Here is a 56,547-nt window from a genome sequence, read left to right as displayed (position 1 = left end):
GATCGCCACCACGATGGTATTCATCATGAACCTCGGATTCGCTACACTTGAGTCTGGACTTACCCGGTCAAAAAACGCCGTCAACATCTTATTTAAAAACACGATTATTCCCGTCATCGGATTACTGACTTACGCTATGGTCGGGTTCAATCTGATGTACCCAGGAGCTGAATTCGCCGGGGGATTCTTCGGGTTTGCCGGATTTGGATTGAGTGCCCCTGAGGGCTGGGATAGCAGCAATTACAATGCTGGCTATACTTATTTCACCGACTTCCTTTTCCAGGCGATGTTTGCAGCCACAGCTGCAACCATTGTATCCGGAGCTGTCGCTGAGCGGGTAAAACTCGGACCATTTATCACCTTTTCGATTTTGTATGTTGCATTCATTTACCCAATCGTGGGTATGTGGAAATGGGGGGGAGGATTCCTGAATACGCTGGAGACTCCATTCTATGATTTCGCAGGGTCCACAATCGTCCACTCTGTGGGTGGTTGGGCAGCATTGGTAGGAGCTTTCCTTTTGGGCCCAAGGATTGGCAAGTATACCCCTCAGGGGATGAAGGCTATCCCGGGACATAATCTTTCCATGGCCACGATCGGGGTGTTTCTTCTTTGGTTTGGCTGGTTTGGATTCAACGGTGGATCTGTACTGAGTGCTAATCCAGGCATCGTTTCCAAAGTTTTTGTCACTACATCCATCTCTGCCGCCTCAGGAGCAGTTGGTGCACTGTTCATCTCTTATCTGAAATTCAAAACCTATGACATCACCATGGTGCTCAATGGCATCCTTGCAGGATTGGTAGGAATCACAGCCGGAGCAGATCAAATGAGCGTGTTGGATTCGGTATTCATCGGCTTGATCGGCGGAGGGCTAGTTGTATTCGGAGTCGTATTCTTTGACAAAATTAAAATCGACGATCCGGTTGGAGCCATTTCTGTCCATTTGGTGGGAGGAGTTTGGGGAACCTTGGCAGTCGGCCTATTTGGAAACCTAGCTGGGATGAATCAAGTGATTTCTCAGCTGATCGGAATTGGTGCAGTAGGCGCATTCTGCTTTGCCACTGCATTTCTGATCTTCTTTGTCCTTAAGAAAACTGTCGGAATCCGTGTTGATGAAAAAGAAGAAATAGAGGGCTTGGATATCAACGAGCACGCCATGCGTGCCTATCCGGACTTTGCAGCAAAAGATTAACCAATAAAAAACAATCAACCACAACAAAAAGCCCTGGAATTCAAAAAATCAGGGCTTTTTCATTTTCACTCATTAATAGGCAGGTCTAAAATACCGGTTGAGGATTGGCTGATGGCTGGGACCAAATGACTCGTAACACCAATCTCTAAACTCCTCAATTTCAGTAGGCATCAAATACCGAATTCCTTTTTTCAATTCCCTTTCAAACAAATACTTACTAAAACTTACTTTTTGCAAAATGGTCTTCACATATTCTAGCATGGCTGTCATGATTTGGGTTTATTAACTGATTTTAAGGAAGCAAACGAGGGCTTTTCCCAAGATGTTACGTTATTTTTGAACCCCTTAAGATTAGAATTATCCCTACTTTCGCGTCCATGTCCACAACGATGCTCCGTCTTGCTTTCGTATGCCTAGCTTTCTTTCTTGTGAAAATTTCACAAGCCCAGAATGTCCAAATAGAATTGGGTCCAGATGAAATAGGCCTTAATGAGACGTTTACCATCAAAGTCACCCTCTCCAACGACAAAATCAAATCCTACGACCAATTTCCCGAAATCCAGGGATTTCAGAAGCAGGGCATTTCACAGTCATCGTCCATGAATATCATCAATGGACAAATGAGCAGCTCCAACAGTATTATTCAATATTACAAGCCAATCCGAAAAGGCCAGTACAGTCTTGAAAATTTCACCGTTTTGATCAATGGGGAATCTTTTTCCTCCCCAGGAAAAACTATCAGCGTTGGAGATCCTGTCAACAATCAGGGATTTGGGGGAAATGCCGTGGATCCTTTTGCAGATTTCTTTGGCCGACCAGCCGAGGAGCCAGAATTTGTCGAACTGGAAGACGATGCGTTCTTTTCTGTATCGGTGGACAAGAAAGAAATATTTGCCGGTGAGGGCTTCAATCTCAATGTGGCATTTTACATGTCTGAACAAAATCAGGCCCCTTTTCAGTTTTATGAGCCTGGTCGGCAACTGGATGCTATCCTGAAAAACCTCAAACCCAACAATGCCTGGGAGGAAAATTTCAACATCACCAACATCGAACCGGAAGTGGTGGATATCCAGGGAAAAAGATGGATGAGATTTAAGGTTTATGAGGCCTCATTTTTTCCTTTTTCCGAAGGCACAATAGAAATTCCCCGAGTTCCATGGGAAATGATCAAATACAGGATTGCCAAAAATCCGACCTTTTTTGGCGCAAGCCGACAGGAAGATTTTAAGACCTTCTATTCCAGTCCCCAAACAATCACAGTAAAACCACTTCCTCCCCATCCGCTGAAAAACGAAGTAAGTGTGGGTGTGTTCCAATTAAGGGAAAATATAAGCTCCTTGGAAGTGGAAACCGGAAAGGGATTTGAATACAATTTTGGAATCAATGGGGTGGGAAACATCAATGCAGTGTCACCTCCAAAACGGCTGACGGGTGGTACCAACCTGGATACCTTCGACCCGAATGTCCGGCAACAAATTAACCGGGGATACAGTCGGGTTTCCGGAATCAAAGAATTCAACTATTACATCACCATCAACGAAGCAGGGAATTACGAACTGGATGATCATTTCCAATGGATATATTTTGATCCCTTGAGAGCCGTCTATGATACGCTCAAACCTCAGGCAAAAATCATTGTCACTGGAGAAAGCAAGGTAAATCAGGCACTTTCGGGACAGAGACTTGGAGGGATATACGACAAGATCGATTCTGAAAGCAATCAGTTTTCAAACGAGCAATATAAATACTATTTTACGACCGTAATCAACGTGCTCCTTTTGGGAGCTGTCGCCCTGCTGGCGGTCCTGATAATCAAGAAAAAATAATGGGAAATTCATTTGGCAAGCTTTTCAGGATCACCACTTTTGGTGAATCACACGGAAAAGCTTTGGGAGCTATTGTGGAAGGATGTCCGGCAGGTCTGGAATTGGATGAGGAGAAAATCCGCCAGGAAATGCAGCGCAGAAAGCCAGGCCAATCCAAAATCACCACTCAGCGCAAGGAAGAAGACGAAATTGAAATTCTATCCGGGGTTTTTGAGGGAAAAACTACCGGCACTCCCATCGGGATTGTGATCCAGAATTCTGATCAAAAAAGTAAAGACTATTCCCATATCGCAGATAAATTCCGCCCTTCTCACGCCGATTACACCTATTTTGAAAAGTACGGAATCAGGGACTATCGTGGCGGAGGTCGCTCCAGCGCACGTGAAACGGCAGCAAGAGTTGCAGGTGGTGCTATCGCAAAGCAATTTTTAGCCGCAAAAGGAATCAGTGTCCAGGCCTTTGTTTCACAGGTCGGAGATTTGACACTGGAAAAAAATTACTCAGAACTTAATCTCGATCTGGCGGAGGAAAATATCGTCCGATGCCCCGATCCGGAAATGGCCGAAAGGATGATATCACTCATCGACACTGTTCGATTAGAGCGAGACACCATCGGAGGAGTAGTCACCTGTGTAATCAAAAACACCCCTCCTGGCCTTGGGGAGCCTGTTTTCGATCGGCTCCATGCCGAATTGGGCAAGGCTATGCTCAGCATCAATGCCGTGAAAGGATTTGAATACGGAAGTGGATTCGAAGGAGTCAAGATGAGAGGCTCCCAGCACAACGACACCTTTGTCATGGAAGGTGAAAAAATTCATACTATAACCAATCACTCAGGAGGCATCCAAGGCGGAATCAGCAACGGAGAAGACATCTACTTTCGGGTAGCTTTCAAGCCTGTTGCCACCATCATGCAGGATCAGGAATCACTCAACGAAGCTGGAGAAACAGTCATTGTCAGTGGGAAAGGCCGTCATGATCCCTGTGTTGTACCTCGTGCAGTACCAATTGTGGAAGCTATGGCAGCATTGGTCATTGCGGACTATCTTCTTTTATCCAAGACCAATAAATTAGACGAAATATAAACCCCGATATACATTGAAAAAATTACCTCTACATACCCAGATTATCATTGGAATGGTGTTGGGTTTGGTTTATGGCCTGCTTACCCTCAAAACCGGAATCCCAAGCTGGATCACCATAGACTTCATCAAACCTATTGGCACAATTTTCATCAATGGTCTAAAGATGATTGCTATGCCTTTGGTATTGGCTTCATTGATAATCGGTGTGGCAAATTTAGGCGACATCTCCAAACTGAGCCGAATCGGTGGTAAGACTTTAATTTCCTTCCTGCTCACCACAGTCATCGCGATAGTTATTGGATTGGTCCTCGTTAATTTTTTTAAGCCAGGGGAAGCGATTCCAGCCTCCACCAAGGATAATTTGATGAAATCCTATGAAGTCGCTGCAGGGACCAGAGCAGATGCAGCTTCAGAACTAAAGGAGCAAGGTCCGCTTCAGCCAATTGTGGACATGGTTCCAGAAAATCTTTTTCAGGCAATGACTGACAATACTGCTATGCTTCAGGTCGTGCTATTCGCGATTTTAGCAGGCATTGCACTGTTGCAAATTCCAAAGTCCAAGGCTGAACCGGTCATAGCTTTTTTTGACGGGCTCAATGAAATAATAATTCAGATCGTGACTTACATCATGATGATTGCTCCCTATGGAGTGTTCGCTTTGATGGCCTCACTGATCGTGGAAATTGCCGGTGACAATCCGGATTCTGCTGTAGAATTGCTGTTGGCACTTTTAAAATATAGCCTGATTGTACTAAGTGGTCTGTTCTTGATGATGCTGGTGATTTATCCTCTTTTTCTCAAATCATTTACCAAAGTCAAGTATTTAGATTTTTTCAAGGCTATTCGCCCTGCCCAGCTTTTAGCATTCACGACTAGCTCCAGCAATGCCACCCTTCCTGTCACAATGAAGCTCACGGAGGAGGAATTGGGTGTATCTGAAAACGTTTCCAGCTTTGTCCTCCCTCTTGGGGCTACTGTCAATATGAACGGTACCAGTCTATACCAGGCTGTGGCTGCTGTATTTATTGCTCAGGCATTGGGAATGGAACTGACGCTCGGAGATCAAGTAATGATTGTATTGACATCCACCCTAGCAGCAATCGGTTCGGCTGGAGTTCCCGGAGCCGGATTGATTATGCTGATCGTGGTATTGGAATCCATCGGAGTCCCAGCTGCGGGAATTGCCTTGATTATGGCACCAGACCGAATCTTGGACATGTTCCGAACTGTGGTCAACATTACCGGTGATGTAGTGGTCGCCACGGTAGTTGCTAGTACCGAGGGTGAATTGCCGGATGGAATGATCCGAAAGAAAAATCCCTTTACGGCGAATGAAAGTGTCCAAGAATTAAACTAAACAGGAAAGCCCGGAATTGACTCCGGGCTTTTTCATTAAATTCTGATCGGTGGAAATTTTCTAATAGTTTTTCAAAAACTCAATCAAGCGATCAAACTCCGCATCGGTAATCGCTGGAAAGTTGGCAATCCTGAAGCTGGTCGGTTTATGTGGCCCATACCCGCTTCCCAACTGCATTCCTTCCTTTTCAGCGGCTTTTTTCACAGCCGAAATCAAGTCTTCTGATCCTGCCACAGCCATCACGGTAGTACTTCTGGTTTCTGCATTGTCCACCAGCATCCTGAATTTCTCTGATTGTGCAATAGTATTCTCAAGCTTGGTCATGCGTGCTCTCAAGCGTGAATCGACGTGCTGGATCTCCTCCAGATCTTTCAAAACCCTATTGAGAAGGTAGATCCCATACACATTTGGGGTATAGTGAGTTTGGTATCCTGCTGCATTTTCCAGCATAAAACTCAAGCTGTTGTACCTTCCCTTTTCACCTTTCCGCTGGGATTTTTCGATCGCTTTTGGAGAAAGGATCAAAATTCCCAATCCAGCCGGAAGGCCAAAACATTTCTGGACTGAGGCATACCAAATGTCAGCCAGGCTGAAGTCCAGCTCAATCCCGCCCATAGAGGAAGTCGTATCCACAGCAATCATTTTCTCGGGAAACTTTTCCCCGATCGCTTCGATGACCGACATCGGAACCTGCGTGGCATTGGCAGTTTCGTTTTGGGTAATCGCAATCAGATCAAAGTCCTCTCCGATCTCCAATCCGGCCACGTCCACTGCCTGATTGGCTTCAAGTTTCAGCGAGCCTGTCGCCGGAATGATGTATTTGGCATATTCAACCCACTTTTTTCCAAATGATCCGGAGTAGAGGTGAAAGCTCGCTTTCTCGACGATTGACTGAGTAATGATCTCCCAGTTTTCTGTCGCCGACGAAGTGAACAACAACTTGTAATCATCCGGCATGTGGAGTTTTTCCCGCATCAATTGCTCAGTCTCCTGATAAAGATGCATAAAAACGCCGCTGCGGTGATTTGCACTCAGGATTCCCTGAGTATAGGCATCCTGCATGTATTGGGGAAGCGCATCGTAAACTTTAGATGGTCCCGGAGCAAAAGTGATCATAGTTCTGGAGTGTGGAGAAAATAAGTAACACCAAGTTCGTAGCCTTTCAATCCTAAACCTGAAATCATACCTATGCAGGACTTGGAGATAATGCTTTTGTGGCGGAATTCCTCGCGCTTATAAATATTGGAAATGTGAACTTCAAGGGTCGGAGTAGTAACACCCGATATGGCATCCGAAATAGCCACCGAAGTGTGAGTATATCCACCGGCGTTGAGCAAAATGGCATCGAAACTGAATCCCACCTCGTGGATTTTATTGATCAGTTCACCTTCCACATTACTCTGGAAGTAATGGAGGTCCACTTGCGGAAAGCGCTTTTGCAAATGCTCAAAGTAATCTTCGAATGTCTCGCTTCCGTAGATTTCCGGCTCCCTTTTTCCAAGCAGATTGAGGTTGGGACCGTTGATGATTTGGATTTTCAAGATAGGTTAGGTTTAAAGCTTTGGCTCAAAGTTAAGTAGTCCCATTAAGCTTACAAGTCCCAGACCATTCCAGTTTACTCCTTCCTTTCTTTTATTCTGAAAAGGTAAGCCAAGGTAAACTCCAGGTTGGTCGAATTCATGTCGTAAATCCGATCCTGCGACTCGGGATTGGTGAAATCATAGGCAAACCTTACTTCCCCGGAAATGGTACTTTTACCAAAAAGCTTGGATATCCCGGCTCCGGCAGTGATTCCGTACATAAACTTGTTCGTATTATCAGATGCACCTCCGAAAGTTGGCAATTCCGGTGGAGTCGCTCCGGAATAATCGCGGGTGATATCCTCTGCTTTCAGCAGATATCCCAGATGAGGACCAACCTTGATCTGAAACCTGCCTGATTTTCCCGCAAAAAAACTTGCCAGCAAAGGGAATTTGAGATAGGTCAATTCCGTATGATTCAATTCCTCCTCGATGCTAAATTGCCTAAAGCCCAAAGTCAATTGCTGGACGTTGAGCTCGATACCTGCATTTTTTGAGTTAAAATACTCCACCACGAAGGCAAAAGTTGGCGCGCCTATTCCATCCACAGAGGCACTTCTGGTGGATGCAGTAGCTTGATAACTATAGGAGGAGGTGGCATAACCGCCCCTGATTCCCACACTCAACTGAGCAAAAGCCCCAAAGGGGAGAACTAGAAGGATCAGGACGAAAAGGATTCGAAACATTTTCAAAAATAAGTGAATTCGCAGGACTCGCCCTATTTCTTATTCAGGATAAAGGTACCACTGACGATTTCTCCATCAATCCCAAGTCCTCTGACTTCAATCACAACCGGACCCGGCGAATCGTTGGTATAGAAAGAAAAGCTCAATTCTCCCTTTTCATCTGCAATCAAATACGGATTCCAATAGAGCGTCTGTCGGTCGTCTTTTTCTACAGGATCGGTCATTTGCTCATAATCCATCACAAAGAAACTGCCGCTTGGTTGGTATCCTTCGACCACAAATTCCTTTAGTCCAGGCTGTCCCGAAAGATCCTGTACAAGTCGATCCTTGAGGTAAACAGCGATCACGCCGTTTTTCCCCTGATCGCCCAGCATCGGTGCCATACGCGTGACGACTTCCACCCGATCAATGTCATACGGATTGACACTTCTCAGATTGTCTGCCGCAGATGCTGCTCCTGAGCTGCCCACGATATTTCCATTGATCATCACAATCGGCTCCATGCTCCCACCAGCCGAAATGGCCCCACCACGTATCCTAATCTGCTGTTGCCCGGTAGCTCCAACCAAAGAGACCCGCATACTTGGGACATGTCCAGCCAAACTGCTGACTAGGTCCGAATTGTTTCCGGTCTTGGTAAGATCCTCTCCTTTTACTACAAAATTCGGAGTGCCATAAATGGCCGGTTTTTCACCTGGGATTTGCTCATTTGTGCTACTCTCTTCTACCTGGGGCTCCTCCGGATTAGGTGTTTTTACAGGAGTTGCCAGGATAATTACTTTTGGGAAAAAAGCATCCGCAGGCAGTGCCACGGGGGCTTTGAGTGTAGCAGGCAATTCAACATTCAAGGGTTTTCCTTTTTTATCCAAGGCGGAAAAAGCCAGTTTCATCGGCCCATAAAATTCCATATCTGTCAGGGAAAATGTCCCGTCACTTCCGGTTTCGAGGTCGATCATTCCCTGGAAATCATTGACAAAGGCGGTCAGAGAGGTGCCCACACCTTTGCCTTTTTCATCTGTGACTTTTCCGGAAATCGAAAGGCTTTTTTCGATCGGATAAGAAAACCGGTCCAAACCTAGGGATTCTGAAACTCCCTGAAGTCCCAACGCTTTTTCCATATCTGTGACCCGGTTCACCGGAACCATCTGAGTCGCATCCCATGCCCCAGCTGATAGGGTAGCAGGAATGGCGTTTCCTTTCTGATCGGTGATTTTCAGGGAAATTTCCACTTTTTCCCGGGCGCCAAATTGGCTCTTGTCAGCTTTCAACTGCACTCCCTGAACCTCCCAAGTCCCCACAGCCTCATCCGGAGCAATTCTTTTGTAGGGATCCAAAATGCTGATGGGTTGCACAAAATACTGGTTGGGGCCATAGTTTCTCATCCAGTTGGTATAGGATCGCAAAAAGTACTTTTCCCCTGCCATTGAATCCGGTAAATAAAAATCGCCAACCACAATTCCATCACGGATCTGGAATTTCTTTTCTATTAAAATGTCCCGTTCGGTACTGATCAATTCCACATAAAGTACCTTGCTGAGCTCAGCCCTTAGGTAGGGGTTGCCATAGGCCAAATATCCCTTGAAAAAGACCTGGTCACCGGCATAGTAATAGGGCTTGTCGGTGTGGAGGTAAACTTTCTCCTGGTAGTTTTTGGCGGTTTTGGCCAAGTCCTGGAGCATAATTGCCTTTTCGGCATTGTAATCCAAAGGCAATAAATTGGAAATCCGTTTCCTATCCATGTCCCCGGAAAAAACCAAATCCTGAGGATTCATGACCGTGCCGTTTTCCTTTACTTTCACCTTTCCCCCTGCCACTTCCAGCCATGAGACTGGATAGGGTGCATCTTTGTAGGTATTGGCCTGAGCAAAACCTTTCTGGTAATGGATCTCGATCCGGCCTTTGAGGTTGATGAAAAACTGCCCCGGAGGACTGGTGGGGGTGACCAAAGGGTCAGCTTTATACGGAACCACTGACTTGCCTAATTCATTGGCGAATACGTCCGAGCGCATGTTCATACTGGCTGAGCCACCGGCCTTGTCACCATAGAGATAAAAACCCTCCCGCTCCTGACTCCCATTGAGCATCGACCGAAACATATTCATGGGTGATTTGCGGTAAACCTCAGCCCGGTTCTTTTCCCAGGTCGATTTTTGTGTCTCGGAATCGGCGTTCAACTCCTCAAACCTGGCAGCTCCGGAAATCCGGTAATTAGTCGGGGAATCAAAAAACTCCTGGAGGTTGAACGTGATTTTGTAGCCCAAATACCGGTTTTCGATCTCGATCGGCAGGTCAGCTTTGGCAGTAAAAGCCCCTTTGTCAGAGGCAGGAGGAAAATCAATCACCCAAGAGTTCAGAATCTGAGTCTGGGCAGCAGCATCGTCGATCCCGATAAACAGGTTTTGGAATTTACGCAGGTCCCTTTCCCAATTTTTGTCTCTGGAAGCTTTGATCTCCACGTCGCTTAGATCCTGGGCAAAGGGCTTCATATCCAGGTTGAGCGTCAAGGTGCCACCAGGATTCAAGGTTATTTTTCTCGTCTCAGCCACATATCCCATAAAGGAAAACCCAAGCTCCAAGGGACCTGCTTCCAGTCCCGTGAGCGTGAACTTTCCCTCCAGATCCGTAGCAGTGGAGATCGTGGTGTTGTTGACAAAGACATTGCAAAATGGTAGCGTTTCACCAGTTTCGGCGTCTTTGACTACGCCGGTGATTGTGCCTGATTGTGCAAAAAGTTGTGAGGAAAAAACCGAAAAACTAAAAAGCCAAAGCAGAGTCTTTTTCATTGACGTAGTTGAATTGAAAATTGAAACTCAAGTATATAAAAAAAGCTCCAATCAGGAGCTTTTAGTTTTATTTTTTAACATTCGAAGGCATTAATCTTCCTTGCTTTGATCATCCCTATCCTTTAGTTTTTTGTCCTCTACATTTTTGTTGAGAAACTCGTTGATCTTGTCAATGGAAAAACTGGACGAAATTTCACCAAAGGAATTTATTTCCATTTTGAAGCCCTTGAGCTCTTCATGAACCCGGGGCTCTTCTTCTTTTTTCTTCTTCTTGGTCATCTTATGCTACAACGGTCAAAGTGCTTAACGCAAATCGAATTCTTTTGGCCACTTCCATGGTACCCAAGATAGCAAAAACCTCCATCAAGTCTGGACCAGCACCGGAACCAGTGACTGCAAGACGAACTGCTTGCATTACTTTGCCCAGCTTAATTCCTTCGGTTTCGGCTGTGCTTTCGAGCAAAGCCTTGGCAGTCCCCGCATCAAAAGGACCACTAAATCCCTCCAATGTGACAGCATAGGCTCCCAGGACTTTAACTGCATCAGCGTTCCATTTTTTTGAGGCAATTTCCTGATCAAATTCAGTAGGTGCACTTACGATAAATTTACTTTCCTTCCACAAGTCAGCAGGAAATGTGACTCTCCCTTTGACAAGATTCACGATAGCTTCGGTCTTATCGGCGGGCACTTCAAAACCCTCCGCATTTGCATCAGCTATGAAAAAAGCCGCGAGTTCATCAATTGGTTTCACCTTCAGGTATTGCTCGTTGTACCATTTGGCTTTGGCAATGTCAAACTTGGTACCGGACTTACCGATTCTCTCCACAGAGAAGGCTTCCACCAGTTCCTCAATTGTAAAGAGTTCTCGTTCGTCGCCGGGATTCCAACCCAGAAAGGCCAGGAAGTTCAAGAAAGCATCCGGCAAATAGCCTTGCTCACGGAATCCGGAGGACTTTTCTCCAGTGAATGGATCTGTCCAATTCAAAGGGAAAACCGGGAAACCCAACTTGTCACCATCCCGCTTGGAGAGCTTGCCATTTCCGTCTGGCTTGAGCAAAAGCGGAAGGTGCGCAAATTGCGGCATGGAATCCGCCCATCCAAAATAGCGATAAAGCAACACGTGAAGCGGTGCTGAAGGAAGCCATTCTTCTCCCCGAATCACATGGGTAATATTCATCAGATGGTCATCCACAATATTGGCTAGGTGGTAAGTTGGCATCCCGTCAGATTTCATCAACACCTTATCATCCAGCGTACTGGAATTCACCATCACCCATCCCCGGATCATGTCATTCAGGCGGACCTCTTCATTTCTTGGGATTTTGATACGAATCACATAGGGTTCACCGGATGCATGACGCGCTTTTACTTCCTCAGCGGTGAGCGTGAGGGAATTTTTCATCTGAGTCCTTGTGATGCTGTTGTACTGAGGCTGTACGACCCGGGCAGCGGTGAGTCGTTCACGCATCGCCTCGAGTTCTTCAGAAGTATCGAATGCGTAATAGGCATGCCCTTTCTCGACCAAATCAAGCGCATACTGCATGTACATAGGCTTACGCTCTGACTGTCGGTAGGGACCGCAGCCTCCGGGATTCCAAGGGCTTTCGACAGGGGAAATCCCCAGCCATTCCAGCGATTCCTTGATGTAATCCTCTGCTCCGGGTACGAAGCGTGTTTGGTCGGTATCTTCGATCCGGAGGAGAAATTTCCCTCCCATTTTTTTGGCAAAAAGGTAATTGTATAGGGCGGTGCGGACGCCGCCGATATGCAATGCTCCGGTAGGAGACGGGGCAAAACGTACGCGGACTTCTTTGTTCATGGGTGTAGTTTTCTCAGCTTTAAACCCGAAAAACGGGGCGTGGTTTCGTGAAAATCAGGGGGCAAAGATAGAAAAATGTTCCTGAATGGGTGTTGAATAATGGGAAAGTTGGAAGGTTGAAGCCTTCAAAAAAGATAAATCTAGCTTGTCCTAAAAGAGACTATTCAATTTACAGTTTTCAAAAAGGCAACTTCCCCAAATCCACATTTCCTCCAGAAAGAATTATCCCGACTTTTTTGCCTGCAAACCGCTCCTTATTTGCCAACAAGGCTGCCAAAGTAACTGCACCGGAGGGTTCGACTACGATCTTCATCCGCTCATAGAGCAGGCGCATGGCTTCGATCGTCTGAGGGTCAGTAGCCAGAAGGATATCGGTCACATAGGCTTGAATCAGCTGGAAGTTGAGTTTCCCCACCGTGGTGAGCAGCCCGTCGGAGATGGTATTAGTCTTTTCCAGAGAAATAATGTGACCTGCATGAAAAGAGCGATAGGCATCATCCGCACCAGTCGGTTCCCCTGCAATCACTTTCACCTTGGGATTCAGATAGTGAGTTGTCAAAGCGGTGCCTCCCAACAAACCTCCACCTCCAACCGGAGCCATCAGAAAATCCAAATCAGGCTGGTCTTCCAGCATTTCCAGTGCACATGTGGCTTGGCCCTCGATCACATCTAAGTAGTCAAAAGGTGGGATGAAAACAGCACCAGTTCGCTCCACGACCGCTTCCAGGGTAGTTTCCCGGGCTTTGAGAGTAGGTTCGCACTCGATGATTTCTCCGCCGTAACCTTTGACCGCTTTCTTTTTGATCTCAGGAGCGTTGGACGGCATGACGATGTAGGAAGGTATTCCAGCTACACTTGCTGCACGCGCAAGTGCGGCGGCATGATTACCAGAACTATGAGTCGCTACGCCTTTGGCCCGTTGCTCGGGAGTAAGTTTCATGACCGCATTGGCTGCACCTCGTGCTTTGAATGCGCCCACCTTTTGGAAGTTTTCGCATTTGAAAAAAATCTCACAACCTGCGATTTCATTGATCGCAGAGGAAGTCAGGATTGGAGTTCGGTGGATAAAAGGCTGGATGCGGGTGTGAGCAGAGCGGATATCGGAGAGGGTGGGGAAATTCATTTTGTAAAGATATGAGAAGGGAAATACAATGGAAATACCGTTGAAATACACTTTGCTTCGTGAAATAACCAAGCTGAAATACGATGGAAATAAACTCCGGTGCGCTGCGTGAAATAAAACCAAATTGAAGGCTTATAGTCTGATTCGGCTCAAAAACCTCCAAAAACGAGGTAAATACGGCTCAATTTCACCATGATTTGAGCCGTATTTTCTTTTAAAATGAGCCAATTAGGAAACGATCTGAAATTCCCATCCGTCTAGAAAAAAGTATTTCTATCGTATTTCTCCCTTATCTCTATTTTATTTCCAAAGTATTTCAACCTATTCTTTCCACTTAAAACTCTTCTCATCAATAGCTCGCATCGTACACAGAATTCCGTCCAAGTGATCATATTCATGCTGAATCAATTCTGAAATGGCCCCGTCAACGATCCAAGTCTGCTTTTGCCAGTTTTCATCCGTGTATTTCAAAGTCAAAGATTGGTAGCGTTTGACTTTGACCAGAAGATTGGGAAAACTCATGCAGTCGTCCCAAAGTTCGAATTTTTCATCGCTCAAGTTTTTCAATTCGGGATTCAAAATGATGTAAGGTCGATCCAAGTTCAGGTAAAACATCCGCTTCATGATCCCCATCTGCGGCGCAGCAATTCCCCTCCCAAATCCATATACCCGCCTGATATCCTCCATTGCTTCGTGAAGTTGCTTAGTCCATTCGGGAACCAAAGGAAGGTCAGCTCTCGAGACGGGTTCACAGACTTCATACAATCTTGGGTCGCCGAGTTTGAGGATGTCTTGGAGCGTTTTCATTTCGAAAGATAAGTTGTACGGTTGCCTGCAGCAAGCAGGAGAAAAAATGGGAACATGCTGCAGGAAATTGGCCAGTGGCAAAATATTCTTTGCAAATAGAAGCTCCTACATTCCTGCGCAAATTTTCTTAAAATTTTTATTCGGCTCATTAATCCAACAAACTGGAATAAATTCGGCTCAATACCAGGCAAATTTGAGCTGTATTCGATTGGAATTTGAGCTTTAAAAATCATCTGATAGGCACACAACAGCTTAATGTTCAAAGTGAGAAAGGTTCCCAGTCTACTTTTTCATACTTTTGCGGCATGAATTACCTTTCAGTTGAAAATCTCAGTAAGGCTTTCGGAGAACGGAAGCTTTTTTCAAATATATCCTTTGGAATTTCCCAAGGACAAAAAATAGCTCTCGTTGGTATTAACGGCGCTGGAAAGTCCACTTTGATGAAAATCATCATGGGTCAGGAAATCGCTGACACCGGCCAAGTCGGAATCAACCAGTCCGTCAAGATCGCCTATGTCCATCAAAACCCGGTTTTTGAAGGCTCACTGAGCATCTACCAAACCATCTTTGACCAGAGCAACAGTGAAATCCTGAAGGTAATTGAGGATTATCACAAGGCGCTTTTGGACTCGGAGCGTGGGATTGACAACTCGGATAAGATGTCTGATCTTTTTGAGAAAATGGATGCGTTTCAGGCTTGGGATTTTGAATATCAGGTAAAGGAAGTGCTGGGAAAACTCGGGCTTCACGATACCGATTTGCCTGTTGGGACGCTCTCCGGTGGGCAGCGCAAGCGAGTCGCGTTAGCAAAAGCCATCCTTGAGAAACCTGATTTGCTTTTGCTTGACGAACCAACCAACCATTTGGATTTGGAGACGATTGAATGGCTCGAGGACTATTTGGCAAAAGCCAACCTTTCACTTTTCATGGTGACTCACGATCGTTACTTTTTGGAGAAAGTCACCAACGAAATACTTGAATTAGATCAGGGAAAAATTCACCGCTACCAAGGCAACTACGGCTACTTTTTGGACAAGAAAGCCGAGCGAATGCAAAACGAAGACATCGAAATCGAAAAAGCCAAAAGCCTCTACAAAAAGGAATTGGACTGGATTCGACGTCAACCAAAAGCCCGTGGCACCAAGGCCAAATACCGAGTAGATGCTTTTGAGGAAACCAAAGAAAAAGCCTTCACTAAGCGAGAAGAGCGTGATATTGAGCTTACGGTTTCTACTCAGCGACTTGGAAATAAGATTCTGGAAATCGACAAAATCTCGAAAGCTTACGGAGAAAAAACGCTTGTCACGGACTTTTCATACGTCTTCAAAAAGAAAGACCGAGTAGGAATTGTCGGACCAAACGGGGCAGGAAAAACGACTTTCCTCCAAATGATCACCGGATTGAATCAACCTGATTCAGGCAAAATTTCTGTGGGTCAAACGACGGCTTATGGCTATTACCGTCAGGAAGAAGACCGATTTGATGAGGAAAAGAGACTGATCGATGTGGTGAAGGAAGTGGCAGAAATCGTGACTTTGGACAAAGGTCAGACGATCACCGTAAGCCAGTTTTTGACCCAATTCGGTTTTCCACCAAAGCAGCAATTCACTCCTATTGCAAAAATGAGTGGTGGAGAGCGTCGACGTCTTCAACTTTTGATGGTATTAATAAAGAATCCAAACTTCCTGATTCTTGATGAACCGACGAATGATCTGGATTTGATGACTTTGAATATCCTGGAGGAATTTTTGGACACTTTTCCTGGCTGTCTGATCATCGTTTCCCACGACCGATACTTTATGGACCGATTGGTGGAACACTTGTTTGTGTTTGAAGGAGAAGGCCAAATCCGTGATTTCCCGGGGAATTACACGGATTTCAGGGAATGGGAGAAAGAGAATCAGTCGGAGGACCGAAGACCGAAGACGGAAGAGCCTAAGGTCGAGAAGCAAGAGGCAAGAATTGAGAAGCAAGAATCTGCTCCAAAGATCAAGGCCAGCTACAAGCAGAAACAGGAGTTTAAGAAAACCAACGAAACGATTGCCAAACTGGAAGGCGAAAAGCTCCAATTAAACGATCAAATCGCGGCCGGGACTTCCGACATGAACAAGTTGATGACTTGGACTAGTCGACTTCAGGCAATCGACTCTGAATTGGAGGAATTGGAACTGGCTTGGCTGGAATTGAGTGAATTGGAGGGGATAGAATAAAAAGATTAGCCACTAAGACACTAAGGCGCAAATAAATTTTACTTTGTGCCTTCGCGCCTTCGTGGCAAAATTCAAATTTTCCCCTTCAAAAAATCCTGACGTAACTCCTCCGGAAACTTCTCAATCGCATAGCGCAAAGCAGTTCGGGGCATCGTCTGATAGTGGGTTTTTAGGAATTGAAATTCTGTGTCAAAATCCCGATTTCCAATTTCCCGAAGCATCCAACCGACAGCCTTATGCATCAGGTCGTGAGGATGGTTTTTCAGGATTTCCGCCAAAGCAAGGGCATCGGCAAAGTCTCCCTTTTTGATCCAAAAATAGCTGCTGATCATGGCGACCCGCTGCCGCCAGAGATCGTGCGAACCAGCCAGGTGGTAAAACAGACTTTTGTCCTTTTTCCAATAATAATGACCCAAGATCGCATGGCTGGATGTATCCACCAAATCCCAGTTGTTGACCCAGTCCAGATGATGGAGATAGAACTCAACGAGCTCATGGTGATCAGCTTCTGATTTTAGCTGTTTATAGAGATAAACCAGTATCATCAAAGCCGTAAGCCGAACTTCATGAAAGGGATTTTGAAGTAATTCCGAAACTTCGTCCAATGAAATATCCCGGAAGCAGGCCTTGGCAATCTTTCTTTGCTCCGGCACCGTCACACCTAAAAACTGATCTCCTTCTCCATAACCACCGGGGAATGCTTTGAAGAATTTAGGTAAAAAGGCAGCTTTCTCAGGAATAGCTTTATCACGCAGGGATTCGATGATTTGTTCGGTCAACAGGCTCATGCTTAAATGTAAAAAAGGTCAGCCAATTGCCCAGTTTTTCTTCTAAAAATCAACTCCTCCGAAATCGTCTCCGCCTTCCCTTCTGCTATCGCGGTCCTCTCTATTTTCCTTGAAACCACCGAAACGATAAGTGAATGAAAGTGTCCCGATTCTGGTTTCTCTCTGGAATGTACGGGTCTGGGTAAATCTCGGATCCTGAGTTGTGATCCTGAAATTCCTCGTATTGAAAATATCTGTGACATTGAGACTGACTGTCCCTTTGCCGGAAAGCACCTCGCGTTTCGCTCCGAGATTGATGCTCCATTGGGGCTCGATCTGGCCTTGTGGCTGCACAATCGGGCCGCGGTAATTGCCCTGTAACTGCATGCTAAACCATTTTGGGATGATAACATTGCTCAAAAGAGAGATTGTCCAGCTGAAATTTTCATTGCTGAATCCTTCTTCGATGTTTTCCCCGTTGACTTTGGAGTAAAAGAAATTCCCGGTCAGGGTTGCATCCATATTTTTGGAAACCTGAAACTGATTGATCAACTCAAAACCGGAGCTGGACCGAGTGTCCGCATTCTCCCGGGTTTGGACGGCCACGTTGTTTTCGGTCAGATAAGTGATTCGTGTCTCCACATCGGTGGAATACCGATGGTAAACCGTCGCATTGAGTAGGTAACGCTCCCAGCCTTTCATATACCCAAACTCATAGCTGTCGGTGTATTCCGGCTGCAAATACGGATTACCAATGCTCACATTGTATTGGTCATTGACTTGGTATATCGGTGCCAGTCCCCAAATGCCCGGCCTGGAAATTCTTCTCGAATAATTCACACTTAATTCGTTTTCCTCTCCCAGGCTATAGGTCAGATAGGCACTTGGAAAAATATCGAAGTAATTATTGGGAATTTCCTGGTTGCGCTTTTCTGTTACACCCAAGGTTTCGGTGTATTCAGCTCTCAGTCCTAGCTGATAACCAAGTTTATTTTTTTTGTTTTTGAAAATAAGATAAGCCGCATAGACATTCTCTGTGTAGTCATAGCTTTCTGTCAGGCTATCTACCTCCACCGGCTCAAAATCTGTCGAAAGGTCTCCCTGAGCAAAAACCTGCCCCGAATTCCAGTTGCCAAAAGTCCCTTTAAGTCCAGTTTCTATAGTACCGCTTTTTCCAACAGGTTTTTCATAATCCAACTGTGTCACATAAAGTCCGCTGGTTCGAGGGCGATTATTGGTCTGAACTATTCTTTTTGAAGGATCCTCCTCCCCGTCTCCGTAGTAAAACTGCTGCTCATAAAACTCATCCTGACTTCGCTCGTCTTTGGAATAAGTAAAGGAAGTGAAAAGCTTTTGTCCCAGGGAATCAATCTCCCAATTGTATGTCAGTCCACCCTCGTAATTGGATGAAACGCTGTATTCTTCATTCCTTCGGAAAAATGTGGAATCCAGTGTTCCGCTTGAACTGATATTTCGCTGATTGATATCAGCCAACTCACTCTCATCATCAAAATTTCCCTGAAAATAGAAGCCCAGCGTTTTACCCGGATTTAAAGTGAAATCAACACCTCCACGCACCAAGTGGGTTTTTTCAAGTTCCAATCCATCTTGATCCTGGTCCAAAACGGGAGAAAATCCCTCCAGAGAGGTAGTCCGTGTTCCGCTACCGGATTCGATTTCCCGGCGATCCTGCCAGTTGTAGGAGAAAAAGTAATTCGCCTTTTCCCTCCCGTAATTCAGGTTTACTCCTGCCTGATATTTTTCACGGGTTCCGATCGAAGCATTGAGCTGGCCATTGAATCCTGTTGCTGTATTTTTTTTCAAAATGATGTTTATAATCCCTCCAACTCCTGCTGCATCGTATCGAGAGGAGGGATTGGTGATCAGCTCAACTTCTTTGATGCTGCTGGCCGGAAACTGCGAAAGAATGCTTTCCACATCATCTCCTGACAGGTTGGATGGGCGGCCATTAATATAAATCAGGATATTCCCGCTGCCCCGCATGCTGATTCCGCCTTCGTCATCGACCTGAATGGAAGGCAAAGTCGCCAATAATTCAGCTGCGGTGGCACCTTCGGCAACAATGCTGTTTTCTACATTATAGGTTCTTTTATCGATATCAGACTCGAACATAGAAGTCACACCTTCTACAACTATTTCGTCCAGATTTTGGGATTCCGGTTCCAGTTTGATGGTTCCAAAATTCAAAGTTGGACGATCACCCAATCTGATTTTTTCAAAAAAATCCCTATACCCGATGAATCCAACTCTAAACAGATAATCACCTGGTTTCCCAACAAAAGAAAATGTTCCATCCAGGTCACTCATTCCCCCAGTGACAAGGGTGGAGTCCACAGGATTGAGTAAAGCAATATTTGCAAATTCCAAAGGTTGCTCATTGCTTCCATCAGCAATTTTTCCCTTCAAACTGATTCCCTGAGCCTGGGAGAAATGCACAAGGCCTAAAAAAAACAATAGCAATGAAAATTGTCGGCAGTAGTTCATGTTGTAGTTGAAAATCCAATTCCGGGCTCTTTCAAATAAAATGAAAGGCATTAACAATCAATTATTTATCGGAAACTCCTACTTGTTAAACCTGAAAAATGGGTTGAGGTTTAATTTATAAGACACATAAATTTTCAAGGGTAAAAAATCAATTTCTGAAGTATTTTGGCTTGATAAGCGGATCGAAAATAGGTTTCATCGGTCTTGATTGAATCAAAAGCCAATGCCGATAAGGCGAGAAATCAGGAAATATCAGGACAGAATTTTGTGAAAATATCCAAGGCTGAACGAATCATTTTTTTTACAGTCTCTTCCGCGCTGGGATCAAATACTTTCAAAGGTCGGTTGGCAACGATGGCATTGAGACTGAGGGTACGATGACCCTTCAGTTCTGCCAATGCATAATATCCGGCAGTTTCCATTTCAAAATTTGTCAGTCGGACACCGCCAACCGACATCGCCGCAAGTCGCTCGATCATCGAATCAAACCTCGGCTTTAGCCTTACTTCCCTTCCTTGAGGGGCATAAAATCCCGGACAGGTCAATGTGACACCTCTGATATATTGATTGTCAAGGTAGGAAAGAAGCTCAGGATCGGCCATTGCCTGATAGGGGGTAAAGGAAAGCCCCAACTCCTTCTGTATCGCCAAGGCTATGGATTGATCTCCTGTAGGATGAGGATAAAACTGCATCAGGGAATCCAAGCCTATCCCGATCTCCGATGCCAACAAAGTGCCCACAGGAATGTCTTCCTGCATACTGCCGGAAGTGCCAAGCCGGATGATATTTAGGCTGGTTTTTTCCGGTTTGACCGTACGGGTCTTCAAGTCCACATTGACCAAGGCATCCAACTCGGTCAGAAGTATTTCGATATTGCTTGTGCCCATACCGGTACTCATGGCGGTGACTTTTTTGCCATTGAGCCAGCCCGTGTGAGTGACAAACTCCCGCTTTTTGATCTTGAAATCTATCCGGTCAAAATGCTCAGAAACCAGCCCTACCCGATCCGGATCACCGACAGTAAAAATAAGTGAAGCCAGATTTTCTGGCTTCAAATGTAAGTGATAGATACTTCCATCACGGTTGAGAATCAGTTCGGACTCAGGAATTTGCCGGTTCTCCATGGAGCTTTTGGATCAGTTCTTTACTGGGCATTCGGTGAAGACCTTTGTATGGATTGTACCCGTTGGTGTTTTTTTGGTAATAGCCAGTTCCGTCATATTCGCGCCTTTCCGGGTTTTCCTTACACTCAACCGAGCAAGTTCCCTCCAATTCCCAGCCACATTTTTCGCAAATTGGCAGGTGCTCGTTACAAGTAGGATTTGCGCAGTTCACCATACGGTCGGAGTTAGTCCCGCAGACATAACAAGTAGAGATGACGGTGGGGTTGACTTTGTTGACATCAACTGCGATTCGATTGTCAAAGACGTAGCATTTCCCCTCAAAATCTTCCCCTCCGGCTTCCATGCCGTATTTGATGATGCCGCCGTGAAGTTGATACACATCTTCAAAACCTTGCTCCAAGAGGAAAGCAGAAGCTTTTTCGCACTTGATTCCACCGGTGCAATAAGTCAGCACTTTCTTGTTTTTCAGATGCTCCAGCTCCTTTACTTTTTCAGGAAAATCCCGGAAGTTGTCGATATCGAGAGTAATGGCATTTTTGAATCGACCAAGCTCATGTTCGTAATTGGAGCGCACGTCAAGAATCACCACATCTTCTTGATCTTTTAGGGCTTTGAATTCCTCAGGAGCCAGGTGCTTCCCGGTTTTCACATTTGGATCCAGGTGGCGAAGGGCAGAATGCACAATTTCCGGCTTATAACGGACATGGATTTTGGCAAATGCATGCTTGTCGAAGTAATCGATTTTGAATTCTGTTTTGGAAAATCTCGGATCAGCATGGATGTAGGCCATATATTTTTCGCAGTCGTCAATCAATCCGGAAACAGTTCCGTTCAGCCCCTCGTCAGAGATAATGATTCGGCCTCGGATGTTGTTTTCGACGCAGAACAGATGATGTTCTTCCCGATACTCCTCGGGATTTTCGATTTTTGCGTAGCAATAATACAGTAGGATGCTGTAGGGTTTGTTTTGTGTGTTTTCCATAACTGGAGCCCTGTTTCGGCAGGGTGTTTGGGGACATTTTGATTTTCGATTTCGGATTTACGATGCTTTACATCATCATTTGATATTCAGTATTCGGTGTTCGACATTCCTAATTCTATATTCAATATTCAATATTTATTGATTTCAAAATTACCCGAGCAAATGCTTTAAAATTAGGATTACCCTCGTAATTCGTAAATCTAAAATCCTAAATATTTAATAGTACTTACTTTATCTTCGCCGCCGGGTTACCGAAGACCGTTTCATTTTTACCAACGGAAGCAATCACAACAGATCCCGCTCCGACTCTGGCTCCTTTGCCAACGGTAACCCCAGCCACGATCGTAACTCCTGAACCGATAAAGGCTCCCTCCTCGATGGTCACTTCCGCATTAACAATAGATCCGGCACCGATCTGGACGAAGTCACCGATCACAGCTTTGTGATCAATGATCGCACCGGTATGGAAGATGCAGTGGCTTCCCACTTTAGTTCCGGCACCTATAGTGACATTGGCATTGATGAAGTTACCATGACCCAAGCTGGCATCAGTGGAAATATAAGCTCTATCATGAATTGCGTTTACTGGCTGAACCTTGCGGACTTCAATCAACATTTCCACTAAATACTTGCGATGTTTGACGTCATCCACAGCCACAAAAGCTTCGGTTTTCTTTCCGATCAACTTCAGAAATCCTTCGTCTTCAGGATTTCCCAAAACGGGGATATTGTTAATTTCAGTGCCGTAAAGGCTCTGGTCCTCATCCAAAAAGCCATATACGATGACCTGGTTACTGTTGAAAATCTCAAGCGCGGGATGAGCAATACCTTTTGCTCCCAGAATAATCACCGGTTTGTCCATGAATTCGTTGGTTTTGGCCTGCAAAAATACAGGAAATGACTCGCTTGCGCAAAGTTTCATTTGGATTGACCTTTGAGCAGACTTTGGCCGATTTTACAATTCAGGCATTTCTGAGGCTGGCAAAAGCTCCTAAAAAGTCCAATCATTCCCTGTGAATCAAAAGAATTTTCAGCTTTCCAGCCCTTCTCTCCATACTTACGAATGATGAAATTATTCTCTGCTGGAATGGACTGCATCAAGTCAAAACAACGCTCTTGCCAGTCCGACTGCTCAAAATATCGACCATAAGCAAACCACAAAGGGATCACAAAATTGATAATCAAAAGTTCCAAAGTGCTGCCTGAAATACCCTTTGAAGCAACTTTTTCAGTCGGCTTGCCAAAAGAATAATGATACTTCCAATAATCCGAGGGAGGTATTTGAAGCAGTTTTTTGAATGCCGAAAACTCCTTTCTTTCTTCCATCACAGCCTGAAGCAGATTGGGTGCTTTGGAAAGAATTGCAGCCAATTGAGCGATCCGGATCGTTGGAAAATTGGTCGGACGAGCTCCCATAAAAGTCCAGTGTTGTCTCATCAGAGCCGAATTCCAGCCTAACTTTTTCTGATAAAAATCATGCTCAGCAATCAGGTGCTGGACGTAAGGCTCGTCGGATTTTTCAGGCAAAAGCCCTGCCTGACCAAGCAGCATCGCTTCCAAGGCAGAAACCTGAGTCCGGTGTTTTTGGAGGGTTTTGTAAGGAACCAAGGCTGCCAATTCTCCCATTGGCCGACTGTTAATTTTGAATCCAAAACAGGTGAAAAGCCAACGATAGGCTGTCTCTTCCCAGTCTCCTTTGGTTTTGTCCAAAATCTCAAGAATCAGGTCAGATTTCTCTTGGAGTCTCTCCACCAATGATTTTTCCAGGGCAGAAAAGCGGATAATTTCAGGAACGGTCTGTAAGGCGTGGGAACAGGGAAGATCGGATTTGAAGTCGAGCAGCTGCTCGTAGTTTCTCCAGATTTCAAGAAAAATCTTGCCTTTGAGTTCGATGGTAGGAAGCTGGGTTCCGTCATTTCGCAAGACTTCCCGGTCATTTTCCCAAACCACATGAAGAATCACCGAATTATAAGCCGGATCACCTCCGTGTGCATGTTGCTTCCACTCTGAGGCCAAACGGTGGACTTCCACATGCCCGTAGAGTGTCACCCCGTCGAGTACAACTGTAGCATCCCGAAAGTCCGGACCTTCGCTTTGGTTGTGAAAGCCGACATTCAAGATTTGGACGGATTGACCGTCAATGGTCTTTAGATTTTTCCGGTCGAAGTACTGATACTTCCAGACCAGCTGTAAAAAGTCTTCTCTGAAATTCATAAAAAATTGAGGACTAAAAGTTTATGGAATTTAGTGAAACAGAAAATAAAATTCAACCCCAGAAAAGGTTTGATCCCCTTTCGGTGAAAATAAGCTGTTTCCTTTTTTACTTTATATCCAACAAATCGGATGTATGGAATCCGAACTTTTTTTAAGATTTTTATGTACCAAAAAGGTACAAATCATTTGAATTATGCTAGTAATTAGTTCCAAAGAATTCCGAGACAATCAGAAAAAATACTTTGACCTAGTGGATCAAAATCAACAAGTTATTGTCCAAAGAGGAAAAGATAAATCCTACGTTTTAGTGCCTATCAGTGAGGAAGATCGATTCTTCCTGGATCCAAAAGTAATTGAGGAGGTACAGGAGGGAATGGCTGAGTATAAAACTGGGAAAGTAACCAAAGTGAAGAAAACCGACTTGGATCAACTTCTAGGCGTATGAGTTATGAGTTAGCTTTCACTCAAAAGGCCCTAGATGGAATAGAAAGACTTAAAAAATCAGGGAATACGCCTTTGCTAAAGAAATTGAAAGTTCTTCTTTTTGAATTATGTGACCATCCATTTATTGGGACAGGCCAACCTGAACAATTGAAGCATGACCTGACAGGCCTTTGGTCAAGAAGATTGAACAGAGAGCATCGAATTGTATATTCTGTTGATCAAAGAATTGTAACGGTTACAGTAATTTCAGTGATTGGGCATTACAAATGACCTAAATTCATTGTAATCAAAATCAAAGATACATCTCTAGTAATCCCTTCATCTCTGCCTGCAATTTTTCGGCTTCCTTTCTGGCCACCTTCGCAAAGTCTCTTTCCCCGGAAGCATAAATAATCCCCCGGCTGGAATTGACCAAAAGTCCGCAGGTGGAATTCATTCCGAACTTAGCGACATCTGCAAGACTCCCGCCTTGAGCTCCTACTCCTGGAACCAAAAAGAAGTTTTCGGGAACTACCTTTCTTACTTCCCCAATCAATTCGCCTCGGGTAGCGCCGACCACATACATCAGGTTTTCAGGACTGCCCCATTCCTGACTTTTTTCCAGCACGGATTGATAAAGAGGCTTGCCGTCTTCACCTTTAATCAGCTGAAAATCCAAGGAGCCCACATTCGAAGTCAAAGCCAAGAGGATCACCCACTTGTTTTCAAATTCCAAAAACGGCGTCACCGAATCCTTTCCCATGTATGGAGCAACCGTAATCGAGTCGAAATTCATGGACTCAAAAAATGCCTTTGCGTAGAGCTTGGATGTATTTCCGATATCCCCGCGCTTGGCATCAGCGATGGTGAAAATATCTTTTGGAATGAGCTCGGCTACTTTGGCCAGTGTCTCCCAACCTTTTGCTCCCAAGGCCTCGAAAAACGCAATATTGGGTTTGTAGGCTACTGCAAAGTCTGCCGTCTCTTCGATAATGGCCTTGCAAAAGGAGAAAATCGGATCAGGTTCAGAAAGTAAATGAGCAGGAATCTTCTCCAAATCCGGATCAAGGCCAACGCAGAGAAAGGATGATTTTTGTTGGATTTGGGCGAAAAGCTCGGCTCGGTTCATGGATTTTAGGATTTGGACAAAGGTAGAGATTTAAAAAATTTAGACCAGCCTTGATCCTTGCAGAATTAAAATCCGAATTTAAATCTGCAAGGTTGAAAGAATAGTAAAAATCAGAAAATCTTATGTTTATGATTTTCCAGCCAAATCAGCTTTTACAAAGGCTCCGACCAAAGAAACCGCCGCAGAAATCAGGAAAAACAGTAGACTGAAAGCCACCGCAGCAGTCTCCTCGATCCCCGCATAAGCATGGGCGTAGACAAAAACCAATTCCCGCGCTCCGACTCCTCCTATCGTCAGCGGAAGAACTGCCACAATGGAGGAAAGCAGGAAGACCAACTGATAGGCGAGGATATTTTCATCGATTCCCAGAGCCATCAGGATAAACCAGGCACAAATCAGCTGAGCGATCTGTCCGGCAAAAGACCAAACGTTTGCCGGCCAAAAGGAGGGCAGGAAGTCTTTGAAAAACAACTTTTGCGCAAGCCAAAAAGCAGGAATAGTCACCACCAAACCGGCAATCATCAATCCGTTCCACAACTGACTCTCTAGAAAATCTAACTGAATGTCTACGATCAAAAACAAGCCAAAAAGCAGGAAAACGATCGCAACCAAACCTCCCAATCGGTCTAATAAGGCCGATTGGATCAATTTTTTCACTGGAGTTTTAAATTCCTTGTTCAGCAAATAAACTTTGTAGCCATCACCGCCGATCCCTCCGGGAAGGAAAAGATTGTAAAACATACCGATCAGGTAAAGTCTCCAGTTTTGACTTTCTGAAAGGTTAAGCCCAATATTCTTAAAATAAAGATTGAGGCGAAAAGCAGTAAAAACTTTGCTCCCCACAAATAAAAGAATGGCCGGAATCAACCAAAGCCAATGAATAGATTTTGTGAGTTGGAGAAGTTGGGTGGTGTCGATTTTCCGAAAAACCAGATACAAGGCCAAGCCTGTCAGCAAAAGCTTCAGGGCTGTTTTGAGCTGGTTTTTGAATCGGGACAAGAGAGTTGGAAAGAGTTAAGTGTTAATTGTTAAGCGTTAAGGGTTCTTGGCGCTGCTCCTGGAAAAGCAGCACAACCGGGAGTTCTATTTGATTGCTGCTTCTGGAGAAGCAGCATAACAGTAGATTTTCACTTCACTGCTTACTTTTCACTACTTACCTTGATAGGGTCAGATTCTTGAATTAAATCAGGCTTTGTGGCGCTTCCTACAAAAATCGACTTGACCGAATACGTCTTTTTATTCTGGGATTCAAAATAGGTCCGGACAATGATCTCAGCGATGATACCAGTGGTGATCAATTGGATTCCTCCCAAGACCAAAATAAATCCAACAATCATGATAGGTCGGCCCCAGATGTCCTCTCCCATGATTTTGACAATCAAAAGGTAGAAATTGATAATTACACCGAGTACAAAAGCCATCAAGCCCAAGCCTCCAAAGAGGTGAATCGGACGCTGGAAATACTTTTGGAAAAACAGCATTAAGATCAAATCGGCCATCACTTTGAAGGTCCGACTCAACCCGTATTTTGACTCTCCGTGGATTCTGGGATGATGCTTTACATCCACCTCAGTCATTTTTGCACCCTGTTGCTTTGCCAAAACAGGAATGAAGCGGTGCAATTCCCCATACAAACCCATATTCTGGGCTATTTCAGCTTTATAGACCCGAAGTGTACATCCATAATCTTTAAGGTACACTTTAGTCGTATTTCGGATCACCCAATTGGCAATCTTCGAGGGGATTTTACGGAGCACGAAACCATCCTTCCTGTCAGCACGTCGGCCAGCCACCACATCCCATTCCTCATCGATTGCCTTTTGAAGCATGGCAGGAATGTCAGTCGGATCATTTTGCAAGTCACCGTCCATTGTGGCTATGTATTCACCGGAAGCCATATCGATACCTGCTGCCAGTGCGGTAGTCTGCCCGAAATTTCGATTGAAAATTATCAGCTTGGTGCGTTCATTTGCGTACTTTTTGACTTCTGCTACTGTCCTGTCCGTGGAACCATCTTCGATCAGAATCACTTCATAGTCGACCTCAGACAAGGCCGAATAGGTGGCTTCCAAAAGTGGTTTGATGTTGTCTTCCTCGTTGTAAACGGTGATGACAACTGAAATTAGCGGCTTGGTCATTTACTGAAATTTGGTCAAAAATAGCTGATTTTACCTTGGGGGACAAAAAACCATCCTTCAAAGCCCGGCAATCGACATCTATCAATAGGAGTCCGGAACAAAAGGCTGATAGGATTTAAGGTTTTTCCAAATCTGGATTTTCACCTTTCGGATGGGAATCTCTTTATAATTTGGAATAAAAATTTCCTCATAGATCAAAGTCTCAAACCCTGCCCGGTTGTCCATTGTCTGGTGGTTCATACTTACAAAAACTCCTGTTTTAGCCGTATTCAAAAACTGGGACATATCCGGCCAGAGGTCAAATTGGTTCTTCCGGGACCCCATATTCATCACAAAGCTTTGAGGATTATCATCCAGATAAAATGAAAGCTCTGAAGCCATATGATAAGAGTCCGAGAAGTAAAACTCATTGTCCAAAGCCAGACTATCCTTCAAAAAGTCTAGCCTTTGCGCCAGCGCATCATGTCCGCTAAGCCTGCTCAGCGCCTTTTGCTCCCCTTTCACAACTGGTCCAATGGACTTGAGCCCTGTAAAATCGGGAAGGAGGAAAAGTACCGGAATAAGGATACTCAACGCGATCCCTACCATGGTGAATCGCCTCCAAAACTTGGATTGTTGTACGATCCAACTCCCAAGCACGACCGCAAAACCCGTGTAGGCAAATATTGGCCAGTTGACTTCTGTGCGTTTGATAAAACTGAGTGCCGCAAACGCCAAAAATGTCAAAACCCCAGGCAAGAGCAGGAAAACCGAAGCCTTTTCTCTTGATTTCATCACATCCCTAAAACAAAGCCACCATACCGGTAACAAGAATACCGACACGATCGCCAGCTGACCGGAAAAATACTCCAAAAACCATTTCACAGAATTGCCAAAATCCAAGGACTTGGACTCCGCTCCTCCTGCACCTCCCAGTGTAGCCAAATGCTTAAAAGTATCAAAGTTGTTCTCCCAGTTCCAAATCAAAGCCGGCACAAACCCAAGCAAACTTATCAAGACAAAAAGGACAAAATTCTTTCGATGAGGTCTAAAAGCTTTGGTGTAAACCAGAAAAATCAGAACTGTAGGCATGATCAGAAGCATAACTACTTTTGCCATCAAGCCTAAAGCTGTAGCGATCCCGGCCCAAATCCACCAAGTCGTTTTTCCTTCCCGAATTCCCCTATAAGCCAGATAAACACCCAAAGTCCAAAAAAAAGTGAGCGAGGAATCGGTCATGTGAAAAGTCGAGGCAAGCCACCAAACCGGCATGGCCTGAACCACCAATGCGGACCAAAATCCAGCTTTGGGACCGGAGAGGTAGCTGGCGAACAGGTAGGTCACCCAAGAAATCCCAACACCACAGACAATCGCATTAATCCGGACACCGAGTTCCGTATTTCCGAGAATTCCGGTACTGAGGTAATTCAGGACTGCGACCAAGGGCGGCTTGGAGTAATAATGCCAAGCCATATTCTGTGACCAAAGCCAATATTGCGCCTCCTCAGTAAACAGGTCAATCTCCGGACGAAGGGTGAAAATGATCTTGACGGCGGCAAGGGCAATCGTGATTACCCAAAAGCGCAAGTGATAGTTAGGCTCTGTTTCCATTTGACAAAGGGCAAAAATAAAAAACCCCCGGGAAACCGGGGGTTTAAACCTATTTATTTGTCAAGATCACTGTTTGACCAGGACCACTTTCTCCTTGTACTTTTTGATTTGCCTTCTCAAACCTTCTATTGCCTCATCTGCAGCTGCTTCAAAAGAGTCGTCTTGGTGCTTGGCAAAAAACTGCTTTCCGGGCACATTCAGCTTGATTTCGACTATTTTATTTTCATTCTTCTCATTTTTATCCAGTCTCATAAAAACCTCCCCATCAATGATTCGATCAAAGTAGGTGTCCAGTTTGTCCGCCTTTTTCTGAATAAAGTCGATCAATTTGCTATCCGCGTCAAAGTGGATGGAGTGCATCTGCAGTTTCATAACGATTTGCATTTAAGTGGTTGAACAATTGATTTATTTACGCTTTAGGATGTGCCTGTTCGAACACAGCCTTCAGTTTTTCCATTGAATTGTGAGTGTAGACCTGCGTAGCGGCCAGACTTGAATGGCCCAACAGGTCTTTGACAGCATTGAGATCGGCTCCTTTATTGAGCAGGTGAGTGGCAAAAGTATGCCTGAGCAAATGGGGACTGCGGCGCGTATTTTGCGCAAAAAGGTCCAAATAATGTCTGACTATCCGATAAATCATCATAGGGTAGCTTTGTTCGCCCCGATTGCTCACAATAAAGTACTCATTCCCCTCAATTTTTGAAAACCTTTCTTCAAATTCTTTCTTATACAAAATGATATTCTGTTTAAGCATTTTTGTAAAGGGAATTATTCTTTCTTTTTTGCGTTTTCCCAAAACTTTCACCTGGTCTTCAATCAGATTCAAGTCTTTCCATTTGAGTGCAGTCAGTTCCGAAAGCCGGACACCGGTGAGGTACAAAAACTCCATCACCATCCTGTCCCGCTGGCCTTCAAAGCTTGGCTCATAGACGCTTTCTTCTAATACGGACTCAATGGTCGTTTCTTGTAAAAACTCCGGAAGTTTTTTAGGGTTTTTAAGGGATTTTAACTTGTAAGTCGGGTCTTGGGAAATCATTCGGGACCGGAGAAGGAATTTGAAAAACGACCTCAGCGTGGCAATTTTCCGATTGACTGAAGTGGTGCTTAGCCCCTGCTCCACAAGCTCGATCACCCAAGCTCGCAATTCTGAGTGGGTGCATAGACTCAGCTCTTTGAGTTCAAAAGAAAGCTCCACAAACTCCGCCACCTGCTCCAAATCTTTTCGATAAGCCAGCACTGTGTGAGGGCTACTACGCTTTTCGTACTCGAGGTAATTGATGAATGAGTCAATCATTACCCAAAAGTTAACAGAAAATCGGAATGTGCAAGCTGACTATTGTCACCGTATAAAACAAAAACGCACTTGCCTGAGGGGCAAGTGCGTCTGTATTTGGAATCAAATCCGATTACTTCATTTCTTCGTTGCGAAGTTGTTGCTTGTAAGCAGCTTTGATGACCTGTGCTCTTCTTACGATAGAAGGCTTCGTGAAAGCCTGACGGGCTCTGAGTTCACGAACCGCACCGGTTTTGTCAAACTTCTTTTTGAAGCGCTTCAGCGCTTTTTCGATGGATTCGTTCTCTTTTACGTTTACAATGATCATAGTATACACCCCCTTTCGTGGCTGCAAAAGTAAGAAATTATTCTTTTATTCCACCCACCCCTCCATTATTTGTTTAACAGGTTGATGGGATAGTTGGGCGGACAAACCGGTTTTAGCTCCTTTTTTCAGTTTTATCCGCTAAACAGGCAAATTGATCAGCAATTCAGATCAAAACCGATCGCTTATTTTTTTAAACATCTGAGGCTGCCTTATCCTTTATTTGAACATGCAACAATTTATTTATTCCTTTAACCATGAAATATTTTATGTGTATCCGCAATCTCGCACGTGTCCTAAAAAATAGGGGTATGTTGATGGTTTGAGGCAAATTCCCTGAAGCGATTCTGGGAGAACTATAATTTGACCCGGAAACAAAAAAGTCCAACCCTTGCGAGTTGGACTTTTATTTTATTATTCTGTAGTAGGTTAGCCGATGACTTTTTCGGCCAAAACCACAATCACATTGTCTTTGACCTCCACTACTCCGCCATCTACGATCAAGGATTGCTTACCGCCTTCCTTTGTTGTAAAGGACACTGTTCCTTTTGCCAAGGCCGACACGATCGGAGCGTGGTTATTCAATACCTGAAAAGATCCGGATGCTCCCGGAAAGCTCGCTTCGGTAACTTCCCCTTGGAACACTTTCTTTTCTGGTGTGACGATTTCTAATTGCATGCTATTTTCGTTATTAGATGTTGGTTATTGAGTTATTAGCATCTCCGTTATGCCGAGACCAGTAACTAATAATCATTAACTTTTCCTCTTATTTTACTTCAGCAAGCATTTTCTCACCTTTGGCGATCGCATCTTCGATGCTTCCCACCAAGTTGAATGCTCCTTCAGGAAGGTGATCCAACTCACCGTCCATGATCATGGTAAAGCCTTTGATTGTGTCTTTGATATCTACCAACACTCCTTTCAAGCCTGTAAACTGCTCAGCTACGTGGAAAGGCTGAGAAAGGAAACGCTGCACACGTCTTGCTCTGTGTACGACCTGCTTATCCTCTTCGGAAAGTTCTTCCATACCAAGGATGGCAATGATATCCTGAAGTTCTTTGTATCGCTGAAGAATCTCTTTCACTCTTTGAGCGCAACCGTAGTGCTCTTCTCCAAGAATATCCGGAGAAAGGATCCGGGATGTAGAATCCAATGGATCCACCGCTGGGTAGATACCCAATTCGGCAATCTTTCTTGACAATACCGTAGTGGCATCCAAGTGCGCGAAAGTCGTCGCAGGAGCCGGGTCAGTCAAGTCATCTGCAGGTACGTAAACCGCCTGAACCGAAGTGATTGAACCGTTTTTGGTAGAGGTAATTCTTTCTTGCATGGTACCCATTTCGGTAGCCAATGTAGGCTGGTAACCTACCGCAGACGGCATACGTCCCAAAAGTGCAGACACTTCAGATCCCGCCTGAGTAAATCGGAAGATGTTGTCGATAAAGAACAGGATGTCTTTTCCCTGTCCGCTTCCGTCACCATCTCTATAGTATTCTGCCAAAGTCAAACCAGTCAAGGCTACACGCGCACGTGCTCCAGGAGGCTCGTTCATTTGTCCAAACACGAAGGTTGCTTTGGAATCTTCCAGTTTCTTAAGATCCACTTTAGACAGATCCCATCCGCCTTCAGTTTCCAAGCTATGTAAAAAGTCCTCACCGTAAGTCACGATACCAGACTCGATCATTTCTCTCAAAAGGTCATTTCCTTCACGGGTTCTCTCACCCACACCTGCAAATACTGACAAACCGGAATAAGCCTTGGCGATGTTGTTGATCAATTCCTGAATCAATACAGTCTTACCAACACCAGCACCACCAAAAAGACCAATCTTACCGCCTTTTGCATAAGGCTCGATCAAGTCGATAACTTTAATACCTGTATAAAGAACCTCTGTAGAGGTGGAAAGATCTTCAAACTTAGGAGCAGATCTGTGGATCGGAAGTCTCTTGCCTGCAGGAACCTGAGGAAGACCGTCGATCGCTTGACCCACTACATTGAAAAGACGGCCTTTGATCGCCTCACCGGTAGGTACTGAGATAGGCTCACCCAAGTCTCTTACTTCCATACCGCGGACCATCCCTTCGGAAGCGTCCATCGCAATCGTACGTACTCTGTCTTCGCCTAAGTGCTGCTGAACTTCCATAACGACCACTTGGCCGTCTTCTTTGGTTACTTCCACCGCGTCAAGGATGTTCGGCAGTTTACCGCCTTCAAAGGAAACGTCCACAACCGGGCCGATTACCTGTGTTATCTTTCCAATATTTGCCATTTGTAGAATGAAATGTAAAAAGGATACGCTTTTTTAATTCGAGCGAAAAATTAAGCAGAAAAGCCTAATCCCAAAGGATATTTGGAAAATTAATCCAAGCAGAATTCCCTAATGCCCAGCAAGATTAATTCTGGGCCATTTCTCCGATATTTTATTACTCAAGAATCCGCTTCGCAAAGAGAAAAGTCCCAGACCAATACTTGTTGCTCAGGTAATCTTCTGTCACACCCAGCGAGGTGGAGGCATGGATAAAACGGATATCAACTTTTGTCGCTTCGGTGACAATGCCCGAATGGGTCACCTGGTTTTTCTTTTTTCCTGTGGCAAAAAACAACAAGTCTCCTGGCTGCACCTGTGACAGATTGACCTTTTGGCCAAGTTTGCTTTGATCCTCGGACCTGCGTGGCAAATTGACCCCAATGGCATAATAGGAATGAAATACCAAAGCCGAACAGTCCATGCCGGCTCGCGTGGTTCCGCCGTATTTGTAAGGTGTACCGCGATAGGTTTTGGCAGTTTCTATGACCGTGAATGCCGGAGATTCTTTGGAAACCTTTTTTGATTTACAGCCCGAAGCCAAAAAAAGACCTACTAATAACAAGAGGGAAAGAACAGGCAAAAATCGGGAATTGGGGTTCAAAGCGACTTGAAGTTGGTTTGCCAATTTTACATTCGACTGTGCAGGAAACCAACTTTTTTGGAAAACCATTTTTGAGTTTCTCGGAAAATATCATCTCGCCCTGACACCTTTCTCTTTGTTCATCCCGGTTTGCAGACCATTTTCCTTAAATTGGGATATCCGAAACACAGCGACACCAGATGAGCCGGGAAGATTTCCATAGTTTGCCTTTGCATCAAAAGATAAAGACCCTCTACATCGAGGGTACTTTTGTGGTGGGCATTCGGTACTACCGGCATAAGATCAACCTCTACTTGTTGGAAGATGAATACGTGGAGGTTTTTTACAATCACAAGCTGGACAAAATCGACAAAATTGACTTTTTACAAAGAGACCACAGCCGGATGAAATTTTACCTGGACCAGATTAAGATTGCCTGAGATCTACTGTTCAAATTCTCCTTGATAAAAGTCCTCCCGATAACGGAATTGCCCTGTTCCTTTTAGTTTTCCTTCTTGGGCAGCTATGGTTGGATCAGAGGCTTTCATTGGAAGATCAAATTCTACCACTACCTCAATTTTGCGTACATCTTCGCCCGAAAGGCTTTTTACAATTCCCTCTTGTATAGCCAAAACACGGATTACCCCTCCACGTGAAGGAGAAAAGTTTTCGGGTAAATAGGAAAAGTATTTTTCCTGATTTGCCAATTGAATCCGAAACTTGCTGAAGCTGGTGTAATTCGGATCCGAATCGGCCTTGGACTTTTCAGTCAAAAAAACTTCCAATAACTCCTCATATGGGTAATAGGTGTTAAACAAGTCATTGAAGACCTGAGCAGGTACATTTTCGCCCGTTGGGGTATCATCCGGCAAAGGTCTTGAGGGAGATTCCAGGTTTAGGGACCATTTATGATCGAATGTTCTGATTCCCAAAAAATGACTGCCTTGGTATTTTCCATTTACTCCGATGGTTCCAATTCCATTTCCGGACCGAATACCCGTTGTTCCAAAAGTGCTGCCATCCGGCAAAGTTCCTTCAAATCCCACTCCTCCTGCAAGTTCCAGAGGATCTAATACATCTTCCTCTCCGCATGAAAAAATGGAAATTATTAAAAGCAATGCTGGCAAAATCTTCAAAGCGTTTTTCATTTTTGGGTCAGTTTTGTTTCAAAAAAGATTACGGATTGGAAACGATTTGAGAATGGAAAACGCTACAACAAAAAACCGCAGAATTTTCATCCTGCGGTTTTTTATTCGGCGATTATTGGGAATTACAATTTTCTCTTCAAGAAATCGGTCATCTGAGTGTAAAGATGCCAGGTGGTATTGCCTCCGTAGATCCCGTGATTTTTGTTGGGATAATAGAAAGTTTCAAATTGCTTGTCAGCCGAGATCAGGGCATTGACCAGGTCCACGGAATTTTGGAAGTGGACGTTGTCATCGCCCGTGCCGTGAATCAGAAGAAAGTTGCCTTTCAGCTTGTTCACATGTGTAATCGGGCTGTTGTCGTCATAACCGGCGGCGTTGAGTTGTGGTGTTTGCAGGTAGCGCTCTGTATAGATCGTGTCGTAATATCTCCAGGTGGTCACCGGCGCCACAGCGATTGCGGTTTTGAAGACGTCATTTCCAATCATCAGGGCAAGGGATGACATGTAACCGCCGTAAGACCAGCCCCAGATGCCGATTCGGGCAGGATCTACGAAGGGCATTTTTGCAAAGTATTTTGCCCCTTCGATCTGATCAATTGTTTCGAGCTTGCCGAGATTAGCATAAGTCGAATGCTTGAAATCACGTCCTTTGGCACCGGTACCGCGGTTGTCCACACAGGCAACGATAATCCCTTCGGCTGCCAGCTGCTGATGCCAAAAGTCACGGGTTCCACCCCATGAGTTCAGGACATTTTGAGAGCCCGGGCCACCATAGACATACATCAACACCGGATATTTTTTGGTCGGGTCAAAGTCCGACGGCTTGATAATGTAGCCGTTCAGCTCGGTGCCATCCACCGTTGGGAAGGTGAAAAACTCCTTTTTCCCCATGGCAAAACCCGCCAGACGATCCTTCAGAACCTGATTGTCTTCCAGGACTTTGATTTCTTTTCCGGAGGCATCATTCAGCGTAACTTTGACGGGAGTATCGGCAGTGGAATAGTAATCGATGTAGAATTTCCGGTCTGGACTCATGTTAATTGTATGTGTCCCCTTAGCCGGAGAAAGAACTTTTTTGCCCTTTCCGTCCAGATTAATCACATAGAAATTTCGCTCCAGTGGCGAAGCTTCTGTGGAGATGTAGTAGAGCTTCTTGGCTTTTTCGTCCACTCCGACCATAGCGCTCACTTCCCAAGATCCAGAAGTGATCTGTCGAATCAGACTTCCGTCCATGTTGTGATGGTAGATGTGCTTGAATCCATCTTGCTCCGAAGTGCGGATAAATGTTTTGCCGTCACTGAGGTATTGCAGATCATCGTTGTAGTCCAGATCCACGTAAGTCTTGGAAGTCTCGGAAATGATGAGTTTGCTGGCTCCGGTGCTGGCATCCGCGTGAAAAAGATCAAGCTGGTTTTGCAGGCGGTTTAGGCGAATGAAGGCTAACTGATTGGCGTCTTGGGTCCAGTAGATTCTTGGAAGGTAGATGTCAGTTTCGTTTCCTGAATCCACTTTTTGAGTTTTGCCCGAGGCCAGATCAAAGACATAAATGCTGACAGTTGAGTTTTTCTCACCTGCTTTTGGATATTTGAATTTGTAGTCTTTGGGATAAAGTGGTCCCCAAAGCTGCATGTTGAACTCGGGAACCTGGCTTTCGTCAAATCGGATGAAGGCGATTTTCTTGCCGTCTGGCGACCATTTGAACGCCTGTGCCATGGAAAATTCCTCTTCATACACCCAATCAGCAGAGCCGTTGATGATCTTGTTCCATTCTCCGTCCCAAGTGATTTGAGTTGTTTTGTTTGTTACCAGATCGACCAGGTAAAGATTGTTTTCTTTGACAAAAGCTACTTTGTCATTGCCTGGGGAGAGCGTGGCATAGGAGATTTTCTCCCCGTTCATGAGTTGTTGCTTTTGGCCGGAGGCCATATCGACAACATAAAAAATGCCTTTTGAAGAGCGTCTGTAGATGGATTCCACATCAGTAGCGATCAGGGCCTTGGATTCATCGGCATTGAATGAGTAGGAGGAAAAACTCACTCCCAAAGCACTTCCATCCAGCAAAACCCCTGCTTCTTCGCCTGTAGACACATTCCTTTTGACTACCGCAGGAGCTCCGTTCTTTTCTACCAAAGCACTGTAAAACTGTCCATCATTCATCCAGTTGATTCCGGAAACTGACTTTTGGGTGAATGTGCCTTTTTTGAAAACATCCTCCAGAGTTACTTTTTTCAGGTTCTGGGCCTGAGTGTTAAGTGCCAAGCCAACTGAGAAAATCAGGGCAAGGGTCCACACGTTCCACTTTTTAATCATACTAATTGTATTTGGGTAAAAACACTTGAATTTCAGCTGGCGAATATAGGAAACCTCCGGAAATGCCACCAAGGGTTTTAAACAAGCGGAGGGTTTTGGTGAAAACCTTGGTGGGTAAAGAGAAATTGCCCTATTTCGCAATAGAAATTTTTCGAGCCATGAAGAAAACAATTGCCCTAGTCACCGGTGGTTTTACCGGAGAATCTGTCATCTCACTGAAAAGTGCTGCCGTGGTCGAAAAGACCATCGACCGGGAAAAATATGAGGTGTATAAAATCTTCATTTATCCGGGAGACTGGCATTATCTCAATTCTGGCGGGGAAAAAATCCCGGTGAATCTGAATGATTTCAGCATCAGTCTGGGTGATGAGAAAATCACTTTTGACGGCGTATTCAACATCCTCCACGGCTCTCCGGGAGAAGACGGCAAACTGGCCGGATACTTTGATATGCTTGGCATCCCCTATACCACCTGCGACCAATTGACCTCGGCAATCACCATGAACAAGGGCTACACTAAGGCAATTGCGCAGGATATTCCGGAACTAAACGTGGCGAGATCGATACAGCTTTTCGAAAATGTGGCCGAAAATGTCTCAAAAATCCAGGCAGACTTGACATTGCCGCTTTTTATCAAACCCAATAACGGCGGTAGCTCTATTGGCATGAGTAAGGTGAAAACTTGGGAAGAATTGCCTGAGGCTTTGGAAAAAGCATTTGCCGAGGACACCCAAGTCCTCGTGGAGGAGTTTGTGTCTGGCCGGGAATTTTCTGTTGGAATTTTCAAGGGTAAAGGTAAAATCACGGTTTTACCCGCTACGGAAATCGTGAGCAGCAAGGAATTTTTTGACTATGAAGCCAAATATGTCCCCGGAGTCTGTGAGGAAATTACTCCAGGAAGGATGATCGAAGAGGAAGTGGAGCGAGTAGGTCGGATCGTGACCAAAGTCTATGAAAAACTAAACTGCAAAGGTGCCGTGCGGATCGATTACTTCCTTCAACATGAGACTGGCAAATTCTTTTTTATCGAGATCAACACTGTGCCGGGACAGACTGAAACCAGTCTGATTTCCCAACAAGTACGGGCCACAGGAATGGAAGTACGGGAGTTCTATACTCAGTTGATTGAGGAGATGTTTTCCTAAGAGGCAAGAGCCAAGAAGTAAGAAAGCCCGGATTAGAAGTCCGGGCTTTCTTCTGATTTGTATATTTGGTGATTATAATTCCCAAAAACACGTATTCCTGGGAATTAAGATCGCTAAAAATACATTATTCCTGATTTTTCAGCTTTTCGTTTAAATCTTTAGGGTCTTGACGATTGTCCCAAATCAGCAATATTTTTATTTGAGTTGATTTGGAAACATAAAACAGAGAAATATTCGGGTGAACCAAAATCCTTCTGATTTGGGAATTCTTTACTTTAAAGCCAATGTTTGGATTATCTTGGACTCTATCGATCTTCTGATCAACCAAATCATAGAATTTGTCGACAATCCCATCGTTCCAACTGTTTCTCAAAAAATTGACCGTTTCCTGTAAAGTCTGTATCGCAATCGGAGTCCAAAAATTTCAATATGACTCATTTTTTACCAAAAATGTCTCTTGTTTTGGTATGCCGAATTAGATGATCATCTGCTGTTTGATTGGAAATTTCCAATAATTCAGATATTTCAAGAGGAAGCACCTCACCGTCCAATTGCTTTTTCAACTCTTCCAAACTCCCGAGCAATTGCTCGTTTTCAATTTGAACGATCCATTTGATAAGATTCACTTTTCTTTTCTCCAATTCCATACCCCTAATTTAAAGATATTTAGACACTAACTCCCCACCACCAGATACAAACCTGCTGCTAATGCACACCCGATGATCGGGCCTACGATCGGTACCCAGGCATATCCCCAATCCGAACTTCCTTTTCCTTTGATCGGTAGAATCTGATGCATAATTCTTGGTCCCAGATCACGGGCAGGATTGATCGCATAGCCAGACGTGCCTCCCAAAGCTAAGCCAATCACCCAAACCAAAAAGGCTACGGGTATCCCGCCCACAGACCCCAAACCGATCGGTGTTGCTTCAGTACTTTCCAATTTTGCTCCTGAGATATACAGGATTACAAAAATCAAAACAAATGTCCCAAGGATTTCTGAAGTCAAACTGGTGTTGAAATTTCGAATTGCGGGATCTGTGCAAAATGGAGCCCGCTTCAATCCAGGATCATCCGCGAGGTCAAAATGATCACGATACATCAGCCAAGCCAAAAATGAACCCAACATCGCTCCACCAATCTGAGCCAAAATATATCCCGGGGCCAAAGCCCAGTCAAATTTTCCGGCAATTCCCAATCCGACCGTCACCGCGGGATTGAGGTGGGCGCCGCTGTAAGGACCAGCGACCACAACGCCGCAAAATACCGCCAAAGCCCAAGCGGTGGTGATGGCGATCAGCCCACCTCCATTTCCTTTTGTTTGCGGCAAAACGACATTAGCCACTACGCCGGATCCCAATAAAAGTAGGACCCCGGTCCCGATAAATTCTGCGATATACGGATTCATATTATTCTACCCAGTGTTTGGAGCGTTCTACTGCTTTGTGCCAAAAATGTATCAATTTTTCCTGCTTTTCTGCAGGCATTTCCGGTTTGAAACTTTTGTCGGCTTGCCAAAGCGACTGAAGTTCTTCCTGATTTTTCCAAAAACCAACAGCCAGCCCAGCCAGAAAAGCAGCTCCAATAGCAGTGGTTTCAATGATTTTTGGCCGTTTGATTTCGCAACCTAACAAGTCTGCCTGGAATTGCATCAGAAAATTGTTTGCCGTGGCGCCTCCGTCCACCCGGAGTTCCTGAGTCGGCTTTCCACTGTCCTTCTCCATCGCTTTGAGTACATCATACACTTGGTAAGCAATGGCTTCAAGCGCCGCCCTTGTCATGTGAGCGATGGTTGTCCCTCGTGTGATTCCAAAAAATGCACCTCTTGCCTCCTGATCCCAATGCGGCGCTCCCAATCCGGAAAGGGCCGGAACAAAGTAAACTCCGTCGTTGTCCTCCAAGCTCATTGCTAGCTTTTCGGTTTCTGATGCTTTTTTGAAAAGCTCAAGTCCGTCACGAAGCCACTGCACTGCCGCCCCGCCAATGAAAACAGAGCCTTCCAAGGCATAATTTATTTCATCTCCGATCTTCCAGGCGACGGTGGTCAAAAGTTGATTTTGGGAGCGTACGGCTTCTTTTCCGGTATTCATAACCAGAAAACAGCCCGTGCCATAGGTCGTCTTTGCCATGCCCGGTTCGGTACAAAGCTGGCCGAAAAGTGCCGCCTGCTGATCTCCTGCTACCCCTGCTATGGGGATTTTGGCGCTCAAAACATCACCAATCGTTTCACAAAAAACTTCACTGCAAGACTTTACTTCGGGAAGCATGGCCTTGGGAATTTCAAAAAGATCCAGCAGTTCTTTATCCCATTCCTGAGTATGAATATTGAAAAGCATGGTTCGACTGGCATTGGTGATGTCGGTCAAGTGGGCTTTTCCGGAGCTCAACTTCCAGATCAGCCACGAGTCCACGGTGCCAAAAGCAAGCTCTCCGGCTTCCGCCCTTTCTCTGGCTCCTTTCACGTTTTCTAGAATCCACCTTACTTTGGTTGCTGAAAAATAGGCATCGATGATCAGGCCCGTTTTGGCTGCAATTTTTTCAGCGAGTCCTTTTTCTTTCAGTTCATTGCAAAAAGCCGCCGTCCGTCTGTCCTGCCACACAATGGCTTTATGGATGGGCTTTCCCGTTTTCTTTTCCCAAACTATGGTAGTTTCGCGCTGATTGGTGATGCCGATCGCTGCGATCTCATCTGCTCGGATATCCTTGTTGACCAAGGCCTCGATCATCACCGAAGACTGGCTGGTCCAGATTTCGTTGGCATCGTGCTCGACCCAACCTTGTTTGGGAAAAAATTGCTTGAATTCCTTTTGGGCGACAGAAACTATCTGGCCTTGTTTATCAAAAATGATGGCTCTCGAACTGGTTGTCCCTTGGTCCAAGGCCATGAGGTAGGGTTTGTTTTGGGTCATTGTTTTGGGTTGAATCTTTAATTGTTAATCTTTTGACCAGGATGGGTCACAAAATGTATTTCCAATTTCAATTACTTAATCAAATACTTTTCTCCGGTGATTTTAAAATCAGCCAGCTCCATTTCGATCCAAGCGGAGTCTTTTCCAAGTTCCGAAGCCATGATTTTTGCTACTTTTTCCGCTGAATCCAATGCTGCCTGTGCATCCAGGATCAACATCCGGATTCTTCGGGAAAGGACATCTTCAATTTTGAGGGCCATTTCATGTCTGACTGCCCAAACAACTTCGGCCAGAATATTCGGAAAGTCAGGATGGATTTTTTCGGAAAGTTTTGGGTCCGCTTTTACCAAATCCTGAATCAAGGCTGCGTCCGAACCGTACACTCCCCAATGTCCATCTGGTATCGCTTTGGTAAATCCATGCAACAAAACATCCTTTGATCTGGATGGGGCCAGTGAAATCCCTGTGATTTTTGGAAAATAATCTACGGTATCCTCCCCCATCTTTCGGAAAGTTGTCCACTTACCTCCGGTGAGCGAAACCAGGCCGCTTTCCGAGACAATCACTTTGTGCGAACGGGAAATTTCTTTGGTTTTTGTGCTGCCTTCCTTGGGTCTGGCCAATGGTCTAAGTCCTGCAAATACTGCCTTAACATCCGCTCGGGTTGGCTTTCGGGTTAGGTATCCGGCTGCTGTTTCCAAGACAAAATCAATTTCCTTTTGTAGGGCTTCTGGCTCGAGTTTGGCTTTTTCGCGAAGGGTATCGGTGGTTCCGACCACGAGTTTGCCATGCCAAGGGACTGCGAAAAGCACCCGGCCATCCCGTGTCTTTGGGATCATGAGTGCATCATCTCCACCCAAAAATTCACGATCCAAAACCAGATGAATCCCCTGGCTGGGTTGAATGGTCTTTGGAGCTTCCGGATTGTCCATCTGGAGGATTTTGTCGGCGAAAACCCCTGTAGCATTCACCACCATCCTTGCATTTATCTCGTACTTTTTTTTAGATAAAAGATCCTGTACGACAAGCCCGTCAATTTTCCCAGAGGGACCTTTCGAAAGTGCGGTTACCTTGGTGTAGTTGAGAATGCAGGCTCCTGCGTGGTCAGCAGTCTGGGCAATAGACAGCGCCAGTCTGGCATCGTCAAACTGCCCGTCATGATAAACAATACCTCCGAAAAGCCCATTGGAATTGATGCCGGGCATCCGGCGGAGGGTTTCTTCCCTGGAAATGTATCGAGAAGAACCAAGACTCAAATTGGCAGCCATATAGTCATACATCTTGAGGCCGGCGCTGAATTGAATCCGATCCCAAAGCGTGTACACCGGGATGATAAAAGCCTGGTTTCTGGTAAGATGAGGCGCATTTTTGAGCAATCGACCACGCTCTCTGAGAGCCTCAAGCACCAAAAGAACGTCGCCTTGGGCTAGGTAGCGTACTCCTCCATGGAGCAACTTGGTGCTGCGGCTGGAGGTGCCTTTGGCAAAATCCGCCTTTTCGAAAAGTGCTACAGAAAGTCCTCTGGAAACAGCATCGAGTGCAACCCCAAGCCCTGAGGAACCTCCCCCGATCACGGCGATGTCCCAGATTTTATCCGAATTTTGGAGTTGCTTTAAATTTTCGTTTCGGTCCATTTTTCCCCCTGCTTGATTTTTCAAGATAGAGGAATTGGACCATCAAAAGAATATCCGTCCTAAAAATCCTTATAAACTTTTCGGCTGACCGAGGATGAATTGGGCTCGAGTGTGACGATATAGATATAGTCGTATTCCAAATCGGTCAAATCATCGAATTTTGGACTTTCTCCGACGAAATAATTTGCCAATTGACTGACCGTATTGCTGTGTCCCACAACCAACACATTCCCCTCCAACTTTCTGAGTTGCTCTACCAAAGCATCGTTATTTTTGGGATCGTAGGTTTGGATTTCAAGGCCAGCACCAGATGCGGTGGGCTCTGCGGTAAGTTTGGTTCGCTTGTAATCTGTCGAAAAAACATGCTTGATCTCCTGATCCTGCAGGATCTGAGCAAGCTTTTGAGCTCTGACTCCTCCTACATAGGCCAATTCAGGATCATTACCTTCCAATTGCTTTTCGGCATGGCGAACGATGTAGATGGTTTTGGGTTGGTTTTGGGAGGTGCAAGAGAAAAATAGGGCTGCAATGGCAACCAACAAAGTCAATTTTTTCATGAGTTAATATTTTGACTTGAGAATTAATTCCACAAATTCTTTTGGGGGAAGAATTTTGGTGTTTCGGAATGAAGGGAATTTAAAATCTTGGGAGTTTCCAGTAATCAAGTAATCGGCTTTGGATTCTAAACAAAGTTCAAGGAATTTATTGTCGCTTTTGTCCTGAAGCAGTTCTACCTTTTCTATTGGTTCGAAATTAAGGGCATGATTTTTCAAAAAATGTAAAACCATTGTCACATTTTCGGAAAATGCTGGAAACCTTGAGAATTTAGGCCTTGCCAAAACTGCCTTATATTCCTCAAATACCAGATTTGACAGGCAAATTTCCATGTTCTCACTCTCAATTACTCTTTCTAAAATGATTGAAGGGTAGCCTTTGGAAATTAGCGCAGAAACCAAAATATTAGTATCAAGAATGACTTTCATCCCTAATAGCTTTGATTTCCAAATCAATCTCCTCGGGAGAAAGATTTGATAAACCAGTCTTCTTTGCGATAGTTTGAGCGTTTTTAAGAGCCTGTTTGGCAAAGTCCTGGGTGATTTTATCCACCAAATCACCAAAATCCATACTGGATGTTTTCTCTAGATTGTACCTGGAAACATCCTTTGAATCCACTTTTATAGTTATCGTCTTCATTACTCCAATATTTAACCTCAAATTAATCAATCAGGTTTATAAATTGGTTATGCACCGATATTTTGTCCCAATCATGAGAAGAAGAGAAGGAACAATCAACCTGAATAGGTATTGTCCAAATGCTGGTCTTTCGCTCTGATTTCTTCAAATTCCAGGAATTGCTCCCAAAATTCAGACTCTGGCAAAGCCGCTCTCATGTAGAGCTTTTCCTTGCGGATCGGATGGACAAAAATCAGGTGAAAGGCATGCAAGTTGATGCTTGCGTCCGGGTTTGGTTTGGCAAAACCATACTTCACATCTCCCCGGATCGGGCAACCCATTGATGCAAGCTGCACCCGAATCTGGTGCGGACGCCCCGAAATAGGACGGACTTCCAGCAACCAGTGGTCATTCATATAGCCAAGGGTTTTATAATTCAGCTCAGCCTTTTGAGATCCCGGGACTTCCTGATCATGAGCCGTGACGACATTTTTAAATTCGTCCTTGGTCAACCAATGTGTCAATTTTCCCTGCTCTTCTTTTGGCCGTCTTTTGACAATTGCCCAATAAACTTTATGAATGTCCCGCTTGCGGAAAAGCTCCATCATGCGCTCCAGGCCTTTGGAAGTGCGGGCAAAAGCCACCAATCCGCTTACCGGACGGTCTAGTCGATGCACAGGATGAAGAAACACATCCCCGGGCTTGTTATATTTTGACGCGATATAATCTTTGCAATAATCTGTCAGGGTTTTGTCGCCAGTTTTGTCACCCTGTACCAGGATGCCCGCGGCCTTATTGACGATCAGGAGGTGGTTGTCCTCATAGACAACGGTAAATGGCTTCTTTCTCATAATGAATCACAAAGGTAGGCTTTATTTTGGGACCGAAGACCGAAGACGGGAGACCGAAAATTTCTTCCGTCTCCCGTCTTCGGACCTCCAGCCCATTTGGGGCTATTTTTTCAAAAGCTCCTTAATCTCGTAATCCTGCAGATGCGCATTGAGCCAGCCTGCTTCGAGTACTGCACCGTATTTTTTGTAAAAATTGATTGCAGGCTCATTCCAATCTAGCACTTGCCACATCATCCCCGTGCAGTTGGCTTGCAGGGATTTGGCCATCACTCGGTCAAAAAGCAGTTTTCCGGCCCCATTGCCTCTCTCGGACTCCGTCACCACGATGTCTTCCAGATAAAGTCTTTTGCCCTTCCAGGTGCTATAGCGGTAGTAGTAGATGGCGATTCCGATGATTTCTCCAGTGCTGTTTTTTTCGCAGACAAAAATCCCATAGACTGGGTTTGGCCCAAAACCATCTTCCTTCATCAATTCCAGGGTATTGGTGACCTGCTCGGGGGCTTTTTCATACAATGCCAGTTCTTTAATTAGTTCGAGGACTCTGGGTAGGTCTTCAATCTTGCCTTCGCGGAGGGAATACATAAGCGGAAAGTGAATAGAGATTTGGTAATTACTTTTGTGAAGGCCTAAATTAGTCAAAACCTGAGAAAGAATGTTTTTAGCCATCGATGCCGGCAATTCCAATGTTGTATTTGCACTTTTTGATCAAAAGAGCGGAAAATGGACCAATCAATTCCGGCTGGAAACCCAAACTCCAAAGTTGATTTCTCAATTGGGAAAGAAAGTACCGGTCTATTTTTTAGAGCATGGAATTCTGCCGCAACAGATCGAGAAAATCGGATTCAGCTCCGTAGTTCCAGAGATCAATTCGATCATTGACCAATTCTGCCAAAGCTATTTCGGCCTTTCACCCTATCAGATTTCTCCGAAAAGCTACGGCAAACTTCCTATCAAATCCCTTCGACCAAATGAAATCGGAACTGATCTGATGTGCAATGTGATGGCTGCTTTTTCAAAACACTTCAAACCAGTGATCGTGGTGGATTTTGGGACTGCGCTGACCTTCACGGCAGTGAATTCTACTGGAGAAATTCTTGGGGTAAACATTGTCCCCGGCCTAAAAACCGCTATCAAGGCGCTTTTCATGAACACCTCAAAATTGCCGGAGGTAGATCTAAAACTTCCGGAATCAGTTCTGGGCAAAAACACCATCCATGCCATTCAGGCTGGCATTCTCTACGGATACACCGGTTTGGTCAAAGGAATGATTGAGGCAATTGAATCTGAAACCAAGCTGAAATTCACAATAATCGCAACCGGTGGCCTTGCAGCCATCCTTACGACTTTGGAAAAAACCTTTGACGAGATTGATCGCAACTTGACTTTGGAAGGTCTCAGGATGATAACAGAAGCGAACTCAGACTGAGGGGAAAACCTTGGCATTCGATCGGCATTTTCTGGGATCAATTCCTAACTTTGGCAATCAAACCCCAGCCTAAACCTGTGTACAAATCCCTGCTTAAGCCGCTCTTTTTTCTCAAAAAACCCGAAGACGCGCATCATTTCACCTTTGACCTGACCAAGCTGACTTTCAATCTACCGATTGTAAATTCGATCGTAAAGTCAACTTTTGAACTAGAAGATCCGAGGCTGGAGAGGGAAGTTTTTGGGCTGAAATTCAAAAATCCGGTGGGATTGGCGGCAGGTTTCGACAAAGACGCCAAACTCATCGACGAAATGGCGATGCTCGGTTTTGGGTTTATCGAAATCGGCACCCTAACCCCAAAGCCGCAGGAAGGAAATCCCCTTCCGCGATTGTTCAGACTTCCTCAGGACGAAGCACTGATCAACCGAATGGGCTTCAACAACGGTGGGGTTTTGAATGCTGTGGAGCGTTTGAAAAACCGCAAATCCAACGTGATTGTCGGTGGAAACATCGGCAAAAACAAGGTCACTCCAAATGAAAATGCCGTAGAAGACTACTTGTTTTGCCTGGAAGCCCTGCATCCTTATGTCGACTATTTTGTAGTAAATGTCAGTTCGCCAAACACCCCAAATCTTAGGGATCTGCAGGAAAAAGAACCCCTAAAGCAATTGTTGCAGGCTGTAAAATCTGCAAACGACAAGAAACCGAACCCCAAGCCAATCCTATTGAAAATAGCTCCTGATCTCACGGATGGACAGTTGGACGACATCGTGGATATCGTAAGGGAAACCGGAATCGCTGGTGTGATCGCGACCAATACTACCATCGACCGTTCGGAATTGAGCACTCCTAAAAGTGAGGTGGAAGCCATCGGTGCCGGCGGGGTAAGTGGCAGGATTTTGGCAAAAAGAAGTACAGAAGTCATCCGATATCTGCATCAGAAATCCCAAGGAGCATTTCCTATTGTTGGTGTTGGGGGGATTTTCTCAGCAGAAGATGCTATCGAAAAGCTGGAAGCGGGAGCTAGCCTTATTCAGGTCTACTCGGGCATGATTTATGAGGGACCAGGTTTGATTAAAAAGATCAAAAAAGGACTTCTGGCATATTTTTCCCGGTAAGTTGTCTTTGATTGGCCTTTTGGCTAAAATTAAAATTGTACTTTCAAGCTTAGATGGCATCAGAATCTCCCGGCAAAAATACCTTTCGAAAGAAATCCGAAAATACCAAAAAGGCGCCTCCGCAACCCAAAGGGCCTGGTTTTTCTTTTGGTAAAGTCCAATTCAAGCAACTTCCGCTGACCTTGGGAATCATTCTGATTTCTGCCTCCATCTTTTTGTTCATTGCCTTTATCAGCTATCTAATCAACGGTCCGGCTGACCAAAGTCTGGTCATGAACAATCCGGATCAGGCCATCCGAGATTCTGCCCGTGAATCCCAAAACTGGGTAGGCTACCTTGGTGCGCAGGCTTCCCATTGGCTGATTTACCGCTGGTTTGGGATCGCAGCATTTCTGATTCCGCCATTTCTTTTTCTGGTTGGCTTTCGCTGGACTTTTAAGTTTTCTCTGATTCCACTGACCCGCTATTCCATTTTCGCGCTGTTTTTTACAGCCTGGTTGGGGCTTATGCTGGGCTACATCGTGATTTTGGTGGAGGGATATTCGTATTGGAGTTTCCTTTCTGGAGGCTTTGGATACGAATTGGCCAAGCTTTCCAGTGATTTTCTGGGCATGGGAACTTTCATCCTGATTTTCGGAGCCTTTCTGATTTTCGTTGTCCTTTTCTTTGGCTTGGAGCAATTGAATTGGTTTTCCCCAAAAACATCCTCCGAGGAGGAAATTGAGCTCTCTTCCGCTATAAATGGGCGAAGCAAAAAGGCTAATCCTTTCCTGAATGAGGAAGAGGAAGAGGAAGATTTCCCAGAGCCAGAGGAGGAAATAGATGACGATGGAAGTGCTTGGGAAGTGAAAAGCGCCTTGCCCGAAGAACCGGAATTACCATTTGACCTGCCTGATCTCGATGAGGAAGAGGAGGATATTTTCGATGTTCCCCAAGTAAATTTATTGGAAGAACCAATTGGGAAAAGTAGTACCATCAAGGATGGGAATTTCTCCATCAAAAAAGCCCCCGAAGAGGAAAAAACCGCTCAGGAAGTCGAAAATCTCGACCCCTACGACCCGACCCTTGACCTGCCTAGATACAAATATCCTACCCTCGATTTGCTGAATGAGTACGACATCAAAAAGGTGACCGTAACCATGCAGGAACTACAGGAAAACAAGGACAAAATCGTCACCACACTGAAAAACTTCCAGATTGGAATCCAGGGAATTCAGGCGACGATCGGGCCTACTGTGACCCTCTATGAAATAGTGCCTGATCCGGGAGTAAAGATCTCCAAAATCAAAAATCTCGAAGACGACATCGCTTTGAGTTTGGCGGCATTGGGGATACGGATCATCGCTCCAATTCCCGGAAAAGGCACCATCGGTATCGAAGTACCCAACAAAAACCGTGAACTGGTTCCTGCAAGGGCTGTTTTGGGAACTGAAAAATTCCTGAAATCCGACAAGGATCTACCGATTGCTTTAGGAAAAACAATCTCCAATGAGGTCTTTGTAGCGGATCTTGCCAAAATGCCTCACCTTCTGATGGCCGGGGCAACTGGTCAGGGGAAATCCGTTGGATTGAATATGATCCTTGCTTCCCTGATTTACAAAAAACATCCATCACAGTTGAAGTTTGTCCTTGTCGATCCTAAAAAAGTGGAATTGACGCTGTTCAACAAGATTGAACGCCATTTCCTGGCCAAGCTGCCGGGATCGGAAGAAGCGATCATCACCGATACCAAAAAGGTCATTTATACGCTCAATTCCCTTTGTATCGAAATGGATAATCGGTACAACCTGCTGAAAGATGCTGGCTGCCGAAATCTGAAAGAATACAATGCGAAATTCATTGCCCGCAAACTCAATCCGGAAAAGGGCCACTATTTCATGCCCTACATTGTCCTTGTAATAGATGAATTGGCGGATTTGATGATGACTGCCGGAAAAGAAATCGAGGCACCAATTGCCCGCTTGGCCCAGCTTGCACGTGCTATCGGGATTCACCTGGTCGTAGCCACCCAAAGACCTTCTGTAAACGTGATCACCGGTATTATTAAAGCCAATTTCCCTGCCCGGCTTTCCTTCCGTGTGACATCCAAGATTGATTCCCGAACGATCCTCGATGCCGGAGGCGCTGACCAATTGATCGGTCAGGGAGATATGTTGCTTTCCTTAGGTTCTGAGATGACCCGAATCCAGTGTGCATTCTTGGATACACCAGAAGTCGATGCGATCTGCGATTGGATCGGTGAACAGAAGGGTTATTCAGACGCTTACCTTTTGCCTGAATTTGTCGGGGAAGACGGCGAGGGCTCACTTTCCAGTGTCGACCTTTCCGACCGAGATCCCCTTTTCGATGAAGCAGCACGATTGATTGTTTTGCATCAGCAAGGCAGTACTTCCCTGATTCAGCGCAAGCTAAAGCTCGGTTACAATCGCGCAGGAAGAATTGTCGATCAACTGGAGGCTGCAGGGATTGTGGGTTCGTTTGAAGGATCAAAAGCCCGTGAGGTGTTGATTCAGGATGAAGCTAGTTTGGAACGGTTATTGAATAGCTTGTAAACGCTGTTTTATCAGTTCCATCAGCCCTTATTCATGAAGTTCCATTCCCAAATTCTTCTTCTTTTTTTACTCGTTTTAACGGGTTTTGAGTCTTTTGCCCAAAAAGATCCAAAAGCCAAAGCAGTACTCGATGGCATGAGCCAAAAGTACCAAAGCATGAAAGGCTTCACTGCAGGCTTTGATTACACTTATCAGGATGAGGCAGGCACCGGAGATCGCCAATCCGGGGAAATCGCTGTTAACGGAGATAAATACCGGCTTAAACTTCCCGACCAGGAAATTTACAACGATGGCAAAACCGTCTGGACTTTTATCCAAACTTCCACCTACAAGGAAGTCACCATCAACGATGCCTCTCAAATGGAAGGCGAGCTCACACCCTCAAACGTTTACAAAATGTACCAGTCCGGCTTTAACTACAAGCTATTAGCCGACAAGACCTATCAGGGAAAAACAGCGAATGTGGTCGAACTGACGGCACAGAAATCCAATGCTCCTTTCAAACAGGTGAAGTTAATGGTAGACAAAACGACCAAGGATTTGCTGGGTTGGGAAATGTTTGACGGGCAGGGCGGCATGTTTTCCTATTCTTTCAAAAACCTAAAAGCTGCGCCTAGCCTGCCGGCTGATTATTTCACTTTCGATCCCAAAAAATATCCGGGGATAGAGGTGATTGACCTGAGATAATTGCGTCCAGTGTGGAAAATCGAAGATTTGGATCACCTTCCAAGTCTTTAACCCGAAGTCTTCCAGCTCCTCAGCCAATCCAAAATCAATTCCAAGCCGTGCTCCGTTAGGTAAGCCTCAGGATGATATTGAATTCCCAAAATCGGCAGGGAACGATGGGCAATTCCCATGATTTCTCCCGAGTCTGTTTCCAAAATTGGCTCCAGGCAATCAGGTAAATTCTTTAACTGAAGGGAATGATACCGGGTCACCTGAAATTTTTCAGGAAGATTTTGGGTGAAAAAATGCGATTGGGTCTTATGGATTTCATGAACTTTACCATGAGTTGGAACTGCATTTTTGACCAGCTCAGCTCCGAAAAACTCCCCGATTGCCTGATGGCCCAGGCAGACTCCAAGTACTGGAACCTTATCATAGTATTTTTCCAAAATCGACATCAGGTGACCGGAATTGGAAGGAATTCCCGGCCCTGGAGAAAGAATAAGTCCCTGGAATTCGATCCTTTCGATTTCCTCAGGACTCACATCATTTCTTAAAATGGTCAACTCCGCTCCGGTTTGCCTGATCAGATCGGCGAGGATATGACTGAAGGAATCAAAGTTGTCAATCAGCAGCAGCATCCTTGAATCCGTCCACAATCTCTGCGACTGTCTTTTCCATCTCCTTGATTTTTGGAACCAGGGGTTCGAGAACCCAAATCACCCCCGGAGCTAAGGGTTCAATGTATTGGAGGGATTCGCTTTTTGCACTCCATTCCTTGGGCATTTTTAGGTCAAAGAGATTGGCCAGCCAGAGAAACAGACTGATGAAAAATGCAGCTTTGACAATCCCCAAAATCGCTCCGCCGATGCTGTCCAGTCCACCCAGCAGGATTAGGTTCATCATTTTTTTCAAAATCCAGCCGGCAATACCAACGATTGCCAGGGTGATACAGAACACAATCAAAAAAGCAATGATCGGAAAAGCAAAGGTCAAACTGTCTGAATGCTCTGCCAGATATTTACTCACAGGCTCCATGAAATAAACCCCAAGAATAATTGCCAAAACAAATCCTATGAGGCCTACAATACTCATCAATAGACCTTTCTTGTAACCTTCGTAGGCTCCAAGGAAAATTAAAAAAAGAATGACAATATCTATCGTCTCCAACTCAGCTGTTCAAAAGGGCTTTTACTTTATCAGCAATCGCTTTGCCATCAGCTTTCCCAGCCAGGGCTTTGGTAGCACCCATTACCTTACCCATATCTTTCGGCCCGGATGCACCAACCTCAGCGATGATATTTTGAATGGCAGCGGTCAATTCTTCATCAGTCAGTGCTTTTGGCAAAAACTCCTGGATCACGGCCAATTCCGCCAGCTCTACCTCAAGCAAATCGGCGCGATTTTGTTGCTGATAGATGTCTGCTGAGTCCTTGCGCTGTTTGGCGGCTTTGGTCAAAAGTTTCATTTCTTCGTCTTCTGTGATTTCCCCTTTGAAGCCTTCTTTGGTTTCTTCCAAAAGGATCATGGATTTGATCGCACGCAGGGCAATCAGTCGCACCTTATCTTTAGCAATCATTGCCGATTTAATTTCTCCTTCTATTTTCTGCTTTAAAGCCATTAGTCCTAAGTTTGTGTTTCCTCGAAAATTTCGGGTAAAAATACCCTTTTTTCCCAGCTGAAATGACGAAACTGAGTGTAAATATCAACAAGATCGCCACCCTGCGGAATGCCCGGGGAGCAAATAATCCTGATGTAGTCAAAGTAGCTCTGGACTGTGAGCGTTTTGGATCCCAGGGGATTACCGTACATCCCCGACCCGATGAGCGCCATATCCGTTATCAGGATGTGCTGAATTTGGCAAAAGTCGTGACCACTGAATTCAACATCGAAGGCTATCCGGATCAGCGATTTATGCAATTGATCCGAGCGGTCAAACCTGCCCAAGCCACACTCGTACCCGATCCGCCGGATGCAATTACTTCCAATTCGGGTTGGGATACGATTACCCATCAAAGCATGCTTCGGGATATCGTGGCAGAATTGCATGAGATCGGTACCCGGGTATCCATTTTCATCGATCCCGTGGCGAAATTCTTTGAACCCGCCAAACTCACCGGCACGGATCGGGTAGAATTGTACACCGAACCTTATGCCGCCCACTATCACCAAAATCGCAAAAAGGCCGTTGCTCCCTATGTAGAAGTTGCAAAAATCGCCAAGGAATTGGGCCTCGGTTTGAATGCTGGGCATGATTTGGATCTGCACAACTTGGCATTTTTGGCACAAAGTATTCCTCATTTGGAAGAAGTCTCCATTGGCCATGCCTTGGTTTGTGATGCGCTTTACTTTGGCTTGGAAAACACGATTCAGATGTATCGGAGGCAGTTGGAGGTTTAGTTTTTGGTCAACAGTCCACTGACGACGGTCAACGGCCCGTGTTAGTGAACTGCAATCCCTAAAGCAACTTTTAAACATTCACTTATGGCTTTCAAATTTGAAGAATTGAGGGTTTGGGAATTGGCGATTAATCTGTCTGCAGAAGTCAGCAAATTGGTTAAATCATTTCCCGGGGAAGAAAAGTTTGTACTCGCTTCCCAGATTCAGCGAGCAGCCGATTCGGTGGCATTAAATATTGCAGAAGGTTCTACTGGTCAGTCCAACGCTGAATTCAAAAAGTTTCTCGGATATGCGATTCGATCTGCGATAGAGGTGGTAAGCTGTTTATATCTGGGAAAGAAAAGAAGCCTTATAAATGAGGAAGATTTCTCCCGATTATATTCCAACTATGAAACCTTGATCATTAAAATTCAAGCATTACGAAATTCTTTCTAGAGTTGGAAATTCGATTTTAATACTACTCGGCTGTCGTCTGTGGACTATGGACCGTTGACAAAATAAACTATGAAGCTTAACTATAAAAAATCCGGCACCGGCCCCCCACTCGTCATCCTACACGGCCTATTCGGTTCGCTGGACAATTGGTTTTCGATCGCCAAGGAACTGGTGGAGCATTACACGCTTTACCTCGTCGATCAGCGAAACCACGGTGATTCTCCACACGCTAAAGAGTGGAATTACGCCGTGATGGTGGAGGATTTGAAAGAGCTCTTTGATGCCGAGGGATTGGAAAAAGTCTATCTCATGGGTCACTCGATGGGTGGAAAAACGGTGATGAATTTTGCAGTGAAATATCCTGATCGAGTCGAGAAACTCATCGTAGCCGACATTGCCCCGCGCTATTATCCGATCCATCATCAGACGATCTTGGAAGGACTGAATTCTTTGGATCTAAAGAAAATTCAATCCCGGAAAGATGCCGATGAGCAGTTGGCAGAGCATATTCCCGAACTCGGAGTCCGTCAGTTTTTGTTGAAAAGTTTAACCAGAGACAGTGATGGTTTTGGTTGGAAAATCAACCTTCCGGTGATCACCAAAAACATCGAAAATGTCGGGGAAGCTTTGGCCAAAGGAACTGTTTTTGAAGGACCAACCCTATTCCTCGCCGGAGCAAATTCCAACTACATCCAGCAAAAAGACCTGCCTGACTTGGAGGCTCATTTTCCGAATTATCAACTTGAATTTGTCGCCAACGCAGGCCATTGGCTTCACGCCGAACAGCCGCATGCGGTAGTACTGGAGATTCGGAGGTTTTTAAAATAAAAATGGGGACTTTTACATCCCCTTTTTAGGTAAAAACTAATTTTTCAATCTGAAGGAATAACCCAGGTCCAAGGCCCAGTAACTCAGGCTCGTCGAATGGGTGACTTGATATTCCTCAGACTCGAGGATAACTTCAGGAAAATCCCTGACGATCACGTCTTCTATCAAAGAAATCCCAAGAGTCCCCTTCACGAACAAAGTCGATCTTTCACCGACCGCGTAGTGAAGCTCAACATTCGGCTTTAGCAAGGGAAAAATACGACTTTTGACTTCTTGGGAACCAGAAAAGGTGAGGTCATGGAGTGGTATGCCATAACTCGTGTACCTAGTTTGAAATGATTTATCATTTTCGTAGTAACGATTGTCGCTCGGTACTATTCCAATCCCAAAAGCCAAATTCAATCGGACAGAGAATTTAGAATCGCGCGGACGATGGTCATAGCCGATGAGAAGCATAATCGAAAAATGATGGATCTCGCCAATTCCGGGGCGGCTATTTTCAAACTGGAAGCCGTTTCCATATCGGTTCACCCCGAGATCGATTCCATAAATCAATCCATTTTCTTTGATTTTCAGTCCAGAAGCGGTAATGGACCAGCCCCCAGTATTTACAGTTCTCAATCCATCAAAGTTGCCACTGTAGTCCCAATTGATACTCGGGAAACCAAAGGAAAGATTGAGAGTCTTTTGGGCTAAAACTTCGGATTGAGCGGCGATAAGTAATAAAAGAGCCGTTATGATTGTTTTGAACATGGTCTAAAACCCTTTGTCAATTGTGTATAGATCATAGATCCAGCAGGAAAGCCTTTCGGTTTTCTGAAGTCCTAATCAAATGAAAAAAATGAACTATACAATGGGTGTAATTAAAAATTGAAACAATAAAACCCTAGATAGTTGATTTTCCAATATGTTATATCTGAGAGTAAAAGGAAGCTTTTGCGATAAAAGTTAAAAGGAGTGAATCTAAATCGGACTTCACCCCTTCTCTGTTTTGTCTGCCAACTGCGACTGATCACTGTAAACGGAGACCTATTTCACCCTTTTCCCGTGCTTCACCACCAGATCCACATCCTGAAGTAGGTTGATATACCGTAGGACGTCTCCGCGCACGGCGATGATATCTGCGTACTTCCCTTCGGAAATCGTACCATAGTCTTTGTCCACCTTCATGGCTACTGCGGGCCAATAAGTCGCGGCTTTGATGGTCAGGAGAGGATCCATTCCGAAGTGATTCACCCAGACATCGAGTTCGTTCCATGTACTTTGGCTGTGAAATTTCATTGGAATCCCGCTGTCCGTCCCCACCAGCATCACCACGCCGCTTTCTTTGAGTTGGGCAAATTTGCGGTCCAAAGTTGGCTTTCTCACCGGAGTCAATTGGAAATAAGACATCCTGCCCGGAAAGCGTAACGAAGCCCGGATATCCCGAACTATCGAATCCGGCAAACCCAGATGCCAGGAGGTGTCGTCCAGTTTCTCGGGATTGTCCCGCACGGATTCATAATTGTAAAGACCTTCTACGGTTGGAGTCCAGAAAAGCGGCCCTACATTCATCTTGGCTGCCCTTTCTTTCAACAGAAGAATGATGTCCTCGGGATATTCCGGAGCTGAACTCAATCCGGTATGTTCAAAATTGTCCACGCCGATCTTTATCCCAACCCGGATTTCGTCGGGGCGGTGGGAATGGCCAACAACCATTTTCCCATACTTGTGCGCTTCATCCACCACAGCTTGGGCTTCTTCCAAAGTCATTTGATCCTGATCGATCAGTTTAATCACATCGACTCCGGCATCAATCAATTTTTTGACTTTAGCCCGTGCATCGGCTGCCCCATTTACTCCCCAACGGAATGCTTCGGTATTTGGATAAGGAGCTTTTTGGATAAAAGGACCTGACACATAAATCGTCGGACCGGGGATTTCACCTTTGTTGATTCGGTCACGAACTTTGATACTTGCTTCCAAAGGAGCGCCCAAATCCCTGGCACTGGTCACTCCTGCCATCAGCAATTGATGTGCGGAAGATGGCATGATCACGGATTCAAACACATCGATGTAGGTGCTGTCCCAATGGGTGTAGTCACTGTGTCCATTGAGCATCAGGTGCACATGCATATCCCAAAGTCC

Annotated in this window: 58 protein-coding genes (2 of these 58 only partly in view); 16 read left to right on the top strand and 42 right to left on the bottom strand. The window is 45.1% G+C overall.

Going from position 1 to position 56,547, the window contains the following annotated elements; translation table 11 throughout:
• Positions 1 to 1,192, top strand: the 3' portion of a protein-coding gene (locus B0E43_RS20650; RefSeq protein WP_077353278.1) for an ammonium transporter. Its footprint begins 53 nt before the window's first position; only the last 1,192 of its 1,245 coding nucleotides appear in the window; its start codon lies off the left edge, out of view; it ends in the stop codon at positions 1,190 to 1,192.
• Between the two features lie 72 nt (positions 1,193 to 1,264).
• Here B0E43_RS20650 and B0E43_RS20645 read toward each other — a convergent pair whose 3' ends face one another.
• Complete coding sequence (locus B0E43_RS20645; protein ID WP_077353514.1) at positions 1,265 to 1,453, bottom strand: hypothetical protein; 189 nt, start codon at positions 1,451 to 1,453, stop codon at positions 1,265 to 1,267.
• Positions 1,454 to 1,581: 128 nt separating this feature from the next.
• Here B0E43_RS20645 and B0E43_RS20640 point away from each other — a divergent pair, with 128 nt between their 5' ends.
• From B0E43_RS20640 to B0E43_RS20630, 3 genes are read left to right on the top strand one after another with little or no spacing between them, the layout of a single operon-like run.
• On the top strand, positions 1,582 to 3,018 hold the full coding sequence (locus tag B0E43_RS20640; protein ID WP_254423481.1) for a BatD family protein: 1,437 nt from the start codon (positions 1,582 to 1,584) through the stop codon (positions 3,016 to 3,018).
• Positions 3,018 to 4,103, top strand: a complete 1,086-nt coding sequence (gene aroC / locus B0E43_RS20635) for a chorismate synthase (protein WP_077353276.1) — start codon at positions 3,018 to 3,020, stop codon at positions 4,101 to 4,103. The genes B0E43_RS20640 and aroC overlap by 1 nt, the downstream gene beginning before the upstream one ends.
• A 52-nt stretch (positions 4,104 to 4,155) precedes the next feature.
• Positions 4,156 to 5,460: a dicarboxylate/amino acid:cation symporter gene (locus B0E43_RS20630; RefSeq protein WP_077353275.1), complete on the top strand. Its 1,305-nt coding sequence runs from the start codon at positions 4,156 to 4,158 to the stop codon at positions 5,458 to 5,460.
• A gap of 60 nt (positions 5,461 to 5,520) precedes the next feature.
• Here B0E43_RS20630 and B0E43_RS20625 read toward each other — a convergent pair whose 3' ends face one another.
• The 8 genes from B0E43_RS20625 to B0E43_RS20590 all read right to left on the bottom strand — a co-directional run bounded on the left by B0E43_RS20625 (position 5,521) and on the right by B0E43_RS20590 (position 14,258).
• Positions 5,521 to 6,576 carry an aminotransferase class V-fold PLP-dependent enzyme gene (locus B0E43_RS20625; protein ID WP_077353274.1) on the bottom strand — a complete coding sequence of 352 codons (1,056 nt, stop codon included), beginning with the start codon at positions 6,574 to 6,576 and terminating at the stop codon, positions 5,521 to 5,523.
• Positions 6,573 to 7,001 carry a type II 3-dehydroquinate dehydratase gene (aroQ, locus tag B0E43_RS20620; protein WP_077353273.1) on the bottom strand — a complete coding sequence of 143 codons (429 nt, stop codon included), beginning with the start codon at positions 6,999 to 7,001 and terminating at the stop codon, positions 6,573 to 6,575. The genes B0E43_RS20625 and aroQ overlap by 4 nt, the downstream gene beginning before the upstream one ends.
• 74 nt (positions 7,002 to 7,075) lie before the next feature.
• Positions 7,076 to 7,726, bottom strand: a complete 651-nt coding sequence (locus tag B0E43_RS20615) for an outer membrane beta-barrel protein (protein ID WP_077353272.1) — start codon at positions 7,724 to 7,726, stop codon at positions 7,076 to 7,078.
• A gap of 32 nt (positions 7,727 to 7,758) precedes the next feature.
• Positions 7,759 to 10,509 carry a carboxypeptidase-like regulatory domain-containing protein gene (locus B0E43_RS20610; RefSeq protein WP_077353271.1) on the bottom strand — a complete coding sequence of 917 codons (2,751 nt, stop codon included), beginning with the start codon at positions 10,507 to 10,509 and terminating at the stop codon, positions 7,759 to 7,761.
• Positions 10,510 to 10,599: 90 nt separating this feature from the next.
• Positions 10,600 to 10,788 (bottom strand): hypothetical protein, encoded by a 189-nt coding sequence (locus B0E43_RS20605; RefSeq protein ID WP_077353270.1) that lies wholly within the window; start codon positions 10,786 to 10,788, stop codon positions 10,600 to 10,602.
• A gap of 1 nt (position 10,789) precedes the next feature.
• Positions 10,790 to 12,328, bottom strand: coding sequence for a glutamate--tRNA ligase (gene gltX / locus B0E43_RS20600; protein ID WP_077353269.1), 1,539 nt, complete (start codon positions 12,326 to 12,328; stop codon positions 10,790 to 10,792).
• Positions 12,329 to 12,506: 178 nt separating this feature from the next.
• Positions 12,507 to 13,451: a pyridoxal-phosphate dependent enzyme gene (locus tag B0E43_RS20595; RefSeq protein ID WP_077353513.1), complete on the bottom strand. Its 945-nt coding sequence runs from the start codon at positions 13,449 to 13,451 to the stop codon at positions 12,507 to 12,509.
• A gap of 321 nt (positions 13,452 to 13,772) precedes the next feature.
• Positions 13,773 to 14,258 (bottom strand): peptide deformylase, encoded by a 486-nt coding sequence (locus B0E43_RS20590; RefSeq protein WP_077353268.1) that lies wholly within the window; start codon positions 14,256 to 14,258, stop codon positions 13,773 to 13,775.
• Between the two features lie 305 nt (positions 14,259 to 14,563).
• Between B0E43_RS20590 and B0E43_RS20580 the strand changes: the two genes are divergently transcribed.
• Entirely contained in the window at positions 14,564 to 16,468 is a 1,905-nt protein-coding gene (locus B0E43_RS20580; RefSeq protein ID WP_077353266.1) for an ABC-F family ATP-binding cassette domain-containing protein, read from the top strand.
• Between the two features lie 71 nt (positions 16,469 to 16,539).
• On the opposite strand, the gene B0E43_RS20575 is transcribed toward B0E43_RS20580, so the two are convergent.
• The 6 genes from B0E43_RS20575 to B0E43_RS20550 all read right to left on the bottom strand — a co-directional run bounded on the left by B0E43_RS20575 (position 16,540) and on the right by B0E43_RS20550 (position 24,060).
• Positions 16,540 to 17,256: a DNA alkylation repair protein gene (locus tag B0E43_RS20575; protein ID WP_174567134.1), complete on the bottom strand. Its 717-nt coding sequence runs from the start codon at positions 17,254 to 17,256 to the stop codon at positions 16,540 to 16,542.
• A 42-nt stretch (positions 17,257 to 17,298) separates the two neighbouring features.
• The gene (locus tag B0E43_RS20570) at positions 17,299 to 19,791 is read right to left on the bottom strand and encodes a TonB-dependent receptor domain-containing protein (RefSeq protein ID WP_254423470.1); all 2,493 of its coding nucleotides are present in this window, start codon (positions 19,789 to 19,791) and stop codon (positions 17,299 to 17,301) included.
• A gap of 191 nt (positions 19,792 to 19,982) precedes the next feature.
• Positions 19,983 to 20,864 (bottom strand): nucleoside phosphorylase, encoded by an 882-nt coding sequence (locus B0E43_RS20565; protein WP_077353265.1) that lies wholly within the window; start codon positions 20,862 to 20,864, stop codon positions 19,983 to 19,985.
• Entirely contained in the window at positions 20,842 to 21,846 is a 1,005-nt protein-coding gene (locus B0E43_RS20560; RefSeq protein WP_077353264.1) for a rhodanese-related sulfurtransferase, read from the bottom strand. The genes B0E43_RS20565 and B0E43_RS20560 overlap by 23 nt, the downstream gene beginning before the upstream one ends.
• A 226-nt stretch (positions 21,847 to 22,072) precedes the next feature.
• Positions 22,073 to 22,708, bottom strand: a complete 636-nt coding sequence (locus B0E43_RS20555; RefSeq protein WP_077353509.1) for an acetyltransferase — start codon at positions 22,706 to 22,708, stop codon at positions 22,073 to 22,075.
• Between the two features lie 56 nt (positions 22,709 to 22,764).
• Positions 22,765 to 24,060: a DUF2851 family protein gene (locus B0E43_RS20550; protein WP_077353263.1), complete on the bottom strand. Its 1,296-nt coding sequence runs from the start codon at positions 24,058 to 24,060 to the stop codon at positions 22,765 to 22,767.
• A gap of 193 nt (positions 24,061 to 24,253) precedes the next feature.
• On the opposite strand from B0E43_RS20550, the gene B0E43_RS20545 reads away from it, so the two are divergent.
• Entirely contained in the window at positions 24,254 to 24,505 is a 252-nt protein-coding gene (locus tag B0E43_RS20545) for a type II toxin-antitoxin system Phd/YefM family antitoxin (RefSeq protein WP_077353262.1), read from the top strand.
• Positions 24,502 to 24,774: a Txe/YoeB family addiction module toxin gene (locus B0E43_RS20540; RefSeq protein ID WP_077353261.1), complete on the top strand. Its 273-nt coding sequence runs from the start codon at positions 24,502 to 24,504 to the stop codon at positions 24,772 to 24,774. Before B0E43_RS20545 ends, B0E43_RS20540 begins: the two co-directional genes overlap by 4 nt.
• A gap of 22 nt (positions 24,775 to 24,796) precedes the next feature.
• Here B0E43_RS20540 and pyrF read toward each other — a convergent pair whose 3' ends face one another.
• The 10 genes from pyrF to B0E43_RS20490 form a co-directional block, all read right to left on the bottom strand.
• The gene (pyrF, locus tag B0E43_RS20535; protein WP_077353260.1) at positions 24,797 to 25,612 is read right to left on the bottom strand and encodes an orotidine-5'-phosphate decarboxylase; all 816 of its coding nucleotides are present in this window, start codon (positions 25,610 to 25,612) and stop codon (positions 24,797 to 24,799) included.
• A gap of 126 nt (positions 25,613 to 25,738) precedes the next feature.
• Positions 25,739 to 26,611, bottom strand: coding sequence for a lysylphosphatidylglycerol synthase transmembrane domain-containing protein (locus B0E43_RS20530; protein ID WP_139352840.1), 873 nt, complete (start codon positions 26,609 to 26,611; stop codon positions 25,739 to 25,741).
• A gap of 140 nt (positions 26,612 to 26,751) precedes the next feature.
• Entirely contained in the window at positions 26,752 to 27,750 is a 999-nt protein-coding gene (locus B0E43_RS20525) for a glycosyltransferase family 2 protein (protein ID WP_077353259.1), read from the bottom strand.
• Positions 27,751 to 27,831: 81 nt separating this feature from the next.
• Positions 27,832 to 29,340 carry a glycosyltransferase family 39 protein gene (locus tag B0E43_RS20520; RefSeq protein WP_077353258.1) on the bottom strand — a complete coding sequence of 503 codons (1,509 nt, stop codon included), beginning with the start codon at positions 29,338 to 29,340 and terminating at the stop codon, positions 27,832 to 27,834.
• 66 nt (positions 29,341 to 29,406) lie between these two features.
• Positions 29,407 to 29,712: a ribosome hibernation-promoting factor, HPF/YfiA family gene (gene hpf, locus B0E43_RS20515; protein WP_077353257.1), complete on the bottom strand. Its 306-nt coding sequence runs from the start codon at positions 29,710 to 29,712 to the stop codon at positions 29,407 to 29,409.
• Between the two features lie 37 nt (positions 29,713 to 29,749).
• Positions 29,750 to 30,634 (bottom strand): tyrosine-type recombinase/integrase, encoded by an 885-nt coding sequence (locus tag B0E43_RS20510; protein ID WP_077353256.1) that lies wholly within the window; start codon positions 30,632 to 30,634, stop codon positions 29,750 to 29,752.
• Between the two features lie 112 nt (positions 30,635 to 30,746).
• Positions 30,747 to 30,941, bottom strand: a complete 195-nt coding sequence (rpsU, locus tag B0E43_RS20505) for a 30S ribosomal protein S21 (RefSeq protein WP_077353255.1) — start codon at positions 30,939 to 30,941, stop codon at positions 30,747 to 30,749.
• 426 nt (positions 30,942 to 31,367) lie between these two features.
• Positions 31,368 to 31,616, bottom strand: a complete 249-nt coding sequence (gene atpC / locus B0E43_RS20500) for an ATP synthase F1 subunit epsilon (RefSeq protein WP_077353254.1) — start codon at positions 31,614 to 31,616, stop codon at positions 31,368 to 31,370.
• 88 nt (positions 31,617 to 31,704) lie between these two features.
• A complete protein-coding gene (gene atpD / locus B0E43_RS20495) occupies positions 31,705 to 33,207 on the bottom strand; it encodes a F0F1 ATP synthase subunit beta (protein ID WP_077353253.1) in 1,503 nt (500 codons plus the stop codon).
• A 154-nt stretch (positions 33,208 to 33,361) separates the two neighbouring features.
• Positions 33,362 to 33,916: a C40 family peptidase gene (locus B0E43_RS20490; RefSeq protein ID WP_077353252.1), complete on the bottom strand. Its 555-nt coding sequence runs from the start codon at positions 33,914 to 33,916 to the stop codon at positions 33,362 to 33,364.
• A 110-nt stretch (positions 33,917 to 34,026) separates the two neighbouring features.
• On the opposite strand from B0E43_RS20490, the gene B0E43_RS20485 reads away from it, so the two are divergent.
• On the top strand, positions 34,027 to 34,266 hold the full coding sequence (locus B0E43_RS20485) for a hypothetical protein (protein ID WP_077353251.1): 240 nt from the start codon (positions 34,027 to 34,029) through the stop codon (positions 34,264 to 34,266).
• Between the two features lie 3 nt (positions 34,267 to 34,269).
• Here the strand turns inward: B0E43_RS20485 and B0E43_RS20480 are convergent, their stop codons facing one another.
• Both B0E43_RS20480 and B0E43_RS20475 read right to left on the bottom strand, forming a co-directional pair.
• Positions 34,270 to 34,974 (bottom strand): hypothetical protein, encoded by a 705-nt coding sequence (locus tag B0E43_RS20480; protein ID WP_077353250.1) that lies wholly within the window; start codon positions 34,972 to 34,974, stop codon positions 34,270 to 34,272.
• 122 nt (positions 34,975 to 35,096) lie between these two features.
• On the bottom strand, positions 35,097 to 37,283 hold the full coding sequence (locus tag B0E43_RS20475) for a S9 family peptidase (RefSeq protein ID WP_077353249.1): 2,187 nt from the start codon (positions 37,281 to 37,283) through the stop codon (positions 35,097 to 35,099).
• A gap of 158 nt (positions 37,284 to 37,441) precedes the next feature.
• Here B0E43_RS20475 and B0E43_RS20470 point away from each other — a divergent pair, with 158 nt between their 5' ends.
• A complete protein-coding gene (locus tag B0E43_RS20470) occupies positions 37,442 to 38,428 on the top strand; it encodes a D-alanine--D-alanine ligase (RefSeq protein WP_077353506.1) in 987 nt (328 codons plus the stop codon).
• A gap of 124 nt (positions 38,429 to 38,552) precedes the next feature.
• Here B0E43_RS20470 and B0E43_RS31430 read toward each other — a convergent pair whose 3' ends face one another.
• From B0E43_RS31430 to B0E43_RS20420, 10 genes are all read right to left on the bottom strand, one after another.
• On the bottom strand, positions 38,553 to 38,837 hold the full coding sequence (locus B0E43_RS31430) for a type II toxin-antitoxin system RelE/ParE family toxin (protein ID WP_077353248.1): 285 nt from the start codon (positions 38,835 to 38,837) through the stop codon (positions 38,553 to 38,555).
• Between the two features lie 25 nt (positions 38,838 to 38,862).
• Positions 38,863 to 39,075: a hypothetical protein gene (locus B0E43_RS20460; protein WP_077353247.1), complete on the bottom strand. Its 213-nt coding sequence runs from the start codon at positions 39,073 to 39,075 to the stop codon at positions 38,863 to 38,865.
• A gap of 26 nt (positions 39,076 to 39,101) precedes the next feature.
• Entirely contained in the window at positions 39,102 to 39,836 is a 735-nt protein-coding gene (locus B0E43_RS20455; RefSeq protein ID WP_077353246.1) for an MIP/aquaporin family protein, read from the bottom strand.
• A 1-nt stretch (position 39,837) separates the two neighbouring features.
• The gene (gene glpK / locus B0E43_RS20450; RefSeq protein ID WP_077353245.1) at positions 39,838 to 41,337 is read right to left on the bottom strand and encodes a glycerol kinase GlpK; all 1,500 of its coding nucleotides are present in this window, start codon (positions 41,335 to 41,337) and stop codon (positions 39,838 to 39,840) included.
• 71 nt (positions 41,338 to 41,408) lie between these two features.
• Positions 41,409 to 42,971 (bottom strand): glycerol-3-phosphate dehydrogenase/oxidase, encoded by a 1,563-nt coding sequence (locus B0E43_RS20445; protein WP_077353505.1) that lies wholly within the window; start codon positions 42,969 to 42,971, stop codon positions 41,409 to 41,411.
• A gap of 59 nt (positions 42,972 to 43,030) precedes the next feature.
• Positions 43,031 to 43,528, bottom strand: a complete 498-nt coding sequence (locus B0E43_RS20440) for a histidine phosphatase family protein (RefSeq protein WP_077353244.1) — start codon at positions 43,526 to 43,528, stop codon at positions 43,031 to 43,033.
• Positions 43,529 to 43,531: 3 nt separating this feature from the next.
• Positions 43,532 to 43,954, bottom strand: a complete 423-nt coding sequence (locus tag B0E43_RS31425; RefSeq protein WP_077353243.1) for a putative toxin-antitoxin system toxin component, PIN family — start codon at positions 43,952 to 43,954, stop codon at positions 43,532 to 43,534.
• Positions 43,938 to 44,165 (bottom strand): hypothetical protein, encoded by a 228-nt coding sequence (locus tag B0E43_RS20430; RefSeq protein WP_077353242.1) that lies wholly within the window; start codon positions 44,163 to 44,165, stop codon positions 43,938 to 43,940. The genes B0E43_RS31425 and B0E43_RS20430 overlap by 17 nt, the downstream gene beginning before the upstream one ends.
• A gap of 95 nt (positions 44,166 to 44,260) precedes the next feature.
• On the bottom strand, positions 44,261 to 44,995 hold the full coding sequence (locus B0E43_RS20425; protein WP_077353241.1) for an RluA family pseudouridine synthase: 735 nt from the start codon (positions 44,993 to 44,995) through the stop codon (positions 44,261 to 44,263).
• Positions 44,996 to 45,097: 102 nt separating this feature from the next.
• On the bottom strand, positions 45,098 to 45,577 hold the full coding sequence (locus B0E43_RS20420) for a GNAT family N-acetyltransferase (RefSeq protein WP_077353240.1): 480 nt from the start codon (positions 45,575 to 45,577) through the stop codon (positions 45,098 to 45,100).
• 70 nt (positions 45,578 to 45,647) lie between these two features.
• Here B0E43_RS20420 and B0E43_RS20415 point away from each other — a divergent pair, with 70 nt between their 5' ends.
• The 4 genes from B0E43_RS20415 (at position 45,648) to B0E43_RS20400 (ending at position 50,778) form a co-directional block, all read left to right on the top strand.
• Complete coding sequence (locus B0E43_RS20415; protein ID WP_077353239.1) at positions 45,648 to 46,421, top strand: type III pantothenate kinase; 774 nt, start codon at positions 45,648 to 45,650, stop codon at positions 46,419 to 46,421.
• Positions 46,422 to 46,498: 77 nt separating this feature from the next.
• Complete coding sequence (locus B0E43_RS20410) at positions 46,499 to 47,539, top strand: quinone-dependent dihydroorotate dehydrogenase (protein WP_077353504.1); 1,041 nt, start codon at positions 46,499 to 46,501, stop codon at positions 47,537 to 47,539.
• A gap of 53 nt (positions 47,540 to 47,592) precedes the next feature.
• Entirely contained in the window at positions 47,593 to 50,091 is a 2,499-nt protein-coding gene (locus B0E43_RS20405) for a DNA translocase FtsK (protein WP_077353238.1), read from the top strand.
• A gap of 33 nt (positions 50,092 to 50,124) precedes the next feature.
• Positions 50,125 to 50,778, top strand: coding sequence for an outer membrane lipoprotein carrier protein LolA (locus B0E43_RS20400; RefSeq protein WP_077353237.1), 654 nt, complete (start codon positions 50,125 to 50,127; stop codon positions 50,776 to 50,778).
• A 47-nt stretch (positions 50,779 to 50,825) separates the two neighbouring features.
• On the opposite strand, the gene B0E43_RS20395 is transcribed toward B0E43_RS20400, so the two are convergent.
• The 3 genes from B0E43_RS20395 to B0E43_RS20385 are packed head-to-tail and all read right to left on the bottom strand — an operon-like array spanning position 50,826 to position 52,378.
• On the bottom strand, positions 50,826 to 51,398 hold the full coding sequence (locus B0E43_RS20395; protein ID WP_077353236.1) for an aminodeoxychorismate/anthranilate synthase component II: 573 nt from the start codon (positions 51,396 to 51,398) through the stop codon (positions 50,826 to 50,828).
• Positions 51,382 to 51,927, bottom strand: a complete 546-nt coding sequence (locus tag B0E43_RS20390) for a CvpA family protein (protein WP_077353503.1) — start codon at positions 51,925 to 51,927, stop codon at positions 51,382 to 51,384. Before B0E43_RS20390 ends, B0E43_RS20395 begins: the two co-directional genes overlap by 17 nt.
• 1 nt (position 51,928) lies before the next feature.
• Complete coding sequence (locus B0E43_RS20385) at positions 51,929 to 52,378, bottom strand: GatB/YqeY domain-containing protein (RefSeq protein ID WP_077353235.1); 450 nt, start codon at positions 52,376 to 52,378, stop codon at positions 51,929 to 51,931.
• Between the two features lie 62 nt (positions 52,379 to 52,440).
• Between B0E43_RS20385 and B0E43_RS20380 the strand changes: the two genes are divergently transcribed.
• The 3 genes from B0E43_RS20380 to B0E43_RS20370 all read left to right on the top strand — a co-directional run bounded on the left by B0E43_RS20380 (position 52,441) and on the right by B0E43_RS20370 (position 54,420).
• Complete coding sequence (locus tag B0E43_RS20380; RefSeq protein WP_077353234.1) at positions 52,441 to 53,157, top strand: pyridoxine 5'-phosphate synthase; 717 nt, start codon at positions 52,441 to 52,443, stop codon at positions 53,155 to 53,157.
• 84 nt (positions 53,158 to 53,241) lie between these two features.
• A complete protein-coding gene (locus tag B0E43_RS20375; protein WP_077353233.1) occupies positions 53,242 to 53,592 on the top strand; it encodes a four helix bundle protein in 351 nt (116 codons plus the stop codon).
• 69 nt (positions 53,593 to 53,661) lie between these two features.
• Positions 53,662 to 54,420, top strand: coding sequence for an alpha/beta fold hydrolase (locus B0E43_RS20370; protein WP_077353232.1), 759 nt, complete (start codon positions 53,662 to 53,664; stop codon positions 54,418 to 54,420).
• 36 nt (positions 54,421 to 54,456) lie between these two features.
• Here the strand turns inward: B0E43_RS20370 and B0E43_RS20365 are convergent, their stop codons facing one another.
• A complete protein-coding gene (locus B0E43_RS20365; RefSeq protein ID WP_077353231.1) occupies positions 54,457 to 55,173 on the bottom strand; it encodes a hypothetical protein in 717 nt (238 codons plus the stop codon).
• A gap of 276 nt (positions 55,174 to 55,449) precedes the next feature.
• Positions 55,450 to 56,547 carry the 3' portion of an amidohydrolase family protein gene (locus B0E43_RS20360; protein ID WP_077353230.1) on the bottom strand. The gene runs 243 nt beyond the window's last position, so the window shows 1,098 of its 1,341 coding nt (coding positions 244-1,341); its start codon lies off the right edge, out of view; it ends in the stop codon at positions 55,450 to 55,452.

Origin of the sequence: Algoriphagus sp. A40 (assembly GCF_002002735.1) — a bacterium.
Lineage (GTDB): Bacteria > Bacteroidota > Bacteroidia > Cytophagales > Cyclobacteriaceae > Algoriphagus.
The sequence above is the reverse complement of the archived record's forward strand: the minus strand, read 5'-3'. Positions and strand labels throughout refer to the sequence as shown.

Excerpts from the sequence above, each read along its gene's own strand:
- B0E43_RS20645 (WP_077353514.1), bottom strand. The coding sequence starts at position 1,453 with ATGCTAGAATATGTGAAGACCATTTTGCAAAAAGTAAGTTTTAGTAAG.
- B0E43_RS20640 (WP_254423481.1), top strand. The coding sequence starts at position 1,582 with ATGCTCCGTCTTGCTTTCGTATGCCTAGCTTTCTTTCTTGTGAAAATT.
- aroC (WP_077353276.1), top strand. The coding sequence starts at position 3,018 with ATGGGAAATTCATTTGGCAAGCTTTTCAGGATCACCACTTTTGGTGAA.
- B0E43_RS20630 (WP_077353275.1), top strand. The coding sequence starts at position 4,156 with ATGGTGTTGGGTTTGGTTTATGGCCTGCTTACCCTCAAAACCGGAATC.
- B0E43_RS20625 (WP_077353274.1), bottom strand. The coding sequence starts at position 6,576 with ATGATCACTTTTGCTCCGGGACCATCTAAAGTTTACGATGCGCTTCCC.
- B0E43_RS20615 (WP_077353272.1), bottom strand. The coding sequence starts at position 7,726 with ATGTTTCGAATCCTTTTCGTCCTGATCCTTCTAGTTCTCCCCTTTGGG.
- B0E43_RS20610 (WP_077353271.1), bottom strand. The coding sequence starts at position 10,509 with ATGAAAAAGACTCTGCTTTGGCTTTTTAGTTTTTCGGTTTTTTCCTCA.
- B0E43_RS20605 (WP_077353270.1), bottom strand. The coding sequence starts at position 10,788 with ATGACCAAGAAGAAGAAAAAAGAAGAAGAGCCCCGGGTTCATGAAGAG.
- gltX (WP_077353269.1), bottom strand. The coding sequence starts at position 12,328 with ATGAACAAAGAAGTCCGCGTACGTTTTGCCCCGTCTCCTACCGGAGCA.
- B0E43_RS20595 (WP_077353513.1), bottom strand. The coding sequence starts at position 13,451 with ATGAATTTCCCCACCCTCTCCGATATCCGCTCTGCTCACACCCGCATC.
- B0E43_RS20590 (WP_077353268.1), bottom strand. The coding sequence starts at position 14,258 with ATGAAAACGCTCCAAGACATCCTCAAACTCGGCGACCCAAGATTGTAT.
- B0E43_RS20580 (WP_077353266.1), top strand. The coding sequence starts at position 14,564 with ATGAATTACCTTTCAGTTGAAAATCTCAGTAAGGCTTTCGGAGAACGG.
- B0E43_RS20575 (WP_174567134.1), bottom strand. The coding sequence starts at position 17,256 with ATGAGCCTGTTGACCGAACAAATCATCGAATCCCTGCGTGATAAAGCT.
- B0E43_RS20570 (WP_254423470.1), bottom strand. The coding sequence starts at position 19,791 with ATGCCTTTCATTTTATTTGAAAGAGCCCGGAATTGGATTTTCAACTAC.
- B0E43_RS20565 (WP_077353265.1), bottom strand. The coding sequence starts at position 20,864 with ATGGAGAACCGGCAAATTCCTGAGTCCGAACTGATTCTCAACCGTGAT.
- B0E43_RS20560 (WP_077353264.1), bottom strand. The coding sequence starts at position 21,846 with ATGGAAAACACACAAAACAAACCCTACAGCATCCTACTGTATTATTGC.
- B0E43_RS20555 (WP_077353509.1), bottom strand. The coding sequence starts at position 22,708 with ATGGACAAACCGGTGATTATTCTGGGAGCAAAAGGTATTGCTCATCCC.
- B0E43_RS20550 (WP_077353263.1), bottom strand. The coding sequence starts at position 24,060 with ATGAATTTCAGAGAAGACTTTTTACAGCTGGTCTGGAAGTATCAGTAC.
- B0E43_RS20545 (WP_077353262.1), top strand. The coding sequence starts at position 24,254 with ATGCTAGTAATTAGTTCCAAAGAATTCCGAGACAATCAGAAAAAATAC.
- B0E43_RS20540 (WP_077353261.1), top strand. The coding sequence starts at position 24,502 with ATGAGTTATGAGTTAGCTTTCACTCAAAAGGCCCTAGATGGAATAGAA.
- pyrF (WP_077353260.1), bottom strand. The coding sequence starts at position 25,612 with ATGAACCGAGCCGAGCTTTTCGCCCAAATCCAACAAAAATCATCCTTT.
- B0E43_RS20525 (WP_077353259.1), bottom strand. The coding sequence starts at position 27,750 with ATGACCAAGCCGCTAATTTCAGTTGTCATCACCGTTTACAACGAGGAA.
- B0E43_RS20520 (WP_077353258.1), bottom strand. The coding sequence starts at position 29,340 with ATGGAAACAGAGCCTAACTATCACTTGCGCTTTTGGGTAATCACGATT.
- hpf (WP_077353257.1), bottom strand. The coding sequence starts at position 29,712 with ATGAAACTGCAGATGCACTCCATCCACTTTGACGCGGATAGCAAATTG.
- B0E43_RS20510 (WP_077353256.1), bottom strand. The coding sequence starts at position 30,634 with ATGATTGACTCATTCATCAATTACCTCGAGTACGAAAAGCGTAGTAGC.
- rpsU (WP_077353255.1), bottom strand. The coding sequence starts at position 30,941 with ATGATCATTGTAAACGTAAAAGAGAACGAATCCATCGAAAAAGCGCTG.
- atpC (WP_077353254.1), bottom strand. The coding sequence starts at position 31,616 with ATGCAATTAGAAATCGTCACACCAGAAAAGAAAGTGTTCCAAGGGGAA.
- atpD (WP_077353253.1), bottom strand. The coding sequence starts at position 33,207 with ATGGCAAATATTGGAAAGATAACACAGGTAATCGGCCCGGTTGTGGAC.
- B0E43_RS20490 (WP_077353252.1), bottom strand. The coding sequence starts at position 33,916 with ATGGTTTTCCAAAAAAGTTGGTTTCCTGCACAGTCGAATGTAAAATTG.
- B0E43_RS20485 (WP_077353251.1), top strand. The coding sequence starts at position 34,027 with ATGAGCCGGGAAGATTTCCATAGTTTGCCTTTGCATCAAAAGATAAAG.
- B0E43_RS20480 (WP_077353250.1), bottom strand. The coding sequence starts at position 34,974 with ATGAAAAACGCTTTGAAGATTTTGCCAGCATTGCTTTTAATAATTTCC.
- B0E43_RS20475 (WP_077353249.1), bottom strand. The coding sequence starts at position 37,283 with ATGATTAAAAAGTGGAACGTGTGGACCCTTGCCCTGATTTTCTCAGTT.
- B0E43_RS20470 (WP_077353506.1), top strand. The coding sequence starts at position 37,442 with ATGAAGAAAACAATTGCCCTAGTCACCGGTGGTTTTACCGGAGAATCT.
- B0E43_RS20460 (WP_077353247.1), bottom strand. The coding sequence starts at position 39,075 with ATGGAATTGGAGAAAAGAAAAGTGAATCTTATCAAATGGATCGTTCAA.
- B0E43_RS20455 (WP_077353246.1), bottom strand. The coding sequence starts at position 39,836 with ATGAATCCGTATATCGCAGAATTTATCGGGACCGGGGTCCTACTTTTA.
- glpK (WP_077353245.1), bottom strand. The coding sequence starts at position 41,337 with ATGACCCAAAACAAACCCTACCTCATGGCCTTGGACCAAGGGACAACC.
- B0E43_RS20445 (WP_077353505.1), bottom strand. The coding sequence starts at position 42,971 with ATGGACCGAAACGAAAATTTAAAGCAACTCCAAAATTCGGATAAAATC.
- B0E43_RS20440 (WP_077353244.1), bottom strand. The coding sequence starts at position 43,528 with ATGAAAAAATTGACTTTGTTGGTTGCCATTGCAGCCCTATTTTTCTCT.
- B0E43_RS31425 (WP_077353243.1), bottom strand. The coding sequence starts at position 43,954 with ATGAAAGTCATTCTTGATACTAATATTTTGGTTTCTGCGCTAATTTCC.
- B0E43_RS20430 (WP_077353242.1), bottom strand. The coding sequence starts at position 44,165 with ATGAAGACGATAACTATAAAAGTGGATTCAAAGGATGTTTCCAGGTAC.
- B0E43_RS20425 (WP_077353241.1), bottom strand. The coding sequence starts at position 44,995 with ATGAGAAAGAAGCCATTTACCGTTGTCTATGAGGACAACCACCTCCTG.
- B0E43_RS20420 (WP_077353240.1), bottom strand. The coding sequence starts at position 45,577 with ATGTATTCCCTCCGCGAAGGCAAGATTGAAGACCTACCCAGAGTCCTC.
- B0E43_RS20415 (WP_077353239.1), top strand. The coding sequence starts at position 45,648 with ATGTTTTTAGCCATCGATGCCGGCAATTCCAATGTTGTATTTGCACTT.
- B0E43_RS20405 (WP_077353238.1), top strand. The coding sequence starts at position 47,593 with ATGGCATCAGAATCTCCCGGCAAAAATACCTTTCGAAAGAAATCCGAA.
- B0E43_RS20400 (WP_077353237.1), top strand. The coding sequence starts at position 50,125 with ATGAAGTTCCATTCCCAAATTCTTCTTCTTTTTTTACTCGTTTTAACG.
- B0E43_RS20395 (WP_077353236.1), bottom strand. The coding sequence starts at position 51,398 with ATGCTGCTGCTGATTGACAACTTTGATTCCTTCAGTCATATCCTCGCC.
- B0E43_RS20385 (WP_077353235.1), bottom strand. The coding sequence starts at position 52,378 with ATGGCTTTAAAGCAGAAAATAGAAGGAGAAATTAAATCGGCAATGATT.
- B0E43_RS20380 (WP_077353234.1), top strand. The coding sequence starts at position 52,441 with ATGACGAAACTGAGTGTAAATATCAACAAGATCGCCACCCTGCGGAAT.
- B0E43_RS20375 (WP_077353233.1), top strand. The coding sequence starts at position 53,242 with ATGGCTTTCAAATTTGAAGAATTGAGGGTTTGGGAATTGGCGATTAAT.
- B0E43_RS20370 (WP_077353232.1), top strand. The coding sequence starts at position 53,662 with ATGAAGCTTAACTATAAAAAATCCGGCACCGGCCCCCCACTCGTCATC.
- B0E43_RS20365 (WP_077353231.1), bottom strand. The coding sequence starts at position 55,173 with ATGTTCAAAACAATCATAACGGCTCTTTTATTACTTATCGCCGCTCAA.